Here is a 57,671-nt window from a genome sequence, read left to right as displayed (position 1 = left end):
CGTCGAGAACATCGCGCTGGAAATCCTGCCCGGCGTCTGGGTTTCGGGATCGCTCTACATGCCCGCACGGTTCCGGGGACGCATCCCCGTCATGCTTTCGCCGCACGGCCATTTCTACGACAAAACCGACACCTCGATTCCCGACCAGCGGGGACGCTACCGTCCCGACCAGCAGCTCCGCTGCGCCATGCTGGCCAAGATGGGTGCCGCGGTTTTCAGCTACGACATGTGGGCCTGGGGCGAATCGGCGCTGGCTTTCAAACTGAAGGACCACCGCTCCGACCTGGGAATCGTCATGCAGACCTGGCAGAGCATCCGCATCCTCGACTACCTCTGCGCCCAACCGTGGGCAGACACGACCCGCGTGGGCGTCACGGGCGCTTCGGGCGGCGGCACGCAAACGATGGTGATTGCGGCGCTCGACGACCGCATCACGCTGAGCGTCCCGGTGGTTATGCTCTCGTCGCACTTCTTCGGGGGATGCCCCTGCGAAAGCGGGCTTCCGGTCCACATCCTGCCGGGCGAGCCGATGACCAACAACGCCGAACTGGGAGCCCTCGCAGCCCCGCATCCGCAGCTGGTGATCTCCGACGGCCACGACTGGACAGTGACCGTGCCGCAGATCGAATACCCCTACCTGCAAAAGGTCTACGGATTCTACGGTGCCGGGGACAAGGTCCGCAACGTCCACCTGGCCGCCGAACAGCACGACTACGGCGTGAACAAACGCCGCGCGATGTACGACTTCGTGGCGGAGCAGTTCGGGCTGCGGACCGAAGGGCTGCGCAACGCCGACGGCACCTACCGCGAGGAGACCGCAACGGTGGAACACGCTCCGGAAATGTATGTTTTCGGAACGGACCGCCAGCTTCCGGCCCATGCCGTCAAAGGCAGCGACGCACTGCGCAAACTACTCCGGGAGTACAAAATCGAACAGTAACCCATAAAGATAACCTGCGATGAAACAAATTTTACCCATCCTTACGGCACTGCTGCTCTGCGGTCCGATCTCCGCGCAGATCAGCACGGCGGATTTCGAAGCCCTGCGGGCCATCTACGAAGCCACGGGCGGCGCCGGCTGGACAAATAACACCGGTTGGGATTTCAAAAACGCCACGGCCGACGACGTGAAGCCCTACAACGCCCAGGAGGGCACGGGCTGGTTCGGCATCAACGAAATCCGCAAAGGCCGCGTCAGCAAACTCGAACTGCCCGCCAACGGCCTCACGGGCGAGCTTCCCGAAGCGATCTACGCCCTGGACGGCATGCGCACGCTCAACCTCTCGGGCAACGGCCTCACAGGAAGCCTTTCACCCGAGATCGGGCGTCTGAAACTCATCTCTTCGCTCAACCTCTCGAACAACCGGCTCACGGGCGAGATTCCCGGCGAGCTGATCTTCCTGGGCGCCGAGGCCAGGACCTCGAAGCCCCGCGAAGACGGCAAGGGCGGCAACGAGATCAAAATACTGCTCAACAAGAACCAGCTGACGGGCCCGATTCCGGCCGCGATCGGCGACATGGCCCTGCTGGCGAAACCCGCCAAGTCGATCTCGCTCGACCTGAGCTACAACAGGCTGACGGGCGAAATACCCGCTTCGGTAGCCCAGCTCACCGAACTGACGGCATTCAAGGCCGCCGGCAACCGCCTCACGGGCGCGGTGCCCGCGGCGCTGGAGTCGCTGCCCCGGCTCAAATACCTGCGTCTGGAGAAAAACGCCTTCACGGGCGCCGTACCCCGCAAATAATCCGCTGACAACCAAAAAAAACATAACCTGACATGAAAAAACTGATCCTCTTATCGCTTGCCGCGCTGGCCCTGACGGCCTGCGGCGACTCGGATTGGCTGGGAGACGGCAACGTCTACTACAAGCCGAAAGAGCTCACGCTGTCGAAAAGCTCGCTGAGCGAACTCATCATCGGCGAAACCCGCCGTCTCTACGCCACTTTCGACCCGGCTGAAACCACCGACGGAGAAATTCTTTGGAGTTCCAGCGACGACGCCGTCGCCACGGTCGACGAAAACGGCTCCGTACATGCCACCGGCCTGGGCGACGCCGTCATCACGGCCCGCAGCACGGCCTATCCCGAAATCGAGGCCACATGTGCGGTCTCGGTAACGGTCGAATCGGGCATCCGCGTCTACGACCTGCTGCTCGACCAGCCCGTCGACGACCGGATCACCTTCGTCCGCAACTCCACGGGCAACCGCGACTACTATTTCGAAGTCTTCGTACACGACACCTTCGACAAGAGCGTGACGTTCGAAACGACGAACGGAGAGGTCGTGGACATCGAGGAGAAGGAACTCGACGGCCGCACGGGCTTCACGCTCGTCCCGGGACAAGAACTGGGCGACGCTACGATCACCATTCAGTCGACGCGCAACGACGACGTGCGCGCGGAAATCCCCGTCAGCCTGAAAACCATCAAGGTTACGGGTGTGGCGCTGTCGCTCAACGAGGACGGCAGCGAAGCCAGCGACGCACTCGCCGGGAAACTCACCGTCAGCCATACCAAAGCCGTCCGCGTGGTCTTCTCCACGGACGACGAGGAGATCAAGATCCCCGAAAACAGCCGTATCAGCGTCGAGAGCAGCAACACCGCCGTTGCAACGGTCGACGCCGAGGGCACGCAGGACCCCGCCACGCAGACCGTATCGTTCAACGTCTATATGGTCGACGATCCGGCCAACGCCCCCGACGGCACCTCGACGATCACCGTCAAGACCGACGACGGCTCCTACGAAGCCAGCTTCACCGTGACGGCCCAATGCCCGGGTGTGCAGCAGATCGTCCTCGGCCAGACCCTCTCCGACCCGATCCTCGCCGGCCGGACGTTGCAGATGACCTACAAGACCGTTCCCGAGGACGCCTATGTACAGACCGTACAGTGGAGTTCGGCCGACGAGAGCGTCGCCACGGTAGACGCCAACGGACTGGTGACAGTCAAAGCCGATTTCGCATTCGACCCGGCCAACTGCGAGGCGACCGAAATCCTTATCACGGCCACCTCCGACGACGCCAGCGCCGCCGCAGGGTCGTGCAAACTGCGCCCGTATCAATATGTACCCGCCACGGGCGTCATGGTGACCGACCAGTGGGGCAACCGCATGCGCGGCACCAGCACGACCGCCTCAACCATTTCATCTCCCAATGATAATTACGCCTGCATCGTATACTGCTCCGGAGGAGGAACTGCTAAAAAAACTCTATTCAATGACACTCAGAGCTGGGCTGTCGCATCGCCTGCTGTCGAAGGAATTGACAAAGCAGGTTCGGTAGCCGTTTACCTAACGGCGACACCCTATCCCTACGAATATCCCACTATCGCCGACCCCGACCAGCCGTTCTACTGGGCTTGTCTCTCCACATCACGTTTTGCAATTGCCGGAGCCGGATATGAAGACGGCAGTACAGCCGAAGGCTGGACGGCATGCAAAAAAGACGACGGTAAGATCAAATGCTTCCTCGGCCATACCTGCAAATTCTGGACAGGTCACAAGACAACGACGAAAGATGCACCCTTCATCCGCATCTGGCGCTATACAGAAGGCCAGGCAAACGACGGAAATTACAATAAGACCGACGACCTGCTTTTCCGTTTCCTGGTCAACACGTCACAAGGTTCGGGTGATTCCAAGCTCGGCATACCGTCGCTCAAAAACGACGACGGCACGGCCCGTGTCTTCGACTTCCTCAACACGGGCGGCATCTCCCAGCCCTTCGACGATCCCTGTCCGGTACCTTGGACGGGTCCGATGCCGCGCCCGGTCGGTTACTACACGCTCGACGACAGCGGCGCTCCCGGCCAGCTCAAAACATGGGGCGACATCCCCGTACCGGCGAAACTGACGGAGATCAAATAACACTGAAATTCGGTTCATGGTGCTTTCCCGGCACCATGAACCTTTTCCGACCCTGACGAAATGAAGAAAATACTCTCCCTGCTGTTGGCTTTCACAGCCCTCGCCCTGCATGCGCAGGAGCCCATGCAGTACCGCATCGTCCCGGTGGGTTCGTCCCAGTGGATGAATCCCAAACTCAGCGATGAGGTCCGCGAACAGATCGACCGCATCGCCGCCGACGGCTACAACGTCATCTCCATCGGTACGTTCACCTTCCTGCCGATGCACATCGTCGACTACGCCGATTCGCCCTACCCCGAAGCCGCGGAATACACGCCTGCCAAGGTCGCCCAGAACCTCGCGACCCTGCGGGAGAATATCTCCTATGCCAAGTCGCGCGGCATCCGCTACGTCGTGACGCGCTCCTATTCGCACTATGCACCTTACAAATTCTGGTGCGCCCACCAGCAGGAGCTCAACCCCGACGGGGTCTTCGACCAACTGCTGCGCAAAGCCCACCAGAACGACATGTTCCAGAAAGCGCTGGCTGGCAAGTCGCCCAACTGCGTCCCCCAACAGCAGTGGACCAACGATTTGTTCCGCGACTTTTTCCTCTGGTCGACCTCCCGGGCGCTGGACCTGCTGCCCGAGCTGGACGGTTTCCTGAACGCCTATGCCGAAGCGGCATGGACCTACGACGTCGAAAAGGTGCGTCCCAACACCTGGAAATCGTGGAAAGAGTGTGTGGACTACGACAAGACGGACAGTTGTTTCGTCGACTACTCCAACCGGTTGGCGCACATGCTGCGCGAAAAGCGGGGCGACGATTACTTCTTCGGCATGCGCGACTGGTATGTGAAGCCCGAAGTGATGCAGCAGCTCGACATTCCGCGCGAGAAGCTGGTCCTCTCGGTGAAATACGCCGGCTACGACCAACCGCTGGTCAACTGCCCGCCCTGGGGCAAACAGATGCTCGACGACGGTTACGGCGTGGTGCTGGACATGCACGTCTACGACGCGGAGTACCCGCATCCGGTCTACTGGTACGACAACAACATCGTGAACCGCATCTTCGACAACGTCCGCGCAGGCGGGTTCACGGGCATCGTCTATCAGGACTACACGCTGCGCGGCGAGGATTCGGCCGACAACCCCGTGCGGCGGCTGACGCAGCTCACCGTGGCCGGAGCCATGAACCGCAAACCCTGGTCGGACGCCGACGCCGAAAAATACCTGGCCAAAACCTACCGCAAGGCCGCACCCCACGTGTTGCAGTCGCTCAAAGCCGTGGCGCACGCGCAGGAGCAGTTCATCAAACTGATGCCTGCGTGGTTCTGGCGCGGCGACGGCCTCTCGGTCGGGGGTTTGCAGCCGTTGAAGTTCTGGCAGATGTTCGACAACCCCGAGGCGCCGGCCGGCATGGCCTTCGTCCGGCAGGAAGTGGTCGGCGTACCGGAGTATTGCACGGCATGGCGCACCGGAAACCGTTCCGACGAAGAGCTCGCCGCGAAATACCACGCCGAAAAGCGGCTGACCCCTGCAGACGTACTGCGCGAAATGGCCGCGTGTGCCGACCGGGCCGTCGCCGAGGCCGAGAAAGCCCGCGCCGCGGGACCTGCAAACGCCCCTTATCTCAACGATATCGTCGCCAGCGCCTACCTCAACCGTACGCTCTGCCAGCGCAATGCCGCGCTCATCGAGGCTGCGCTGTTTTTCTACAAGAGCGGGTATGTCTACAACGACAAATACGAACTATCGCGCGAACGGGTCCATACCGAAGGACCGGAATACGGCGCCGAGTGCATCGCGGCGCTCGAACGCTACATCCAGCGCGACTACCTGATGCGCCGCATCATGCTCGACTACTCCCCGCGCCGCCGCACGCTGCGCCACGCCAACACCTACTCCGCCGAGCAAAAGGTCGCCAACGTCCTGAAGCGCAAGATCGACACCGAAGACCATACCGAAGCGGAATTCGAGGCCCTGCGCCGCACGATCGAGGGAAAATAGGCATTTTTCACCACCTATCCCGGTATTTATTGTACATTGCATTCGCCCGGAAGCCGTAATTTTGTTCCGAACGAAAACCCGAAACACAACCGATGAAAAGACTCATTCTGACCTGCTGCCTGCTCGCCGCCACGGCGGCCGCACATGCCGATACACGGCTCATCACACGTCTCGACGTACTCGACGTCTGGCAGTTCAACTACAACATCTCGCACTGGCTCGAACAGGGCAACCTCCGCACGGGCGTATCCATGTACGGCGAGGAACCCGTCGCCGTCACCGCTCTGTCGCCCGAACTGGAAGGCGCCGACTGGATTCAGCCGGCCTACGGATCGAAACGCTTCGACCGCGGCGACATCGCCTACTTCGACCTGAAGGCCGACGCCGAGGTCTTCGTGGCCCACAACGACGCCATCGCGGAGAAACCCGCCTGGCTCGACTCGTTCGTCCGCACCTCTCTGTATATCGCCAACGACCGCGGAGAACGCTTCACCTGCTACCGCCGTCCCTACCGCCGGGGCGAACACGTGACGCTGGGCGAGAACGGAAGCAGTTCGCATAACATGTACCTCGTGGCGGTACGTCCGCTGGGCGAATGGCCCGAAACGGTGCGTCCCGCAGGCTTCGTCGTCGACATCGCCGAGGCCGGAGCCGTCGGCGACGGCGCGACGGTCAACACCGCCGTCCTGCAGGCCGCCATCGACAAGTGCAGCGCCCGCAAAGGCGGCGGCACGGTCTGGGTGCGCGACGGAATCTATGTCACCGGAACGCTGCAGCTCAAATCCAACGTCACGCTGCGCGTCGAAGCGGGCGCCATCCTGCGCGGGTCGGTCAACCACGACGATTTCCCGCCCCTGCGCTGCTCCCTTCCGTCGTTCCGCGGCAAAGAGGACTTCCAGATGATCTATGCCGAAAAAGCCTCGAACATCACGATCTGCGGCGGCGGCATCATCGACGGCTGCTCGCTCTTCGAGGGCTATCCCTGGCGGGGCCGCAACAACGAACACGAACGCCCGCGCCTGATCCGCATGGTCGAATGCGAAAACGTCGCGATCGACGGCGTCACGCTGGCCCGCAGCGCCAACTGGACCCAGTATTACGAGGCCTGCCGGGGAATGCGTGTCGAAAACGTCACCGTGCGCTGCTACACCGGCACCAACAACCAGGACGGCATCGACCTGAGCGGATGCAGCGACGTGGTGGTCCGCAACTTCCTCTGCAGCTGCGGCGACGACGCGATCTGCCTCAAAGCGCTGTCGCTCACCCCGGCCGAGAACATCTTCGTCGAGGACGTGCGCGCACGCTACGCCAACTGCAACCTGGTAAAGATCGGCACCGAAACCCACGGCGCCATCCGCAACGTCCACGTCCGCAACGCCGAGGGCTGGACCCGCTATTCGATCGCCATCGAAGCCGTCGACGGCTCGGTGATCGACGGCGTGACCTACGAGGACATCCGCATGAGCAACTGCGCGGCTCCGTTCGTCGTGCGGCTGGGCAACCGCGGCCGGACCTTCGAAGGCGGCCCGAACCCCGCGCCCGTCGGCGCCATCCGCAACGTCACGCTGCGCAACATCCGCAACACCGGCATCGGCTGGGTCGAGGTCAAGGGCGGCCCGGGCGTCGGCACGGCCGTCGGCGGCCTGAAAGGCCATCCGATCGAGAACGTGCTGATCGAAGACTGCGACCTGCTGCTCTTCGGCTCGGTCAACGAACCGCAGATGATCTACCGCGACGTTCCCGAAAACGAGAAGAAATACCCCGAATTCGACTGCTACGGCACCTGTCCCGCCTACGGAATCTATTTCCGCCATGTCGACGGACTGCAGGTCCGCAACGTGCGGCTGCGGCTGGCCAACAACGACGTCCGCCCGGCAATCGTGATGGACGACGTGAAGAATTACGCGCTCGAGGGCATCGACTACGAAAGCTGTTCGCGCACGGAGCCTTACGGCCTGTGGCACCAGCAGGACGGCGAGATCCGCGACGCGAAAAAGTAACGGTTTCTACCGATAGGTTCGGTTTTATGTGTGGAGGGCCGGGCATCAGCCCGGTTCTCCGGTTTTAAGAATCAGACCATGAAAAAACTGCTGTACACCCTGCTGCTGCTCCCCGCAGCGCTCTCCGCCCGGGAGTTCTCGCCCCGCGAGGCGCTGACCCTCGACCTCGGCACCCCCGTCAAACAATGCCGGCTGACGCCGCTCAACCTCGGCAGCGGCGAACGGGGATTCGTCACGGTCTTCTCCGCCGAGAAGAGCATCGACCCCTACGAAGGGAATTTCACCTTCCCGAAGGATACGCCGAAGATCGCCGTCTTCGACGCCGCAGGCCGCGAATTGTGGCGGCGCGAACTGCCCCACACCATCCCGGGCGTGTGGTTCATGCCGCTGCTGCCGATGGACATGGACGGCGACGGATGCGACGAGATCTATTACGTCGCCAACACCTGCGAACGCCCCTTCGACTACGACGGCTACCGCCTCGAACGCGCCGACGCCCGCACGGGCCGTGTGACCGGTTCGTGGCAGTGGCCCGCCCCGGCCCACAACCAGGCCAACAGCTACAAATGGCGGTTCCTGCTCATCGGCGGCCATGCCGACGACGGCAGTCCGGTGCTGGTGACCGTGCAGGGCACCTACAAGGAGATACAGATGCAGGGCTGGAACGGCGACATGAGCCGCCGCTGGAAGGTCAAAATACCCGACGACGGCCGCGGAGCGCGCGGCAGCCACTCGACCCCGATCTTCGACCTCCGCCGCGACGGCTGCGAACAGTTCATGTACGGCGAGCGGTGCTTCTCGTTCGACACGGGCGAACAGCTCTTCATCCTCGACGGCGACGCCTGGAACGAACATTCCGACCTGGTGCAGCCCTGGTGGGACGCCGAGTCGGGACGGTGGTGCTTCTTCACCACGCGCGAAAAGGGCGACGACGGCAAGCAGCCGCGTGCCGTGATGTTCGACCAGACGGGACGCCGGCTCTGGGAGATCGCCGAGCGCAAAGGCCACTACCACCACGGCTGGGTGGGCAATTTCGGTCCCCGCGGCGAACGAATCGCCATGGCCGGACGCTACCCCTTCAAAGGCGAGGCAGTCCCGTCCAAAGGGTGCGTCGGCAAAACCTACGACGCCCGCACGGGCGAGGAAGTGAAAATCGACTTTCCGATCAAAGGCACGGTCGTCGATTTCAACGGCGACGGCATCCACGAACTCTACACGGACGGAGCTCTGTACGACCGCACGGGGCGCGTCGTGCTGAAAACCGGCAAAGGCCTCCTCGTCGCCGCGAAAAAGGTGCTGCCGCTGGCGGGCGAACAGATCGTCGTGGCGCGGCCCGACGGCCGCATCGTCTTCTGGGCCGACCGCAACGCCCGGGAGAACCCGGACAGGTTCGACACCGAGGTCTACCGTGACAACGTCCGCCTGTCGTCCGCAGGTTACGGACACCGTTATCCCGTACTCAATTTCTGACGCCATGAAACGCCTGCTGGTCCCCGCCCTGCTGGTCCCCGCCCTGCTCCGGGGAGCCGAACCGCTCGAACTGGCCCGCCGGGTCGCCGACAAAGTGGTCGACAACACCCGCTTCGAACTGGAATACAAACTCCAAAACGCCTATCCCGACTTCGGATGCGTCGATTTCGGCCGCTGCATGGACCGTCAGGGCGTGGCCTACGCCCTGACGACGCTCCGGTGCGAAGGCGACACCGAAGAGCTCTTCGAACTGGGATGCACGGGCCCCGTACGGATCACGGTCGACGACTCGGTGGTCTACGAACGCACCCTGCCGCACCCCTTCGCCGCGGAGTTCGGCGAGAAGGATTACCGCCTTCCGGAATCGTTCCGTCTCCGCCTGACGGCCGGACCGCACAAACTGCTCGTCAAAACCGAATACCACGGCGGCGAACACCTTTTCCTGATGCAGTCGCGCAACTTCTCGCGCTATGCCGAACGGGGACGCAAGATCTCCTGCACGCTCGAAAACTACGCACCGAAGCTCAAAGAGGCCCGGTGGCTGGTGCTCGGAACGTTCGGCGGCGATCTTGCCACACCGCTCGCCCCGGACAGCACGCTGCTTTTCCACACGCCTTACCGGGACTGCGACCGCACCGTCGCATGGAACATCCCGCCCGTCGATATCGTCTCGGCGCCGGCCGCCAACGGACGCTTCTTCGAATGGTATTACCATGTGGGATGCTTCGCCTGGGCTCTGCAACGCCTCTCCGCCGCCTCCGGCGATCCGAAATACGCGGCCTACGCCGATGCATGGTGCGATTTCTCGCTCGGCACCTTCCCGCTGGCCGAACACCAGACGCGGCGGCTGCACGCCGTCCGGTCGTTCAACTTCGGCACCGCAGGCCGTCCGATGCTCGACTACGTATCGGCCCCGGCCATGCCCTACATCACCCGCTGCGTCGAGAGTTCCGATCCGCCCGAAAGCTACCGCCGGCAGGCGGAACGGGTGCTGGACTACCTGCGCCACGAACAGTTCCGCACCGAAGGCGTCTTCGCCCGGGAATACACCCCCTATCCGTCGGTCTGGGCCGACGACATGTTCATGGGACTGCCCTATCTGGTCTACGGCTACCGCCTGACGGGCGACGAAAGTCTCCTGCACGACGCCGCCGACCAGCTCATCGGCTTCAACCGCCTGCTTTTCGATGCCGGCGCAGGCCTCTACCGGCAGGCCTGCTACCCCTCGCATCCCGACATCCGCGTTCCGCACTGGTCGCGCGGCAACGGCTGGGCCCTATGGGCGACGTGCGAGGTGCTCGACGCGCTCCCCCGCAGCGACCGGAATTACAAACGGATACTGGCCATCTACCGGGCCCACATCGAAGGAGTGCTGCGTCATCAGGATACGGAGGGCTACTGGCGCAACATCCTCGACCGGGAGGATTCCGCCCGCGAATCCTCCGGTGCCGCGATCTTCACCTACTGCCTCGCCCGCGGCGTCAACCGCGGATGGCTTCCGCGCAAGCAGGTCGAAGAGCCGCTCCGCCGGGCCTGGCAGGCGTTGACGAGCTTCGTGAGCGGGGAGGATGATTTCAACGGCGTGAAAGGCGGCACCAATTTCAGCACCGATCCTGCGGACTACGAGCGCATCCCCTTCATCCGCAGCGACACGCACGGACTGCTGCCGTTCCTGTTCGCCGCATTGGAGATGGAAAAACTCCAAAAATGAAAAACAGGGAATTTCCGAACGACGGAGCCACGGTTTAAAGCCGTGGCTCCGTCGTTTTTTGGCCCGGCGTGAATTTTTATCACCGGCAAATACGTAGTTTCACCGGGTCTCTCGTAAGTAACAATACCATGCAACATCCTGCCGCGACCGCAAGCCGGGACAGAATGGCAACACTAACCTTATTTACTTATGAGAAACCTTAGACTAAAATCAACTCTGTTTCTTGCCGTTGTGCTTGGAATTGCCGGGAGTGCGGCTTCCTGCGACAACGACGAGCTGACGCCGAAGGAGCGCTACTCGATCGAGCTCAGCAGCGAAAATCTACATTTCACGGAGGAGGGAGGCAATTCGAGCCTGACTCTCTCGACGAACAGCCAATGGGAGATCAACACATCGTCCGATTGGGTGAGTTTCGTCCCCACACAGAGCGGTGCTGCCGCTGACAAACAATCCATTACCATTACAGCACTTCCGTTCAGCGAGGAGAACGGTTCGCGCACAACCGTCATCTCGGTCAAATGCGGCGATATTACAACCGACGCCGTAGTCCGCAAATTCATTAACGTCAGCCAGGAAGGCCCCGTCGTCGAAGACCGCGAACCGGGCATCTACTCGCTGAAGGACCTGACCGAACTGGGCGAAGCGATCGCTTCGGCGACCAAAGAAGCCGATCCGGATTACAGCAAATGGCAGGACGAAAACGGCGTAATCAATCTCTACAACGACATCAACGCCGGAGCGACACCGCTGCCGCTCATGGGCGGACAGACGACCGCCAACGACAAATCGGGGGCTTTCGGAGCCGTCTTCGACGGCAACGGCCACACCATCTCGGGACGCCTCGAAAGCGGCGGACAACCCATCGTGGCCCTCTTCACGCGCCTGGCCCCCACGGGCATCATCCGCAACCTCACGGTGGATGTCGAAGCGACCAACGATTACACGGGAAGCGTACAGAAACATCTCGCCGCCGTCGTCGGCTTCTCGGTGACTGCGACGGGCGGTCGCATCGAAAACTGCACTTCGAAAGGTACGCTGACCATGGCCGGCCCGACGGACAATCCGCGTGTCGGCGGAATCGTCGCCTACGGACGCTGCGACATCACCGACTGCTCCAACTATGCGGACATTACCTCCAACTCGACCCGTGTGGCAGGCATCAACGGCGCCGGAGGCGGAGCGTTCACCCTCTCCAACTGCAAGAATTACGGCAACATCCATGTAAGCTGCGATGCGGCACAGGTCGGCGGCATCATCGGACAGTTGAACGGCCAGACCATCCTCGGCTGCGAGAACCACGGCGGCATCACGCTGGCAGGCGGCAAAAAGGCCGTAGTCGGCGGCATCGCCGGAAACAGCCAGGGTTCCAGCTCGATCGGATCGGCTGAAGCTCCGTGCCTGAACAAAGGCGTCGTCACGCTCAACGGCCTGGAAACCGCACCCGCCGCAGGGAGCGGCGTCGGAGGCATCTCGGGCGGCATGTCGGCTGCTGTTCCCATCGCATACGCCACCAACGAAGGCGCCGTCGTCAGCAATATCGACGACAGCAACGTCGCAGCAGGCGGCATCGTGGGCGCGATAACCAAGGCCGCCCCGCTCACCAACTGCCAGAATAAAGCGTCGGTCACGTCGGCAGCCAACGCCGGAGGCATCGTAGGATCGACAACGGTCGCAACGGAGATCACCGCCTGCGGCAATACGGGCGATATCGTCCGGCTGGCGACGGCGACCGTTCCGGCGGCCTGGTTCGGAGGTATCGCAGGCCAGGGCCCCTCGGCAGTCCTCACGAACTGCACCTTCGGAGGCACCGTGCTCGGCGCGGCCGGTGACAGCAACAACGCAATAGGAACTGCGGCCCAATAGCAGGCGCAGCAAAATAAACAGATCGTCATGCAGCAATTTTCAAAGAAAACGTTACGGAATTTCTTCTTCGGCACCCCGGTATCCGATGAGAGGGAGCAGGTCAGTTCGTGGTTTACCGCCGGGGACGAAAACCCGGAGTTCGAAAACGAGCTCTACGTCCTGTGGAACGAACTGCCGGAATCCATCGACCGGACCTCCTCCCGCAAAGGGTTCGAACGTTTTTCCGCTTCGCTCGCTCATAAAGGCATCGGCGGGGCGGCAGGCCCCCGCAAAACAATCCGCAGGATCAGGGAGTGGACGGTGAGGATTGCAGCATGTATGGCAGTGCCGCTCGCCGTTTTCGCCCTCTACCTGAACGGACAGACCCAGAAGCCCAAAAACTGGATCGAGAAACACGTGGCGTACGGAGAAAAAATGCAGGTGACGCTGCCCGACAACTCGACGGTCTGGCTGAATGCCGGAAGCAAGATCATCTACCCCGAGCAGTTCAACCGGAAGGTCCGGCAGGTATTCGTCACCGGAGAGGCCTATGCCGACATCGAGAAAGACCCGTCGCGGCCCTTTTTCCTCTCGGTCGGAAATGTCAACATCAAAGTGCTGGGGACGAAATTCAATGTGAAATCCTACCCCGAGCAGTCGAAGACCGAGGTGTCGCTGATCGAAGGGAGCATCTCGCTGGAAGCGAATTTCAACGGCTTCACCAGGCAGTACACCCTCGAACCGGGCAATTACATGAGCATCGACCACCACACGGGCGCCGTCGACACCTTCCAGTTCTCGCCTTCGAGCTACACTTCGTGGAGCGAGGAGAACGGAGGCCTTTATTTCCGCAACCAGACGCTCGAAGAGATCACCGCCGACCTGGAACGCAAGTTCAACGTAAAGATCATCCTCCGGGACGAACAGCTCAGGCACGAGCGTTATTTCGCCTCGTTCGTGAACAACGAATCGCTGGACGACATCCTCAAATTCCTGAAACTGGGCAGCTCGTTCCAATACGTCTCGAATAAAAATGTCATCGACATTTACAAGCACTGAACCCAACCGAAACAAGCAATTTAACCCCAAACCACCAATGAAACGCGTATTCATCGCTAAACTACGTTCCTGGTTACTGCTCGCCGCGTGCAGCCTGCTGCTGTCGACGCAACTCCATGCGCAGAATATCACCATGAACTTCAAGGGAACCGTACAACAGGCCATCGAACTGTTGCAGAAGAACTACAACTATTCGGTCGTCATCAAAACGAACGGCGTCGACCTGAAGAAACAGGTCGAGATCAAAGCCTCGAACAAAAGCGTCAGCGAGGTCGTGAACCAGATCTTCGCCTCACAGGACGTATCCTGTTCCGTAGACGGGCGTAACATCCTCGTAAAGAGCAAAGAGGCCGAGAAGGACGGCGACGCCCAGAAAGTCCGGCTGATCACCGTGCGGGGTACCGTTACGGATGCCTCCGGCATGCCGATTCCCGGTGCTACGGTCTACAACCGGCAAACCCAGCGGGGCGCCGTCTGCGACGCCCGGGGACAATACACCCTGCAAGTGCCGGCCAACAGCCAGCTCACCGTCTCGTTCCTGGGATACGACGACCTCAGCGTCGCGGTCAACAACAAGACCCTGGTCAACGTTTCGCTGACCGAAAAGGCGTCGGACATCGACGAAATCGTGGTCATCGGTTACGGAACGCAGAAGAAGAGCGACGTCACGGGCGCCGTGGCGCAGATCAACATGGAGAAGATGGCCGACAAGCAGTCGATCTCGCTGGCCGATTACCTGCGCGGTTCGGTCGCGGGCCTCAACATCCAGCGAAGCGCCTCCACCAGCGGTCAGACCTCGTTCGAGATCCGCGGCCAGACTTCGCTCGGAACCACGACCTCGCCGCTGCTGGTCGTCGACGGGATGATCTTCAACGGGGAGCTGAACGACATCAACCCCAATGACATCGCATCCGTGTCGGTCATGAAGGACGCTTCGTCGGCCGCAGTCTACGGAGCCAATGCCGCCAACGGCGTCATCATCATCACCACCAAGGAGGGAACGGGCGACAAACCCACGATCCGTTTCGACGCCAAGACCAGCCTTTCGATCCTGACCCGGAAGCCCGCAAGCTACGACGTGGACGGTTATCTGCAGGTGCGCGCCGACAAACTCATCGGCGAGGGTGCCATCAACCAGACCAAACCCGGCTATTACACCAACCCTTACAAACTTCAGGGCGTGGACCTCGCAACCTGGATGGGATACTCCAATGCCGGGACCTATGCCGACCCCACCGAGGTCTGGCTGGACCGTCTGGCCCTGCGTCCCAACGAAAAGGCGAACTATTACAACTACCAGTCGACGGACTGGGTGGACGACGTTTTCCGTACGGGCGTGATTCAGGACTACAACGTCAGCGTATCGGGCAAGTCGAAGAGCCTGACCTATTACTGGTCGGCCGGATTTCTCGACAACAAGGGCGTCGTCCGGAACGATGACTACCAGAACGTCCGCACCCGCGTGAACCTCTCCAACAAGATCACCGACTTTCTGGAAGTGGGCATCCGGGCCAACCTGTCGAGCGCCAAAAACGACGGACAGCCCGCCGACTGGGCCGTCGCCTACAACAACAGCCCGCTGGGCGACAAATACAACGAGGACGGCACCTACACCTGGTATCCGAACGGCGACAACATGGCCAAAAACCCGTTCGAGAAGACCCAGTGGGACGTCTACAAGCGCACGACCAGCGTCCTGGGAACCGTCTATGCCAAGATCAGCCTGCCGTGGGGATTCGCCTTCGAGAGTTCGTTCAACAACCGCTGGAAATTCCAGGACGACAATTCGTACAAACCCTCGTGGACGCTCGACGGCTCGGCGGGCGAAGGCATCGCCTCGCGCCGGAACACCCGTCAGTACGACTGGTCGATCGAGAACATCCTCCGCTGGAACATGACCTTCAACGACATCCACCGTTTCGACGTGACGCTCCTGCAGAGCGCCGCCAAATGGAAACAGCACCAGACGACCGCCGGAGCGAGCAAGTTCACCACCTCGGAACTGCTGGGCTGGCACGCCCTGGACATGGCCGAGATACAGACCTCGGCGTCCGAGGATCAGGTCGACACCAAAGCCTCCTACATGGCCCGTCTGAACTATACGCTCATGGACCGCTACATGCTCTCGTTCACCATCCGCCGCGACGGTTATTCGGCATTCGGACAGCAGAATCCGTGGGCCGATTTCCCGGCCGTAGCCGCCGCATGGCGCATCTCGGAGGAGGATTTCATGAAGTCGGTGAACTGGATCAGCAACCTGAAGCTCCGCTTCTCCTACGGTAAGAACGGCAACAGCAACATCGGCCGCTACACGGCGCTGGCCGGCCTGGCCAACGATTTCTACCTGACCGAAGACAAGCAGAACGTCGTGACGCTCTACCCCACCTCCATGGGCAACCGCCAGTTGATGTGGGAGGAGACGCTGGCCATGAACTTCGGTCTGGACTGGGGGCTCTTCAAAAACCGCCTCAACGTCACGGCCGAAGTGTACAAGATGAAGACGACCAACATGCTGATGGACCGCGGCCTGCCGACGCTCACGGGCTACTCCAAGGTGAAGGCCAACCTCGGCCAGGTCAACAACAAAGGTCTGGAGATCACGATCAACTCGGTGAACCTCAACACCAAGAACCTGCGCTGGACCTCCGACCTGACCTTCTCGCTCAACCGCAACGAGATCAAACACCTCTACGGCGACCTGGTTCCCGTGACGGACAACGACGGCAACATCGTCAACTGGAAGGAGTCCGACGACCCGACCAACGGCTGGTATATCGGCCATGCCATCGACGAGATCTACGGCTACAAGATCACCGGCGTCTGGCAGAACGACGAAGCCGCCGAAGCCATGGCCCTCGGATTCTCGCCCGGCGATTACAAGACCTATCTCAAAGAGGGCAACACGAGCTACTCGACGGACGACTATCTCTGGCAGGGTTACACCAAACCCCGCTACCGCATCGCCCTGAACAACTCGTTCACGCTCTTCGACAACCTCACCGTCTCCTTCATGCTCCGCTCGGAACTGGGGCACAAGAAGGCCAACAACGAGATCTGCGTAGGCGGTTACGCCGACCGGGTTTCGCAGATGAAATATCCGTACTGGACGCCGGAGAACCAGTCGAACTACTGGGGCAAGCTGGGGGCCAAGCGCACGGGAACGCTCTACCGCAACGCATCGTTCCTGCGCATCGAAAACGTGTCGATCGCCTACAGCCTGCCTAAGCGGTGGATCAACAAGATCGCCCTGCAGAACGCCAAGGTCTTCTTCAACCTCGACAACGCCTACAGCTTCGACGACTGGCTCTACTGGGATGTCGAGACCAAGGCGCCGACCCCCATGACATTCACCTTCGGCATTAACTTCACCTTATAATCCAACGCACGATGAAAGCACAACATAAATTCCTGGCATGTCTGTTCAGCCTGCTGCTCCTGGGTTCCTGCACCAGCGATTGGCTGGAGCCCGAACAGCCGTCGAAACTCGACCCCAACAATGCGTACAGCACCTACACCGGCTGCATGGGCCTGGTGACCAAGCTGTGCAAGGACCTCCGGCCCGAAGTCATGGGGCGCAACACCAATATCAAATGGGCCTACGAGAACTCCGACCTCGCGGTGCTGGTCAACGGAAGCCCCCGCGACCTGGACGGCATGATGGTCCCGTCGATCGGCAGCAAACCCAAGGACCTGTGGGACAACACCTACAAAAGCATCACGCGGGCGGCCATGCTCGTGACCCGTTCCGAGAGCCTCAAAGGTTCGCAGGAACAGAAGGACGAGATCCGCGCCTACGGCGAGTTCTTCCTGGGCTACTGGTACTACCGCCTGATTACGACCTACGGCGACGTGCCGCTCATCACCGAAGAGATCGACTACCCGAAACTCGACTTCCGGACCTCGACCCAGCAGCGTATCATCAACCGGATGATCTCGATGCTCGAAGACGCCGTGAAGCACCTTCCCGAAACCGCCCCCGCCGGCAGCGTGAGCCGGGCGGCAGGTTACATGATCCTGACGAAATACTACCTGATGAACGGTGATTTCGAAGATGCCGTGACGAGCTCGACGGCCGTCATCAACACCCCGGGACTGAAACTGATGAAATCCCGCTTCGGGGCCCTCGTCGGCACGGCGAATCCCAAGATTCCGAATCCGAACGTCATGACCGACCTCTTCTACAAGTACAACCCGGCGCTCTCGACCAATACGGAAAAGATCCTCGTCGTGCTGGACGACCCTTATATGGAAGGCGGTTCGACGACACCCGGCGGCGGTGGCGGCGGCGAGCGCATGCGCGAACACCTCGTCGAGTGGTACAACGGCCAGTACGACGAAGCGCAGGCCACGCAGCAGCGCCGCACGAGCGGCACGGGACTCCGCAGCACGATCGACGGAGCGTCGGGCGGCCCCGGTCCCTTCAGCATTTCGTCCGAAGCGGGACAGGACTTACAGATACTCTGGACCGGACGCGGCATCGGCGCCCAGAAAAAAACCTGGTATTTCTCGAACAAGATCTGGGAAAGCGCCGATTTCAAAAACGACATGCGCCACAACGCCCCCAACTGGTATCCGATGGAGGCGCTGGTCTACAACGTCAAAACCTCGAAGCTCTACGGCAAACCCCTCGTTTACGAGAATTGCAGCGACACGCTCCGCTGCTGGGGCGACATCCAGTACAACAAGATCGTCGTGGACGACGAAAAACGGCTTCCGAGCGACTACAACATGCTGGGCGGATTCCATGACTGGTATATCTACCGCCTTGCCGAAGCCTATCTGATGCGTGCCGAAGCCCTCGTATGGCTCGGCCGCGGAGGCGAAGCGGCTCCCGACCTCACCGAAATCCGCACCCGCGCCGGGGCCACGGCCTTCTCGGGAACGGCCACCCTCGAGGATGTCCTCGACGAACGCGCCCGCGAGCTCTTCCTCGAGGAGTTCCGCCGCAACGAACTGGTGCGCATCGCCTTCACGATGGCAAAACTCGGCAAAGACGGCTATTCGCTCGAGAACATCGGCACGAAGAACTGGTATTACGACCGCATGCGTTTCACGAACAACATCTATTTCAATACGGCAGACGGCACCCCGTCGAACTTCGCCTACGGCGACGGCGGCAACAACGTGCAGATTTACCGCATGAGCCCCTACCATATCTATTGGCCGATCCCCGAAACGGCGATCAACGACAACACGCTGGCCACGCTCAACCAGAACTACGGCTACGTCGGCTACGAGAAGAACATCGAGCCGATCGGTCCGGAGGCGGATGCCGAGTAACAATCACCCGGAGGTGCCGGGACCGGCGAGTTCCGGCACCTCCTCAAAACCACAACCCGACAATGATCCGAAAACTATTCTGCGCCATCGCACTTTTGACCGCCGCCTTCTCGGCCGCCGCACCCGACAACACGGGCGATAAACGAAAAAGGTCATTTAATGACGACAATGATTTTTTAACATACGTTCAAAGGCAATATTTTAACTACATTTGGGAAGGCGCGCTGCCCAACTCGGGGCTCTCGCGGGTCCGCATGATTCAGGACGATCCCCAACGGGACCTGCATACGATCACCGTGGGCAGTTCGGGATTCGGCATTACGGGAATCATCGTCGGCATCGAGCGGGGTTTCATCACCCGCAGCGAAGGCGTGGCGCGTCTGGAGAAGATCGCGGATTTCCTGGCCCGCAGCGACCGTTTCCACGGCATGTGGTCCCACTGGATCGACGACCGCACGGCCCGGACGATGCCGTTCGCCAATCCCGCGAGCAAAGACAACGGCGGCGACGTCGTGGAGAGTGCATTTCTGGCCCAGGGACTCATCACGGCCCGTCAGTACCTTTTGAACGGAACGAAGAAAGAGCGTGCACTGGCCGCAAAATTCGACAAACTGTGGCGTGAAATGGAGTGGTCGTGGTATCAGAAGGATGGCGAAGACGTGGTGTACTGGCACTGGTCGCCCGACTATCAGTGGGAAAAGAATTTCCCCTTGCAGGGCTATAACGAATGCCTCGCGGTCTATATTCTGGGAGCGAGCTCCCCGACCCACCCCATCACCAAAGAGGCCTATTACAAGGGCTGGGCGCGCGACGGGGCGATCGTCAGCGACACGACCCTCTACAATATCCCGGTCAGGGTACGGCACAACACGGGACGCGAGTATGTAGGCCCGATCTTCTGGACGGCCTTTTCCTACGTGGGATTCGATCCCCGGGGATTGAAGGACGAGCTGGGCATCAACTATTTCGACGTGAACGTCGCCCACGCCAGGATACAGCAGGCCCACTGCATCGCCAATCCCAACGGATTCGACGGATACGGCGCCGACTGCTGGGGATTCTCGGCCGGGTATTCGGTGAAGGGCTACAAGGCCCACAACACCAAGAACGACCGCGGCGTAGTCACCCCGTCGGGAACGCTGGCGGCCATGCCCTTCGCCCCCGACGCTGTCATGAAAGCTCTCAAACACTTCTACTTCGACCTCGGCGACGAGTTGTGGGGCCCCTACGGATTTTACGACGGATATATCGTCGCCGAAAAGAGGGTCATCCCCAACTACCTGGCCAACAACCAGTGCGCGGCGCTGCCGATGATCGAGAACTACCGTTCGGGACTGATCTGGAAACTCTTCATGAGCGCCCCGGAGATTCAGGCCGGACTCAAAAAACTGGGATTCACACGCGACAATTAAGACCATGAAACGATTTGCAATATGGCTGTTCGCGGCGGCGGCGTTCCTTGCCGGCTGCTCCGGATCGGACGAAGGTAAAGAGGGCCCGGGGGGGGGTGACAATACTCCGGCGATTGCACCCCCGAAAAACCGGGAGGATGTGGAAGGGCTGCTGACCTGGATTCAGAAGACCCATTTCGAATATATGTGGAGCGGAGCCCGTCCCAACTCGGGACTGGCCCGGGTCCGCTACTTCGTGAACGAACCGTCGAAAGACGAAAATACGCTGACGATCGGTGCCGGGGGCTTCGGAATCATGGGAATACTGGTCGGCATCGAACGGAATTTCATCACCCGCACACAGGGCGTCGAACGGTTGGAGAAAATCGTATCGTTTCTGGAACGCGCCGAGCGCTGGCACGGCATGTACTCCCACTGGATCGACGACCGCACGGGCAGAACCATCGCCTTTGCCGGATCGAACGGCGAAGACGACGGGGCCGATATCGCCGAGACCTCGTTCCTGACGGCCGGACTCCTCTGCGCCCGCCAATACCTGAAAGACGGTTCGGCAGCGGAGCAGGCGCTCGCCGCCCGCATCGACGCCCTCTGGCGCGGCATGGAATGGGACTGGTTCGCATCGGATACGGACGACTGCCTCCTGTGGCACTGGTCCCCGACGGTAGGCTTCAAAAAGAATTTCCACCTGGAAGGCTACAACGAATGCCTGCTGCCCTACCTCCTCGCAGCGGCATCGCCGACACACCCGCTCCCGGAGCCCAAAAAGGCCTATATGAACGGCTGGTCGCGCAGCGGCGGCATCGTCAATCCGGGCAGCCGCTACGGAATCCCCTTCGTCGTCAGGCACAACTCGGGGGCGAACGACGTGGGCCCGATGTTCTGGACCGCCTTCTCCTACGGCGGGTTCTGCCCCAAAGGGCTGAAAGACGAACGCGGCGTCAATTACTGGAAAGCGCTCCGGAGCCACGCCCTGATCCAGTACAACTACTGCCTCGAAAACCCCAAGGGCCGGAAGTGCTACGGCGCAGACTGCTGGGGCTTCTCGGCCGGCTACACCTCCAACGCCACGACCGATTACCAGTCCATGCGGACCAACAACGACGTCGGGGTCATCACGGCCAACGCCGCGCTGATCGCCATGCCCTACACCCCCGAACAATCCATCGCCGCCGCGACGCACTATTACTGGGACATCCCGACCCAGATGGGTCCCTGGGGGTTCTGGGACGCTTACAGCGACACCGAAGGCACCGTCCGGCGCTATTTGGCCAACAACCAGTGCCCGGTGGCTCCGATGATCGAAAACTACCGCACGGGGCTGTTGTGGAGACTCTTCATGAGCGCTCCCGAGATCACCGAAGCGCTCTCCGCACTGGGATTTACCCCCGACAACGATTAATTAGCAAACTGCAGCCAACATGAAATTCCTGCTGACCCTGACTGCCCTGGCGTTCACCGCCTCGGCCCTGGCCCAAACACCCGCACTGCCCGAACAGGGCGCCGCCGCAACATTCTACCGCGACAAACAGACCGCCCGGAAGGTATCGGAACTGATGAAAAGGATGACCCTCGAAGAGAAGATCGGCCAATGCGTCCTCTTCGCTTCGCGCGGCATGGTCACCGGACCCCGGAGTTCGGAAAAGATGGACGACTACATCAAAAGCGGCGCCTGCGGCAACGTCTTCGGCATCAAAACGGCGGCTGAAACACGCCGTATTCAGCAAATGGCCGTCGAGAACACGCGGCTGAAAATCCCCGTGCTTTTCGGCATGGACGTCATCCACGGCTACAAAACGATCTTTCCGGTGAACATCGGCGTTTCGGCGAGCTGGGACATGGCCGCCATCGAACGCATGGCCCGCATATCCGCCCTCGAAGCGTCAGCGGCAGGCATCGCCTGGACCTATTCGCCGATGTGCGACATCTCGCGCGATCCCCGCTGGGGCCGCGTTTCGGAGGGTTCGGGCGAAGACCCCTACCTGGGAGAGCACATCGCAACCGCCATGGTCCGGGGCTATCAGGGTGGCGACCTCGCAGACCCGACGACCATTATGGCCTGCGTAAAACATTTCGCCGCCTACGGCGCCCCGCAGGCGGGGCGCGACTACCACACGGTAGACATGTCCGAACGCACGTTCCGCGAGGTCTATCTCCCGCCCTACCGGGCCGCGCTGGACGCCGGAGCGGCAACGGTCATGACCTCGTTCAACGACTACGACGCCGTTCCGGCGACGGGAAGCCGCTACCTGATGACCGACCTGCTGCGCCGGGAACTGGGCTTCAACGGATTCGTCGTCACCGACTACACCGCCATCAACGAGATGGTCAACCACGGCGTCGCCGAAGACCTGAAAGACGCCGCACGGCTGGCCGTCAAAGCCGGCGTCAACATGGATATGGTCGGGAACGGTTATCTCAAATACATGAAAGAGCTGGTCGCAGAGGGCCGGATCAGCGCCCGGGAGATCGACGAGCTCTGCGCGCAGGTGCTCGCCATGAAATTCCGGCTGGGACTTTTCGACGATCCCTACCGCTATTGCGGCCGCAGCGAATCGGCCTGGTACACCCCCGAAGCGCTCGCGGCATCCCGTTCGCTGGCGGCCAATTCGATGGTCCTGCTGCAAAACCGGAACAGCGTGCTGCCCATCCGGGAGGGACAGAAGATCGCCCTGATCGGCCCCTTCGCCGACAACGTGCGCGAGATGCTGGGATCGTGGGTCGTAGCGGCCGACACCAAGGTCGGAACGACTTTCTCGAAAGGTCTCAAAGAGCGTTTCGGCGACAAGAACGTCCGGGTCGTGGCCGGCGACGTGATGACGGATTTTCAGGACGCACGCCGGGCTGCCGAACAAGCCGACGTTGCGGTGCTGACGCTCGGACTGTCGCAGACATGGAGCGGCGAGGCGGCGAGCCTCACCTCCATTTCCCTGCCCGAAACCCAGAAGCTCCTGCTTCGCCGGGTCCGGGAGAGCGGCACCCCCGTCGTGTTGGTGCTGGTGACGGCCCGGCCGCTGGAACTGTGCGAGGAGTCCGCGGCCGCCGATGCCGTCCTCGTCGCCTGGCAGCCGGGAACGATGGCCGGCGAAGCGCTGGCCGACGTGCTCTCGGGCGACGTGAACCCCTCGGGCAAGCTGACCATGACCTTCCCGCGCGATGTAGGACAGATTCCCATCTTCTACAACCCGAAAAACACGGGGCGTCCGGTCGGCGCGCTTACGTCGCAGTCGAGCGAGAAATACACCTCGCGCTACCTGTTCACGCCCAACGAACCGCTCTATCCGTTCGGATACGGCCTGAGCTATACGACGTTCGAATATTCCGGCCTGAAAGTCGAGAATCCCCGGGCAAAGATCGGGGAAAACGTCACCGTCAGCGTCACGCTCCGCAACAGCGGCGACCGTGACGGCAGCGAGGTGGCGCAGCTCTACATCCGCGACCTGGCGGGCAGCGTGACCCGCCCGGTCCGCGAACTGAAAGGCTTCGAGAAAGTGTTCCTCAAAGCCGGGGAGAGCCGCCGGCTCACCTTCGTCCTCACCCCGCGGGAACTCTCCTTCTGGCGCGCCGACATGACCTTCGGGCAGGAAGCGGGCGACTACCGCGTATGGGCGGGCGGCGATTCGGACGCCGAACTGTCCGGAACATTCACCGTTACGAAATAGCATGAAACGAACGGCCATACTCCTTTCCCTCCTTTTCGGGCTCAGCGCACCGGCCGGTGCGGCGACATTCGTCATCGCACACCCGCAGCAGGTGGAGGACTGCATCCTGCGCCGCAGCGAGGTGACCTACCACGACGAACAGTACTGGACCGGCTGGAATTTCGGAGCATCGCAGACGCTCGACACGGGCTACGGCATCGCCATGTGGAACATGTGGCGGGGCAACATCCTCGTCCGCTTCGACCTGCGCGGCGTCGACTGCCGGGAGGTCTCCGCGGCGCGCTTCCGCATCTACAAGCCCCGGAACGTCACTCAGACCTCTCCCGAGGTCCCGGTGGCCGTCTATGCGGTGAAGGAGTGCAACGCCGCATGGCGCGAAGGCTCGATGGAGTCGATGCCGCAGCACGACGCCGCCAGCTGGCTCTGCCGCTCGGACGGCGAGGAATGGGCCGGAGGGCCGAACGGCTGTTCGGTCGCCGGGGTCGATCACGACGCCGAGCCCCTCGGCCGGGCGGCGGCCTCCAAATACCGGGGCGAATGGCTCGAATTCGAGATTCCGGCAGCCCTGGTCCGGCAATGGATAGAGGCTCCCGAAAAGAACGCCGGACTGCTCATCAAAACCGACGCTCCCGAGAAGGTCATGGGCGACCACGTGCTGTTTTACTCGTCGGAACACGCCTCGGGCAAGGGCCCGCAGCTGGTCGTCGAAGGCAAACGCGGCAAGGCGAAATTCGCCGCCGACCCGGCTAAACGCTACAACCCGCGCTATGTGATGCCCCGGCAGGACTCGACGTTCCGCCGCTACCTCCGGGAACGGAATTTCCGTTACGTGAACTGGACGACCGACCCGGTGGTCGGCCTCCGGGGCGAACAGCGCATCTATCCCTACTACTGGGACGTGGTGGTCTACGGCGAATATATCCTGCCGAACGCCTACTACCCCTTCTCGCAGTCGATCCTCGGCCTCGACGGCATGATCGAACGGCAGGACCGCGAAGGACTGCGCCGGTTCCAGATCAACCGGCTGCGTTACCTGCACATCTGGGAGTACACCCGCGAACAGCGCTGGTACGACTGCGGCGACATCATCGAGATTTTCTCACCCTTGCAGGCGGCCTACATCTGGCTCGGGTCGAAAAAGGACAACGGCCTGACCTTCGACGGCGTGCTCAACAAGGTGCATCCCAAAGGCCGGAAGAACCTCACCCGGCAGGAGATCCAACTGCGCCGGCTGGCCGAGGTGGAGGAGTGCGTGCGCAACCTCGACCTCACCCCGGTGCAGTACGACTCGGTGGAGCGCTTCATCAGCCGGATGGAAGAGCTGCGCTGCATCTACTTCAACAAATGCAACGACGCGGCGCAGGAGGTTCACCGGCTGCTGGCCGAAAAGAACGACGGCCGCGAGATGATCGACGCCCTCGGAGCCTTCATGAACTGCCACGACATCTATCTTTTCTACGACTCCTACTGGCAGATGAAACGCTGGGCGTTCCTGATGGACAATACCGACATGGTGGCGTTCAACAAATTCTGGAAACGCCAGAAATTCGGGGAGTATTCGCCCGAACGCATCGAAAGACGCTACCGGATGTGCGCGGATTTCTACCCCCGGGACCGCGGACCGCTCCCGATCGAAATAAAAAACAGGCTGTGGCCGGAATAACCGGCCCGGACACAGAAAACAAAAACCACCGATAAACCATGAAACAGATCCTATTGATCCTTACCGCCCTGCTGTGCACGCTGTCGCTCCGGGCGCAGCGCACCGAACTGACGATCAGCGACGGCTGGTATTTCCACCAAGGCGAGATCGCCCCGGAGAAGGCCGACCCCGCCTCCGGCGCATGGACCCGGGTGAACCTGCCCCACACCTGGAACCGGTACGACGCATTCGACGAGACCCCGGGCTACTACCGCGGCGTGGGATGGTATGCCTATGCCTTCATCCCCAACGGGCAATGGCAGGACCGCCGGGTCATCCTCCATTTCGAAGGGGCCAACCAGGTCGCCGAGGTATTCGTCAACGGCGCCCCGGCCGGCAGTCATACGGGCGGCTACACGGCATTCAACTTCGACATCACCCGTCACCTCGAATTCGGGAAGAAGAACATCATCAAAGTCCGGCTGGATAACAAGCACGACCGGGACATTCCGCCCCTGAACGCCGATTTCACCTTCTACGGAGGCATTTACCGCAATGTGAAGCTGATCGCCGTCGATCCCATCCATTTCGACCTGCAGAACTGCGCTTCGGAAGGCGTCTTCGTCGAGACGCCCTCGGTCGACTCGGCCCGTGCGACGGTCGTACTCCGCGGCGACGTGGTCAACAGCGGCGACGCAACCCGGGCGGTCCGGGTCAAAGCCGTGCTCAGGGACAGACAGGGAGCCGTCGTGGGTGAGGCCGCCAAAGCCATGACGCTCCGGGGCGGTTCGAAAAACCCGTTCCGTTTCGACGGCATCACGATCCACCAGCCCCATTTGTGGAGCCCCGAGACGCCCTATCTCTATACCGCGGAACTCTCCGTCGAAGAGGCGACGGGCGCCAAAAACACAACCGACCGCATCGAGATTCCCTTCGGGGTCCGCTGGTTCAGCTTCAGCGGCGACGGCTTCCGGCTCAACGGCCGGAAATACCCCCTGAAAGGCACCAACCGCCATCAGGATTTCGCCGGACTGGGCAACGCCCTCGGCGACGATTACCACCGCAACGATTACCGGAAGATCAAATCGCTGGGCTTCAACTTCGTCCGGCTGGCCCACTATCCGCAGGCCCCGGAGATTTACCGCATGTGCGACGAACTGGGCCTGCTGGTCTGGACCGAAATCCCGGTCGTCAACGAGGTGACCCCCTCCGAAGCCTTCACCCGGAATTCGCTCTCGATGATGCGCGAACAGATTCGCCAGACCTGCAACCACCCCTCGGTGATCCTCTACGGCTATATGAACGAAATCCTTATCCGCATGCTCTCGAACAAGCGGCTGACGGAACAGCAGCGGCAGCAGGTCGCCGACGACACCCGCGCGCTGGCCCTGAAACTCGAAGCGCTGACCAAAGAGGAGGCTCCCGACCGCAACACGGTCATGGCGATCCACTATGAAGACGGATACAACAAATACGAGGTCTCCACGATCCCCGACGTAGTGGGCTACAACCTCTACTTCGGCTGGTACTACGAGCAGCTGGAAGACCTGACACGGTATCTCACCAGCGAGCACAAGCGTTATCCCGACCGGCCGATCATCGTATCGGAATGCGGAGCCGACGCCGACCTGATGAACCACAGCCAGATTCCCCGTTCGTGGGACTACTCCGAGGAATATCAGGTGGTGCTGCACCACTCCTACCTCAAACAGTTCGCACGGATGCCGTTCCTCGCAGGATACGCCCTGTGGAATTTCGCCGACTTCGGGGCCGAAGCCCGAGCCGACGCTACCCCCTGGATCAATCAGAAAGGGCTCGTCACCTACGACCGTAAGGAGAAAGATGTCACGTCGCTTTACCGGGCCAACCTGCTGGAGACCCCGCTCGTCTACATCGCTTCGCGCAACTACACCCGCCGTGCGGATGTCGAGCGGCAGCCGGGAATCGCCACACACACGATCAACGTATTCGGCAACGGCCGGGAAATCGAACTGACGGTCAACGGCAAATCACTGGGCAGCAAACCCCTCGACGGCAATATGGCGACTTTCTCCGTGCCGTTCCGCAACGGGATCAACCGGCTGGAAGCTACCGACGACCGGGGCATGAAAGACTGTCTCGACATCGATTTCACCGTCGTACCGCACAGTCTGAAAGCGTGGAAAGGCAACGATCTGGCCGTCAATGTCGGCTCATATCAGGCAACCGTGGCTCCCGGAACGGGCGTCATCTGGATTCCCGATCAGGTCTGCACGCAGGACGGCTGGGGACGCATCGGCGGAAAAATCCGGGAGCGCATCGACCGCCAGCACAAAGTGGGCATTTCGCAGAACATTCTCGGAACCGACTGCAACCCGCTCTACCAGACATTCGCCGAGGGAATCGAAGGATACCGTTTCGATGTGGCCGACGGCACCTACCGGATCACGCTGTGCTTCGTGGAGAGCAACCCCAAAAGCCCCACGGAGGACCTGATCTACAACCTTTCGGGCTCCGACACGGCATCCGTTCCGGCGGGAGTGCGCCAGTTCTCCGTGGCGGTGAACGGCCGGCAGCTCCTCGACAACCTGAACCTCGCACGCGATTACGGCAACCTGCGGGCCGTCGATTTCTCGACGGAAGTCGCTGCCCGGAACGATTCCGGCATCGAGGTTGCATTTACTCCGAATATCGGAAAGACCACCCTCAGCGGTATCCGGATCGAACGTATCAAATAATCAGAATCTCGGCCATGAATTATATCTCGGAAAGGGAACTGATAGAAAAGCTCAGGTCAGGGGATCAGGATGCATACCGGATTCTCTTTCTGAGGTATTACATGCGCATCTACCTCTTTGCGAAAGGTTTCGTGAAGGACGGCTCCCTGGCCGAGGACATCGCTCAGAACGTCTTCATGAAGCTGTGGATCGCACGCGCCAACATTTCAGGCGAATCGATCAACCACCTGCTTTACACGATCACGCGCAATGAGATCCGGGATTACTTCAAATCGGGCTACCGCCAGCGAAAGGATTCGCTGGACAACAATCCCGAACCCGTCACCAAAGATGTCGACGCCCTCGATCTGATTCAGTCGCAATACATCGAACAGGTGGTTGTCCGGACGATCGACCACCTGAGCGAACGCCGCAAGGAGATTTTCCGCCTCAGCCGCGAAGAGAACCTGACCAACAAGGAAATAGCCGAAATGCTGGGCATTTCGGTGCGGACCGTAGAGAAAAGCATCGAGCTTACCCTGAAAGAGATCCGCAAGGCCATTCCGAGTTAAAACCTCTGACTCCATTATTTACCGCCCGGCCCCGGATAAATTCAGCCTGCGCGGAAAACGAGACGGGTTGCAAATTGAAATTGCAACCCGTTTCCCGTGCTGGCGGAAAGTGAGGGATTGACTTCGCTCCACTCCGCTTACGCTTCGTGCCGCTCGTCGTTCCCTGCCCTGCCGGGGGCATCCCTGCAAGCCCGGAAAACGGCGGCTTTGCCGCATTTCGTTTTATTTTCCGCCCGGGCCCGAATAAATTCAGCCCGCACGGAAAACAAAACGGGTTGCAAATTGAAATTGCAACCCGTTTCCCGTGCTGGCGGAAAGTGAGGGATTCGAACCCCCGGAACCTTGCGGTTCAACGGTTTTCAAGACCGCCGCGATCGACCACTCCGCCAACTTTCCGGAGACAAAAGTAGTACCGATTTTCCATTCTGCCAAATCTATGCTGCGTTTTTATTCCCACCCCGCAGCCCCGAAAAGCAAATTCCGGAGATAATTTTCTTCTTTTCCGAAATTTACATATCTTTGTCAGTAAGTTAGGACCCCGAAGGTTATTTTCTCACGCAGCGAAGCCATGAACAAAGCGCAGTTTGTCGAGGCCATTGCTCTCGACGCGAACATCTCGAAGGTCGAGGCCCGCAGGGCCGTCGACGCCATGATCCGTATAACGGTGCAAGCCCTGCGCGAAGGCGAACGGCTGACCCTGACCGGACTGGGGACGTTCAGCATACAGCAGCGTTCCGAGCGCGTAGGCCGCAACCCCCGTACGGGTGCCGCCGTGAAGATTCCGCCCCGCAAGGTCATCAAGTTCCATCCCACGGCCGAGGTCGAATGACCCGGCCCGCAAAATCCCCACGCATGCCCGAAATTTCACTCCGCGCCGAGCAGATGCCGGCCTCCCCGATACGCAAACTCGTCCCGCTGGCCGACGCCGCACGCGCCCGGGGCACAAAAATCTACCACCTGAACATCGGACAGCCCGACCTGCCCACGCCGCAGGTGGGGCTCGACGCCCTGAAGCATATCGACCGCAAGGTGCTGGAATACAGCCCCAGCGACGGCTACCGTTCGCTGCGTGAAAAGCTCGTATCCTACTACGCACAGTACCAGATCAAACTCACCCCCGAGGAGATCATCGTCACCACGGGCGGCTCCGAGGCCGTGCTGTTCGCCTTCATGTCGTGCCTCAACCCCGGCGACGAGATCATCGTTCCCGAACCGGCCTATGCCAACTACATGGCCTTCGCCATCTCGGCGGGCGCCGTGATCCGTCCCGTCGTTTCGTCGATCGAGAACGGATTCGCCCTGCCGCCCATCGAGGAGTTCGAAAAACTCATCAACGAGCGCACGCGCGGCATCCTGATCTGCAACCCCAATAACCCCACGGGTTACCTCTATACGCGCCGGGAGATGGACCGCATCCGCGACATGGTCCAGAAATACGACCTGTTCCTCTTCTCCGACGAGGTTTACCGCGAGTTCATCTACACCGGCTCGCCCTACATCTCGGCCTGCCACCTCGAAGGTATCGAACAGAACGTCGTGCTGATCGACTCGGTTTCGAAGCGTTACTCCGAATGCGGAATCCGCATCGGCGCGCTGATTACCAAGAACAAGAAACTGCGCAACGCCGTGATGAAATTCTGCCAGGCGCGCCTTTCGCCGCCGCTGCTCGGACAGATCGTCGCCGAAGCCTCGATCGACGCCCCGCGGTCGTACAGCACGGAGGTCTACGAAGAGTATATCGAGCGGCGCAAATGCCTGATCGACGGGCTGAACCGCATCCCCGGCGTCTATTCGCCGATCCCGATGGGGGCGTTCTACACCGTGGCGCGGCTCCCGGTCGACGACAGCGACAAATTCTGCGCATGGTGCCTCTCGGAGTTCGAATACGAGGGCGAGACCGTCATGCTGGCCCCGGCATCGGGATTCTACTCCGACCCGGAATGCGGCCGCAACGAGGTCCGCATCGCCTATGTCCTGAAAAAAGAGGACCTCGAACGGGCCCTCGTCATTCTGGGCAAGGCGCTCGAAGCCTACAACAGCCGCAAATAGGAGCCGTCGGCACTCCGGAAAACAAGGTGCAGTGCCCCGCAAGGCATTGCACCTTTGTTTATATGGACCCGCCAATTCATCCAATCTTATACCTTTTAGTAGAGTTTTCGGGAATTTTCGGCCAAAAAGTTTGGGTCTCGGGGATAGTTTTCCTACTTTTGCCCCGATTTTGCGTGTCTCCGGACACGCCGAGTATAAACCAAACCAATTCGTTATGAAAAAACTTTTCCTCGTTCTGGCCGCCGCAGCCATCGTCTCCGGCGCATACGCCGAGGGTTATCAGGTAAACAACCTCTCCTCGAAGCAGAATGGTATGGGCCACGTAGGTACCGCTCTCAAGCTCAATTCAGAGTCGTTACATTTCAATCCTGCTGCTGCTGCTTTCCAGACCTCGAAATTCGATATCTCGGCCGGTATTACGGGTATTTCTTCGTATGTAAGGTACAACAACATCGACTATTCGGGTGAAAACCGCATCAAAGCGGAATCCGACAATAAGATCTCGACCCCGATGTATGTCTATTTCAACTATAAACCCAGCGAGCGACTGGGCATTGGCGTTAGTTTCACCACTCCGTTCGGGTCTGCCATGAAATGGCCGTCGAACTGGGCTGGTGCACATCTCATTCAGGAGATCAACCTCACGGCTTTCCAGATTCAACCTACCGTGTCGTATAAAATCTGCGACAAACTCTCGGTCGGCGCAGGCCTGACTGTTGCTTGGGGTAACTTCGACCTGTCACGCTCCATGTTTCCGGTAGGTGCCGCAACAAACAATACCATTGCCGGAATCCTCACGGCCAACAACATGGGACAATACGCTCCGCTGTTCACGAATGCAGGTGACAAAGCGCTCCTTTCGGCCAAACTGGCCGGGGACGCCAAGGTTGCCGTAGGCGTCAACCTCGGCATCATGTGGGACGTACATGAACAATGGACATTCGGTTTCAACTATCGCTCGCGCCTCAATATGAAGGTCAAAAAAGGCACGGCGGAACTGAACTATCTCTCACCCGAAATCAAACAGGTAATGAGCGCTACTGGACTCATCCCGCGTCTGGACGAAGGTACCTTCAATGCAGAACTGCCTTTGCCGACCAACCTTACGTGGGCCGTTGCATTCCGTCCTGCAGATAAATGGGAGTTTGCTGTCGACCTGCAGTGGGTAGGTTGGAGCGCCTATAAGGAGCTGAATGTATCGTTCAACGAACCGGAGTTGAAAATAGAGGATATCAACTCGGTGAAAAACTACAAGAACACGCTTGCATTCCGTTTCGGCGGCGAGTACAGGGCTTGTGATCTGATTCAGGCCCGCATGGGTATGTATGTCGACGAAAGTCCGGTGCGCAGCGATTACCTCAATCCCGAAACTCCGTCGATGACCAAACTCGCTTATACGGCAGGTCTTACGATCAATCCGGTGAAATTCATGTCCATCGACGTGGCCTACGGTTATGTCGCATCGGCCGATCCCGAACGTACGGGTTCCTATCCTTACATCAACTCACTGACCTACGGTATCGCCTATAAACAGGCCGTAGCAGCGGGAGCCAAACCGGAGGCAGCAGCAGCCACTGCCACGAAAGCCGCCAGTGAACCATTCTCGGGCAATTATGCACTCCATGCACATACATTTTCAATCGGCGTGCGATTCCGTTTTTAAAAGTGCCCGATTTTTACTACCTTTGTGGCGCACTTTCCGGGAAGTGCGCCGCATTGTTTAACGGCTCCATAGTTCAAGGGATAGAACGAGGGTTTCCTAAACCCTAAATTCGCGTTCGAGTCGCGGTGGGGCTACAAGAAAAGGAGGAATTGATATTCCTCCTTTTCTTGTGGAATTTTACCTATCTTTGCTCCTGTAAAATTACGATTTATGGAATCGCTCAAAGAACTCTATAAGATCGGCAGCGGCCCTTCGAGCAGCCACACCATGGGACCCAAACGGGCCGCAGAACGCTTTGCAGAGCGATGCCGGGACGTCGACGCTTACCGCGTGACGCTCTACGGATCGCTGGCGGCCACGGGCAAAGGCCACCTCACGGACACGGCCATCCTTTCGGTGCTCGAGCCGGTCGCCCCGACCGAGATCGTCTGGAAACCCGAGGTCGTACTCCCTTTCCACCCCAACGGCATGCTCTTCGAGGGATTGAAAGCCGGCAAGGTCGCCGATTCGTGGACGATATACAGCATCGGCGGCGGCGCGCTCGCCAACGAAACCTCGCGTCTGGAAGTGCCCGCAAGCATCTACCCCATGTCCACCATCTCGGAGATCCAGCAATGGTGCACCCGCGAAGGCAAGACCTACTGGGAGTACGTGAACGACTGCGAAGGTCCCGAAATCTGGGACTACCTCGACCGAATTTGGACCGTGATGTGCGAGACCATCCAGCGGGGCCTAAACAACGACGGCGTACTGCCCGGCGGCCTGAAGGTCGCCCGCAAAGCCTCGACCTACTGGGTCAAATCGAAAAGCTATACCGACTCGCTGAACTCCCGCGCCAAGATTTACGCCTATGCGCTGGCCACCTCCGAGGAGAACGCCTCGGGCGGCACCGTGGTGACGGCCCCGACCTGCGGGTCGAGCGGCGTCGTGCCGGCGGTGCTCTACCACCTGGCCACCTCGCGCGATTTCCTGCGCATCCGCATCCTGCGGGCGTTGGCCACGGCCGGATTGTTCGGCAACGTCGCCAAGACCAACTCCTCGATCTCGGGTGCCGAGGTCGGCTGTCAGGGAGAGGTCGGCGTAGCGTGCGCCATGGCTGCCGCGGCGGCCTGCCAGCTCTTCGGCGGCACCCCTTCGCAGATCGAATATGCCGCAGAGATGGGTCTCGAACACCATCTGGGCCTCACGTGCGACCCCGTATGCGGGCTGGTGCAGGTTCCCTGCATCGAGCGCAACGCCATCGCTGCGGCCCGTGCCCTCGACGCCAACATTTACGCCACGCTTTCCGACGGACGCCATCTGGTCTCCTACGACAAGGTCGTGGAGGTGATGAACGAAACGGGGCATAATCTTCCGAGCCTTTACCGCGAGACCTCCGAAGGCGGACTGGCCAAACGCTACGAGCACAACAAATAACCCCGTTCCCGCTACGGAAAACGCCGGTCCCTCGAAAGGTCCGGCGTTTCGTTTTTTCCGTCAACCGAGCAGTCCCCGGGCCGAAGCGTAGCGGACCGCCTCCATCGAATTGTCCGCATTCAGTTTTTCGAGAATACGCTGCCGGTGCGTGTTGACCGTATGCACGCTGATAGCCAGTTGGTCGGCGATCTCCTTCGACAGTTTTCCCCGGCCTATCAGACGCAGGATTTCCCGCTCGCGGCCGGACAAATGCGGATTTTCGGTCATCGGGAACGGGCAGACCTCGCCCGTCCGATAATGGAACAGCTGACTGCGCACGCCGTCCTCCGTCCCCTGATTGGGCGATACGTCCAGCATGCTCAGCGAAAGCCAGATATTCCCCGACCGATCGAACTCCAACACCTGAAACTGCTCGATCACCCGCACATAACGCCCTCCGGCATCCACCCGGTATTCGTCGATCAGTTTCACATCAGGAGCCAAATCCTTGTTTTCCAAAAGATAACGCAAGCAAGCGATACCGTTGCGGTGCAACACTCTCCAGTCATCGGGATGAATACGCCCGGTAAAATAGGCCGAATCCTCCGAAGCGATCCCCTCCAAATTGTAATGGAACAGCTCCGAAAAGTTGTACGATGCGAAGACATGGCGGCGGGCATACATATCGAAGACCGTGATGCCGCTGTTCGCAACCTGCGACAACAGCGTCAACTGGGGAATATGACGTTCCAGCACCGAGTAGTCCAGCTCCCGGGGCTCGAACCGCTGGGAGTCCAGCAGCTCCTCGAATTCACGTTGCAGTGTTTCCATTACTGATTAATCAGTATTGCCCAAAACGGACGTATGACCTTACTTTGTAATGCAAAAATAACACATTCAATCACAAAATCTGCAACTATGAAAAAATTACTCATCACCGCCAGCCTGCTTCTCGCATCCCTCGGCGCCTCGGCGCAGTTCCATGCAGACCTCCGTGTCGGCGCAACGGCCTCCTCCATCGGCGACCAGCACCTCAAAATAGGCATCCGCGCCGGAGCCGGCGTCGAATACCTCTTCACGGAACGCTGGGGACTTCGCTCGGGGCTCTTCTTCTCGATGAAAGGCGCCACGACTTCGAACAACGTCTTCAACTACGACGCGGACAAGGCCACGCGGCTCTCCTGTCTCGACCTTCCCGTCGAGGCCCTCGTTTCGTTCCGCCTCTCGCAGCGCTCGCGGCTGGCATTGCACGGAGGTCCCTACGTCTCCTGCATGCTCCATGCCTCCGTACCCGACGGCGCCGGGTTCGACGTTCGCCGCTGGGAGATCGGGGCCGGTTTCGGCGCGGATTTTATCATCAGCCATTTCGTCATCGGCCCCGAAGTTCAATACGGACTGACGCGGCTGACAAAACCCGGCTCCGGCCACAACACGACCTACTCCCTGACACTGGGCTACCGGTTCTGACACCATTTCCACAGACACCAAAAAGCCTCTCCCTTTTGGGGAGAGGCTTTTTTCGATATATCCGGGGCAGGATTGCTCCACGCCCGTCGGAACTTACTGCGCCTGCTGAAGCGATTCCAGATCGGCTTTCGAACCGACCACGAGGTCGTCGTAGTCGCGGAGACCCGTACCGCCGGGGATCAGGTGACCGCAGATCACGTTCTCCTTCAGGTTCTCCAGCGGATCGACCTTGGCCTGGATGGCCGCCTCGTTCAGTACCTTGGTGGTCTCCTGGAAGGAAGCCGCCGAGATGAAGCTCGAAGTCTGCAATGCGGCGCGGGTGATACCCTGCAACACCTGGGTCGAGGTTGCGGGCACGATGTCGCGTACCTGGACCGGACGCTGGTCGCGGCGCTTGAGACTCGAATTCTCGTCACGCAGCTTGCGCAGCGACACGATCTGTCCGGGCTGCAGCGTCGTCGAGTCGCCGGCGTCGGTCACGACCACCTTGTCGTACAATTCGTCGTTCACATCCATGAACTCCCACTTGTCGATGATCTGGTCCTCGAAGAAACGGGTGTCTCCCGGGTCCTCGATCTTCACCTTGTTCATCATCTGACGGACGATGACCTCGAAGTGCTTGTCGTTGATCTTCACACCCTGCATGCGGTACACCTCCTGGACCTCGTTGACGATGTACTCCTGTACCTTCGTCGGGCCGAGGATATTGAGGATGTCGCTCGGAGTGATCGCGCCGTCCGACAGCGGGCTGCCGGCTTTCACGTAGTCGTTCTCCTGCACGATGATCTGGCGCGACAGGGGCACCAGGTAACGCTTCACGTCACCCTGCTTCGAGGTGATGATGATCTCACGGTTACCGCGCTTGATCTTGCCGAACGTCACCTCGCCGTCGATCTCCGAAACGATGGCGGGGTTCGACGGGTTGCGGGCCTCGAAAAGCTCCGTAACACGCGGCAGACCTCCGGTGATGTCACCGCCCGACTTGCCGACGGCACGCGGAATCTTGATCAGGATATCGCCGGCCTTGATCTTGGCGTTGTCCTTCACCACGACGTGGGCGCCCACGGGCAGGTTGTATTGCTTGACCTCGAGACCCTCCTTGTCGACGATCTTGATGACGGGGTTCTTGGTCTTGTCCTTCGACTCGATCACGACCTTCTCCGAAAGGCCCGTCTGCTCGTCGCGCTCGTCGCGGTAAGTGATACCCTCGATAACGCTCTCGTAAACGGCGCGTCCCTCGTACTCCGAAATGATAACGGCGTTGTACGGGTCCCATTCGCAGATCAGGTCGCCTTTCTTAACCTCGGCACCGTCCGCCATGAAGAGCGTCGAACCATAAGGCAGGTTGTGCGTATAGAGTACGATCTCGGTCTTGGGATCGACGATGCGAAACTCCGACTGGCGCGAGATCACGATGTCGATCGCCTCGCCGGCCGCATTCTTGCCTTTGACGGTACGCAGCTCGTCGATTTCCAGACGTCCCTCGTATTTCGAAATGACGTTGGTCTCGACAGCCGTGCCGCCGGCCACACCGCCGACGTGGAACGTACGCAGAGTCAGCTGCGTACCCGGCTCGCCGATGGACTGTGCGGCGATGACGCCGACAACTTCGCCCTTCTGGACCATGCGGGCCGTGGCCAGGTTGCGGCCGTAGCACTTCGCACAGACGCCGCGGCGTGCCTCGCAGGTCAGCACCGAACGAATCTCGATGGACTCCAGCGGCGACTTCTCGATGGCCTCCGCAATCGGCTCGGTGATCTCCTCACCGGCTTCGCAGATCACCTCCCCGGTCAGCGGGTGGATCACGTCGTTCAGGGCCACGCGGCCCAGAATACGGTCGTAGAGCGTCTGCACCACGTCGTCGTTGCGCTTGATGGCCGTAGCCGTCAGGCCGCGCAGCGTACCGCAGTCCTTCTCGTTGATAATCACGTCCTGTGCAACATCCACCAAACGGCGCGTCAGGTAACCGGCGTCGGCCGTCTTCAGAGCGGTATCGGCAAGACCCTTACGGGCACCGTGGGTCGAGATGAAGTACTCGAGCACCGAAAGTCCCTCTTTGAAGTTCGAGAGGATCGGGTTCTCGATGACCTGCTGTCCACCCTCGACACCCGACTTCTGCGGCTTGGCCATCAGACCGCGCATACCGCTCAGCTGACGGATCTGCTCCTTCGAACCACGGGCTCCGGAGTCGAGCATCATGTACACCGGGTTGAAACCGTCGTTGTCCTTGATCAGCGTTTCGATCACGACCTTCGTCAGCTTGGTGTTGATGTTCGTCCAGACGTCGATGATCTGGTTGTAACGCTCGTTGTTGGTAATCAGACCCATGTTGTAGTCCTCCATGATGGCGTCCGAACGTTCGTAACCCTCCTGCACGAGCTTCTCCTTCTCTTCAGGAATAATCACGGCATCGAGGTTGAACGACAGACCGCCCTTGAAGGCCATCTGATAACCCATGTTCTTGATGTCGTCGAGGAATGCGGCCACCTTGTCGGCACCGGCCTTCTTCATCACGACGGCAATGATATCGCGCAGCGAACGCTTCGTCAGAATCTCGTTGATATAGCCGACCTCCCGGGGAACCACCTGGTTGAAGAGGATTCGGCCAATGGTCGTCTCTTTCAGCACGCGCACGTCGTTGCCCTGCTCGTCCAGGTCGTCTACCATACACTTCACGATGGCATGCAGGTCGGCACGGCCCTCGTTGTAGGCGATGATCGCCTCCTCGGCGCCGTAGAACACCCGGCCTTCGCCCTTCACGCCCTTGCGGGGCTTGGTGATGTAGTAGAGACCGAGGACCATGTCCTGCGAAGGCACCGTGATGGGCGCACCGTTCGCAGGGTTCAGGACGTTGTGCGAACCCAGCATCAGCAGTTGGGCCTCCAGGATGGCGGCATTGCCCAGCGGCAGGTGCACGGCCATCTGGTCGCCGTCGAAGTCGGCGTTGAATGCCGTACAGGCCAGCGGGTGCAGCTGCATGGCCTTACCCTCGATCAGCTTGGGCTGGAACGCCTGGATACCCAGTCGGTGCAGCGTCGGGGCGCGGTTCATCAGCACGGGGTGTCCTTTGATGACATTCTCCAGGATGCCCCAGATCACGGGGTCCTTGCGGTCGATGATCTTCTTGGCCGACTTCACCGTCTTCACGATACCGCGCTCGATGAGCTTGCGGATCACGAACGGCTTGTACAGCTCGGCAGCCATGTCCTTCGGAATACCCATCTCGTGCATCTTCAGCTCGGGGCCGACGACGATGACCGAACGGGCCGAATAGTCGACACGCTTACCCAGCAAGTTCTGGCGGAAACGGCCCTGCTTACCCTTGAGCGAATCCGACAGCGACTTGAGCGGACGGTTCGACTCGTTCTTCACGGCGTTCGACTTGCGCGAGTTGTCGAACAGCGAGTCGACAGCCTCCTGCAGCATACGCTTCTCGTTACGCAGGATCACCTCCGGAGCCTTGATCTCGATCAGGCGCTTGAGGCGGTTGTTGCGGATGATGACGCGGCGGTAGAGGTCGTTCAGGTCCGACGTGGCGAAACGTCCGCCGTCCAGCGGCACCAGCGGGCGCAGCTCGGGCGGAATCACGGGAATCACGTTGAGCACCATCCACTCGGGCTTGTTCTTGCCCTCCGAAGCGCGGAACGACTCGATGACGTTCAGGCATTTCAGCGCCTCGGACTTACGCTGCTGCGAGGTCTCGGTCGAGGCCTTGTGGCGCAGCGAGTAGGACATCGTATCGAGGTCCACCTGCTTCAGCAGCGTGTAGACCGCCTCGGCGCCCATCATGGCAACGAACTTGTTGGGGTCCGAATCGTCGAGCGACTGGTTGCCTTTCGGCAGCGCAGCCACGATGTCGAGATACTCCTTCTCCGAAAGCGTGGCCAGACGCTCGATGCCCTGCTCGGAAGCGGCGCCGGCATTGATCACGACATAGCGCTCGTAGTAGATGATCGCCTCGAGCTTCTTCGACGGAATACCCAGCAGGTAGCCGATCTTCGAAGGCAGCGAGCGGAAATACCAGATATGCACCACCGGAACCACCAGCGAAATGTGTCCCATGCGTTCGCGGCGCACCTTCTTCTCGGTCACCTCCACACCGCAGCGGTCGCAGACGATGCCTTTGTAACGGATACGCTTGTACTTACCGCAGTGGCACTCGTAATCCTTCACCGGACCGAAAATCCGCTCGCAGAACAGACCGTCGCGCTCGGGCTTGTAGGTACGGTAGTTAATGGTCTCGGGCTTCAGCACCTCGCCGCTCGACTGGGCCAGAATCTCCTCGGGGGAGGCCAGGCCGATCGAAATCTGGCTGTAACCATTATTCGGTTTATTGTCTTTGGTAATTGACATATTTTCTCGTTTTTCTTTTCCTCGTTAAATACACCTTACTCGAGTTTCACCGACAGGGCCAGGCCGCGCAGCTCGTGCAGCAGCACGTTCATAGCCTCGGGAATACCCGGCTTGGGCAGGTTCTCGCCCTTGACGATGGCCTCGTACGCCTTGGCACGGCCCATCACATCGTCGGACTTGATCGTCAGAATCTCCTGCAGGATGTTGGCGGCGCCGAAGCCTTCGAGCGCCCAAACCTCCATCTCACCGAAACGCTGACCGCCGAACTGCGCCTTACCGCCGAGCGGCTGCTGGGTAATGAGCGAGTAGGGACCGATCGAACGCGCGTGCATCTTGTCGTCGATCATGTGGCCCAGCTTGAGCATGTAGATCACGCCCACCGTGGCCGGCTGGTCGAACATCTCGCCCGTACCGCCGTCGTAGAGGTACGTGCGTCCGCTGTGCGGAATGCCTGCCTGCGCCGTGTACTCGTTGATCTGGTCGAGCGAAGCGCCGTCGAAAATCGGCGTTGCGAACTTCATACCCAGCTCGCGGCCGGCCCATCCGAGCACGGTCTCGTAAATCTGGCCGAGGTTCATTCGCGAAGGCACACCCAGCGGGTTCAGGCAGATGTCGACGATGGTTCCGTCCTCGAGGAACGGCATATCCTCGTCGCGCACGATACGCGCTACGATACCCTTGTTACCGTGGCGTCCGGCCATCTTGTCGCCCACCTTCAGCTTACGCTTCTTGGCGATGTAGACCTTGGCCATCTGGATAACGCCCGTCTGCGGAAGCTCGTCGCCATTGGTGATGTTGTACTTCTCACGCTTGATGGCGGCATCGGCCTTCTTCCACTCGATGGTGTAGTTGTTGACGGTAGCCTCGATCAGCGCATCGGTGTGCGCGTCGCCCGTCCAGTTGCACGAGCCGAGATTGAGATAACCCATCACCACGCCGGTCTTTTCGTCCGTCGACTTGCGGGCGATCTCCTCCAGCAATTTCTGCGAGAACTTCGTACCCGCGGGGTACAGTTCCACACCGAAGTAATCGGTGATGCCCGTCGTGGCCTTGCCCTGAAGCAGGGTCCACAACTTCGTGACCAGCCGCTTCGTGAGCTCCGCGATCTCGGCAGCGAACTTCTCGTCGAGCTTGTCGAGCTGCGCCTTCTCGGCGCTCTTGCCCTTCTTGCCCTCCTTGTTGGCGCGGCTGTAAAGCTTGGTGTCGATCACCACGCCGTGCAGCGACGGCTGGGCCTTCAGCGAAGCGTCCTTCACGTCGCCGGCCTTGTCGCCGAAGATCGCACGGAGCAGCTTCTCCTCGGGCGAAGGATCGCTCTCGCCCTTCGGGGTGATCTTACCGATCAGGATGTCGCCCGGGTGGATGTTGGCGCCGATACGGACGATACCGTTGGCGTCGAGGTCCTTCGTGGCGTCCTCCGAGACGTTGGGAATATCCGACGTGAGCTCCTCGACACCGCGCTTGGTGTCGCGAACCTCCATGATGTACTCGTCGACATGCACCGAGGTGAAGATATCCTCACGCTGGATGCGCTCCGAGATCACGATGGCGTCCTCGAAGTTGTAACCCTTCCAGGGCATGAACGCCACCTTCAGGTTGCGGCCCAGGGCCAGCTCACCGTGCTGCGTCGAGTAACCCTCGGTCAGAATTTGGCCCTTCACGACCTTGTCGCCCGTCAGCACCGCGGGTTTCAGCGTCACCGAGGTGTTCTGGTTCGTCCGGCGGTAGCGCGGCAACTCGTAAGTCGTAATTTCGGGAGCGAACGAAGCGAGAATCTCATCCTCCGTGCGCTCGTATTTGATCTGAATCTTCGTCGCGTCGGCGAAAGTAACCTCGCCGTCGCCCTCAGCCACGATCTGGATGCGGCTGTCGGTGATCATGTCCTTCTCGATACCCGTGCCGACGATCGGGGCCTCCGAAGTCACCAGGGGCACGGCCTGGCGCATCATGTTCGAGCCCATCAGCGCACGGTTGGCGTCGTCGTGCTCGAGGAACGGGATGAGGCTCGCGGCGATCGAAGCGATCTGGTTCGGAGCCACGTCCATCAGGTCCACCTCGCTGGCGGTAACCACCGGGAAATCGGCGCCTTCACGCGCCTTGATGCGGTCGGGCTCCAGGAAGTTGCCCTCCTCGTCGATCGGGGTGTTGGCCTGTGCGGCCACCAGGTCCTCCTCCTCTTCGGCCGAGTAGTAGCGGATATGCGAGTTGTCCATATCGACCTTGCCGTTCTCGACACGGCGATACGGCGTCTCGATGAATCCCATCGGAGAGATCTTCGCATAGACGCACAGCGACGAGATCAGACCGATGTTCGGGCCTTCCGGCGACTCGATCGGGCAGAGACGTCCGTAGTGCGTATAGTGCACGTCGCGCACCTCGAAACCGGCGCGGTCACGCGACAGACCGCCCGGACCGAGGGCCGACAGACGGCGCTTGTGCGTGATCTCGGCCAGCGGGTTGATCTGGTCCATGAACTGCGAGAGCTGCGAGGTTCCGAAGAACGAATTGATCACCGACGAAAGGGTCTTTGCGTTGATCAGGTCCACCGGCGTAAACACCTCATTGTCACGCACGTTCATGCGCTCGCGGATCGTACGCGCCATGCGCACGAAACCTACCGAGAACTGATTCGACAGCTGCTCGCCCACCGTGCGGACACGGCGGTTCGACAGGTGGTCGATATCGTCGACGTCGGCCTTCGAGTTAATGAGCTGGATCAGGTATTTGATGATGGCGATGATGTCCTCGCGCGTCAACGTGCGGATAGCCGGATCGATGTCCAGATCCAGCTTCTTGTTGATGCGGTAACGGCCCACGTCGCCCAGGTCGTAGCGTTTGTCCGAGAAGAAAAGCTTCTCGATAACGTCGCGCGCCGTCGCCTCATCGGGCGGCTCCGAAGCGCGCAGCTGCCTGTAGATGTAGACCACGGCCTCCTTCTCGGAGTTGCAGGGGTCTTTCTGCAGGGTATTGTAAATGATCGAGAAATCGATGCCCGAGAGATTCTCCTTATGCAGGAGGATCGTCTTGGCGCCGCTCTCGAGAATCTCGTCAATATGGTTCTCCTCGAGGACCGTTTCGCGGTCCACGATGACGTTGTTTCGTTCGATGGAAACCACCTCGCCCGTATCCTCGTCCACGAAGTCCTCGACCCACGTCGAGAGCACCCTCGCAGCCAGCTTGCGGCCTACGGCTTTCTTGAGGTTGGCCTTGTTGACCTTCACCTCGTCCGCCAGGTCGAAGATCTCGAGAATCTGCTGGTCCGCCTCGTAACCGATGGCACGCAGCAGCGTGGTGACGGGCAGCTTCTTCTTACGGTCGATGTAGGCGTACATCACGTTGTTGATGTCCGTAGCGAACTCGATCCACGAACCTTTGAACGGAATGATTCGCGCCGAGTAGAGCTTGGTGCCGTTGGTGTGCATGCTCTGTCCGAAGAACACGCCCGGCGAGCGGTGCAGCTGGGATACGATGACACGTTCCGCGCCATTGATGACGAACGTTCCACGCTCGGTCATATAGGGAATCGTACCGAAGTAAACGTCCTGGACGACCACGCCGAAATCTTCGTGCTCGTCGTCCGTGCAGTAAAGTTTCAGCTTTGCTTTCAGCGGGACGCTGTACGTCAGACCGCGCTCCAGACACTCCTCAATCGAGTAGCGGGGCGGGTCGATATAGTAGTCGATGAACTCCAGAACGAAGTTGTTCCGGGTATCCGTGATGGGGAAATTTTCCTGAAAGACCTTGTAAAGGCCCTCGTTCTTACGGTTTTCGGCCGTAGTATCCATCTGGAAAAAGTCCCGGAATGATTTAAGCTGTATCTCCAGCAAATCCGGATAGGGAACCCGGTTTATGACTGTCGAAAAGCTAATTCTCTGTTGTGTTTTTGCTGCGGACATCGTAAAATCCAAATTAGTTGAAGTGTAATGGGTTACGCTCCCCAAAATCGCGGGCCTTCTATCCCGCCAATGCCCCCGTATTCAGGCGTCCTTCGCCCCGGGAGCATTTTCTTCCAAAAACCGGACACAGCTCCTAATCGGCACTTCCAGTCTTTAGACCAAGAAAAGGCATAGAGCTAACACCTCCGGTTAGCCCTATACCTGATTGTCTGCTGAGACCTAAGCAGCAATGCTACTTGAGCTCAACTTCTGCACCTGCCTCCTCGAGCTGGCCTTTGATCTGCTCAGCCTCTTCCTTGGAGACACCCTCCTTAACAGCCTTGGGAGCACCGTCAACGAGAGCCTTGGCGTCGCCCAGCGAAAGACCTGCGAGGTCCTTCACGACCTTGATAACCTGGAGCTTGGCCTGGCCTGCGCTCTTCAGGATCACGTCAAACGTCGACTTCTCGGCAGCAGCGGCCTCACCGGCGCCTGCAGCGGGGGCTGCAACGGCAACAGCGGCAGCAGCCGGCTCAATGCCATACTCCTCCTTGAGGATCTGAGCGAGTTCGTTTACCTCGGTAACCTTCAGGTTAACCAGTTCTTCAGCAAGTTTCTTTACGTCTGCCATAGTTGTAAGCTTATTAATTTGTTTTTGATTCTTGTTTGTGAAATTAATTGTTTCTCGATTCGAGCGTCTTCACGATGCCCGCAATCTTTTGGCCTGCATTAGCCTGCAATGCAGAGATAACATTCTTCGCCGGGGACTGCAGCAGAGCGATGATATCGCCGATAAGCTCCTCCTTCGACTTGATGTTACACAGAGCGTCCAGCTGATCGTCACCCACGTAAACGCATCCTTCGGCGAAAGCCGCTTTCAGGACGGGTTTGTCCGATTTCTTGCGGAACTCCTTGATAAGCACAGCGGGAGCTTTCGCAACATGGGCGAACATAATCGAGGTAGGACCCTCCAATACTTTTACCAGATCAGCATCGGCCTTCTCCACCTTCTCGAGGGCTTTGCCCAGAAGGGTGTTCTTAGCCACCACCAGTTTCACGTCGCTCTCGAAGCACTTACGGCGCAGGGCAGCGGTCTGCTCGGCGTTCAGCGACTCGATGTCGGCGATGTAGAAGTGAGGATAAGCCTGGAGCTGCTCGGCGAGGTTGTTAATTACAACCAGTTTTTCTTCCTTAGTCATCTCTTCTCTCCTCCTTCTTATTTGGTTTCTACTGATTTGGAATCAATCTGCACGCCGGGGCTCATGGTGGTCGAGAGATAGATACTCTTCACATAAGAACCTTTGGCAGCAGCCGGTTTGAGCTTGATGATCATATTCAGCACCTCTTTCGCGTTTTCCACGATCTGCTCTGCCGAGAACGACACCTTGCCCACCGTCGTGTGGATGATACCGAACTTGTCGACCTTGAAGTCGATCTTACCGGCCTTCACCTCGCCTACGGCTTTGCCGACTTCCATCGTCACCGTACCAGTCTTGGGGTTCGGCATCAGTCCGCGGGGACCCAGAATACGGCCCAGCGCACCTACCTTACCCATCACATTGGGAGTACAGATGATCACGTCAACGTCGGTCCAGCCGGCCTTGATCTTGTCAACATACTCGTCCAGACCTACATAGTCGGCGCCTGCGGCCTGTGCCTCGGCCTCCTTCTCGGGAGTACAGAGCACCAGCACACGCACCGTCTTGCCGGTTCCGTGGGGCAGCGTCACCACGCCGCGGACCATCTGGTTCGCCTTACGCGGATCTACGCCCAAACGCACGTCGATATCTACCGAAGCGTCGAATTTCGTAAACGTAATTTCCTTCAGAAGAGCGGCGGCCTCCGGGAGTTTGTAAACCTTGGCGGCTTCCACCTTTGCGTAGGCGATCTTTTGATTTTTTGTCAACTTACTCATCTTCTTCGCAATTACATATTAGGAAATTCTCCGACGACATTGATACCCATACTGCGGGCAGTACCGGCAACCATGCGCATCGCGGCCTCCAGCGTAAAGCAGTTCATGTCGGGCATCTTGTCCTGAGCGATCTCGCGGACCTGATCCCACGTCACCTGTCCCACCTTGTCGCGGTTGGGCTGTGCGGAACCTTTCTGCACCTTGGCTGCTTCCTTGAGCTGAACGGCTACGGGCGGCTGTTTTACAACGAAATCAAACGATTTGTCGCTGTAAACCGTGATGATGACCGGAAGAACCTTTCCCGCCTTGTCCTGCGTACGTGCATTGAACTGCTTGCAGAAGTCCATGATATTGACTCCCTTAGAACCCAATGCGGGACCAACCGGGGGCGAAGGATTGGCGGCACCACCTTTGATCTGCAATTTAATAAATGCAGCAACCTCTTTTGCCATAGTTTTCCTTGGTTAATTATTCTTTTTCTACTTGAGTGAAACCCAACTCCATAGGAGTTTTGCGCCCGAATATCTTCACCGATACCGTGAGTTTCTTGCGCTCGTTGTCGACTGCCTCGATAGTACCTTGGAAGCTCGAGAAAGGACCGTCCGTAACTTTTACGGTCTCGCCGACAAAGAATGGTATTTCGTTCTCCTCCTCCATGGCGTTCATCTCGTCGACGCGGCCCAGGATGCGTGCAACCTCCTGCGGACGCAGGGGCGTGGCATTCATCTTGCGACTGTCCTCTTTGGTGTCGCCCAAGAAGCCCAGCACATTGGGAGTATTACGAATTATAATGGGAATCTGCCCCACGAAAGCGGCCTCCACCAACACGTAGCCCGGATAAGAAACCTTCTCTTTCGAGACCTTCTTACCATTGCGGATGGTATAGACTTTTTCGGTAGGGATCAGCACTTGAGAGATGTAGTCCTCGAGATGGTTGTGGCGAATTTCGGCTTCGATATACTCTTTCACCTTCGCCTCCTTGCCACCAATAGCGCGGACTACATACCACTGTTTCTTAATCTCGCTCATCGTTTCAGCAGAAATTAACGACCAAGATTACCCAGGGTCTTGTAGATGGCGGCCATCATGTTCTCGAACGTCAGGTCCATCGCCAGCACGACAACGGCAAAGATGGCCGAAGCCACCATCACAACGACCGTCGAATTCTGGAGCTGCGGGAACGTAGGCCACGTCACCTTGTTTACAAGCTCGTTATAGGATTCTTTAATGTAATTCAACATATCTTCTTCCTTTATTCTTGGCAGGAGCAGAGAGATTCGAACTCCCATCAACGGTTTTGGAGACCGCTATTCTACCCTTGAACTATGCTCCTAAAAAGGGAGGCGATACGGTTCACCGCCTCCCGGGATATCTGATCGTGAATTACTTCACGATTTTCAAGATCTGACCAGCACCTACCGTACGGCCACCCTCGCGGATTGCGAAACGCAGACCCTCGTTCAGAGCCACCGGATAGATCAGCTTCACGGAGATGGTTACGTGGTCGCCCGGCATAACCATGTCGACGCCGGCGGGCAGGTGAACCTCACCCGTTACGTCCATCGTACGCAGGTAGAACTGGGGACGATAGTTGTTGTGGAACGGCGTGTGACGGCCACCCTCCTCTTTCTTCAGGATGTAGACCTCAGCCTCGAACTCGGTGTGCGGGGTGATCGACTTGGGCGCTGCGAGTACCATACCGCGCTTTACCTCCTTCTTGTCGATACCGCGGAGCAGCAGACCTACGTTGTCGCCGGCCTCGCCCTGATCGAGCAGCTTGCGGAACATCTCGACGCCCGTACAGGTCGAAGTCAAAATCTTCTCCTCGAGACCTACGATCTCAACGGGATCACCTACGTGGATGACACCGGTCTCGATACGGCCCGTTACAACGGTACCGCGGCCGGTGATCGAGAACACGTCCTCGACAGGCATCAGGAACGGCTTCTCATTCTCACGCGGGGGAATGGGAATGTACTCGTCGACAGCGTTCATCAGCTCCATGATCTTCTCCTCCCACTTGGGCTCGCCGTTCAGGCCGCCGAGTGCGGAACCGCGGATGATGGGAGCGTTGTCGCCATCGTACTCGTATTTCGAAAGCAGGTCGCGAACCTCCATCTCAACCAGGTCGAGCATTTCGGGATCGTCAACCATGTCGCACTTGTTCAGGAAAACAACGATGCGCGGCACGTTCACCTGACGGGCGAGCAGTACGTGCTCGTTGGTCTGGGGCATCGGGCCGTCCGTAGCGGCAACAACCAGGATAGCGCCGTCCATCTGAGCGGCACCCGTTACCATGTTCTTCACATAGTCGGCGTGGCCCGGGCAGTCTACGTGAGCGTAGTGGCGGTTGGCCGTCTGGTACTCAACGTGCGAGGTGTTGATCGTGATACCACGCTCTTTCTCCTCGGGAGCGTTGTCGATCGAGTCGAACGAACGGAGCTCCGAGAGGCCGTTCTTAGCCAGAACAGTCGTGATAGCTGCGGTAAGGGTGGTCTTACCGTGGTCTACGTGACCGATGGTACCGATGTTTACGTGCGGTTTCGACCGGTCGAATTTTTCTTTTGCCATAGTATTAAGTATTTAAAGTATTGTTAAAAATTGTCCTAAAGTTTTAAAATTCATTCCGCAGAACAAGCGAGCGACGCAAACTCCCTTCCGTTCGACGGAGGCGTTCGCATCACACGCTGCTGCGCAGTGGAGCGGAAGACGAGGCTCAAACTCGCGACCCTCAGCTTGGAAGGCTGATGCTCTATCAACTGAGCTACTTCCGCAAAAACATAACCGTATCAGAGTCATCCTTTCCCTTGCGCCGTTTTTCAACAGCGTTCAGGACCCAGCAACTCCAACCGGCACTCTTCTTTAGTGGGAAGTGATGGATTCGAACCACCGAAGGCGTAAGCCAGCAGATTTACAGTCTGCCCCATTTGGCCACTCTGGTAACTTCCCTTGTCTTGCACTGCCGCCGCTCCTCCCTGCGTCGGCCTTCCGAGCCGATGGAGGGATTCGAACCCCCGACCAGCTGATTACAAATCAGCTGCTCTGGCCAACTGAGCTACATCGGCAGTATTCACCGTTTTGGATTGCAAAAGTAGGCATAAAAAATTTACCGCGCAAATTATTCGGGATAAATTTTCTACTTTTTAACTCTTCTCAAAGAACCGCGCCCGAACGCCGTTGGTTCACGGGCGAAATCGGGTGCAAAGATAGGAAAAGTTTTGGATAACGCAACAGCTTCCGCAAAAAATATCGTCTTTCTCGTCCAACTATGCCATCCGCCGGTCCGGCCGGCATTCGCGCCCCTCCCGGACAGCTTATTTCCGGACCCGGCACACCTATTTTAATATGCGCTCCGGCATATTTTCACTATCTTTCGTGCCGTGACGGCGCTTTTGGAAGGCCGTAAGGTCTCGCCGACCGCCTGCAGTGCGGTTTGGACCCCTCCGTTCTTTTCACTATCTTTAAATTTTGAAAACCGCTCCCACTATGAATACGATTCCCCTTTTCGGCCCCTACGCACTCCGGCAGCTCCGTCCGGAGGATGCCGCGGATATTTTCCGCTCGATCGACACCCAGCGCCGGCACCTCGGCCGCTGGCTCCCTTTCGTCGCCGAGACCCACTGCGTCGAACAAAGCGAAGCGGTGGTGGCCGGAATGCTCGCCGACACGGCCAACCCGGTCTACACGATCCGCGACGGCGGGGCCTTTGCCGGATTGATCGGCTTCAAATCGGCCGACGCCGAAAAGCACAGCGTCGAGATCGGCTACTGGCTGCGTGAAGAGCAGCAGGGAAAAGGAATCATGACGGCGGCCGTGCGGGCGCTCTGCGGCAGGGCCTTTACGCAGATGGGCATGCGGCGTATCGAAATCCGCTGCGGCGTGGGCAACCTGCCGAGCAACGCCATTCCCCGGCGGCTCGGATTCCGGCTCAGCCATGTGGAACCGCGGGGCGAGGAGCTCTCCGACGGAGAGTGGATCGACCTGAACGTTTACGTGCTGGAGCGGTAAAAAGTGCAAGGAGGCCACCCTTCCCGGGAAGCCTCCTGCGAATCAGAACCGCAGCCGGGTTCTATTTCTTTTTGATCGAAGCGATCAGCTGGGCGGGCGTTGCCTGCAGGTAATTCTTACAGAAACGGCTGAACTGCGTATAGTGGCGGAACCCGTACTTGTTCATCAGCGCTTTGGTGCTGTCCTCGCCGTCACGAATGTCGGAGAAGACTTTGAGGGCCTTCTGGCGCATCATCCAGTGGTAGACGCTGTCGTTGAAATGCTCGGCGAAACGGCGTTTGAAGACCGAAAGGCTCATGCCCGCCAGCGAAGCCAGTTCGGCCACGCCCTGCGCCTTGTCGTAGTTGTTGCAGACGAAGACGCGGAAATTGTCCTGCGGCTGAATCATCGACTGGAAGAAATAAGCATGCTCGGTCGGCGTGTAGAGCACCTTGATCATCATAAAGAGCTCCGTGGCCTTCATCCGGTGGAACCGAACGCAGTTGGCCATCTGCCGGATCGTAAAGATAGAACCCAAAAGATGCTCGATGGAGGAATGCATCGAAAGTGTCGGAACGATCTCGGTCGGGATAACCGAATCGTAAGGCATCACCTTGTCGAAAATATCCTGCTCGCAAAACTCGATCCGATGGATGAGCGACAGCACGACCACATGGGTATCGTCATCCTGGGCCGTGGCCAAAAAGTTCTCGTTGCGGGCCAGGCACACGCATTGCTTCGAGGTCACCAGCCGGACCGTATCGGCGCCGTGCTCGAGTTTGAGCGACCCCGACAGAATGAAAAGAATGCGCACCATGCGGTCAGCCGGAAAGGACGCACCCTCTCCCGCCGCAAAGGTCAGCTCCGAAAACCTGCAGTAGGTCGAGTCGCCGATGCGGCGAAACGGTGCAGGGAATGTGGGACAACTACTACAATCCGCAGTGCAACTCTCTTTTAGTGACGACTCCACAAACTGCGGTTGGGGTTGATAATCCATAAAGTACGAATGTGAGATTTGGGACAAAAGTACAAAAAAATTCGGAAAGCCAACCCCATAGGCGCGGCGAAAGGCAAAAAAAGTCCCCGCCGTTGTCGGCAGGGACTCCAAAAGACATTGCAAACAGGCTTTGAATACCTTATTTATAGCTGATTATAAGCACCTTCGACGACTCCCAGAACCGCACGGGATCGGTGATGAGCAATTTCTCGACCATTTTGTCGCCTCCTGCCACCAGCTCGTACGAATCCTCGGGATGCGACGTGACGACCGAAGCCTTTTTCTGCCCGACGGGAATCTCCGACAACAGGCGCGAATCGGCCGACGTGAAACTGTCCAGATTACCGTTCTTTCCCACCGTCAGCGTACGGCCGATGAATCCCTGCTTGTCGATGATCTGCGCGTCGCGCAGCTCTTTCTCGGGGCCCACGATGTAATAGACCGTATGCAGCTGGTTCTGCAACTCGACCTTCTCGCTGCTGAGGTTCTCGACCTCGGCGCTCCGCACGGCGACCTCCTGGGAAAGACTCTCGACCTCGATGCCCATCTGTGCCAGTTTTTCGCGCAGCCGGTCCACCTCGCCAGACTTCTCCGCAAGCTGCCCGTTCATATCGGCGATCATCTTCTCCAGGCTCGCGACGTGCAGGTTGGCCTTGCGCAGCAGGGCTGCGGAACGCTGCAGCGAAGCGATCTTTTCCTTGTTCTCCTTCAGCAGCCGGTCGATGGCGGCGATGTCGCTGTTGATCTCCGCGACGGGACGGCGGCCACCTTCGGCCGCCCCGGCCATGGTGATCAGGTTTTCGCGCGACTTGATCAGCGCGAGATTTTCCGAAATGGAGTTGATGTCCGCAAAGACCGCATTGATGAGCGAGTCTTTCGCACTGACGACCGTTGCCAGCGAATCCCGCTGGTTTTCGGCCTCGACGACGACCTGCCGGCTTACGCACGACGTAAGGACGGCCGCGACGCCCAGCGCCGCGGCAAACAGGGTATGTTTCATGCAGTTTTTCATAATTCGTTACATTAAGATTCTAAAATCTCGTTTGCCTGCAGGTACAAATATAGATTAAAAATCAGCAGATTGTTCAACTATTTTGTCACCTGCCGCAAATTTTGTTCCGGGCACTCCCGGCGTGCAAAAAACAACGGACCGCAACCTCCGGTTGCAGCCCGTTTTGGGATCAAAGCGCGCAATGTGATTATTTCGCGCCTTTCTTATCGTAGCGTTTTGCGTAGCGGCTCATAAACTTATCGACGCGACCAGCGGTGTCAACCAACTTCATCTTACCGGTGTAGAACGGGTGCGACGTGTTGGAAATTTCCATCTTATACACGGGATAGGTTTCGCCGTTCACTTCGATGGTCTCTTTTGTCGAAACGGCGGACCGACACAAAAACACGACGTCGTTGGACATGTCCTTGAACGCCACTAAACGATAATTCTCCGGATGAATACCCTTTTTCATTTCGTCGTTTTTGTATTTAATTAATGCTTAAGCGCGACAAAGGTACGAATTAATTCGCAACAAACAAGCCTGCGCGTAAATTTTTTCACACCCGATGCGTCGCGGGGTTGCGCAATCCGGATAGTTTTTCTATCTTTGCGCCACAAAAGCGCCCCGCAGGCGTTGGACCGGGCCCATAGCTCAGTTGGTCAGAGCAGCGGACTCATAATCCGAAGGTCGTGGGATCATGCCCCTCTGGGCCCACATTCACCGAAAAAGAGTTGTACACTTGTACAACTCTTTTTTTCGTTCGGGGTCACTGCAATGCCTTTTCGATATAAGTATCCATCTGCCCGGCCTGCTCGGGATAGTACCAGTGGCCGGTTTCGTGGGTGAGCTGCATCCGCTTGGGCGCCGCAGTCGCATTGTAAACCGAGAACGTCGAGGTCGGAGGGCACACCTTGTCGTTGTAACTCAGCATGTAATAGATCGGGATTTTCAGCAGACGCGCGAAATTGACCGTGTCGTAATACAACAGCGTATTGACGATCTCCTTCCGGTTATAGATGCACTCCGCGGGATTTTTCAAAATCTGGGGCCATCCTCCGGCACGGCCGTGAAGATACCCCGTCATGTCGCTCATCGCCGGCAGGGCCGCCGCCGCGCAGCACACCCGCGGATCGAGCGCCGCCACCATCACCGTCAGGGCGCCGCCCTGGCTGCTGCCCTGAACGCCTATCCTGCCGTTGAACTTGTCGAGTGTGAAGATAAGGTCGACGGCCCGTTTGCAGCCCCGGATCACCCGGTTGTAATAGTAATCGTCGCGGCTTTCGAGGTTCATCGTGTAATAGCGGTTGAGAATCCCCGCAAAGAGCCGTTCGTAGACGACCGGTTCGAGCGTGACCGGAATGCCGTGAATGCCGACATCGAGCGTTATGAAGCCCTTGTCGGCCTGCCAGGCGCTCCCCTGATAGCTCCGCACGCCCGCTCCGGGAACGCGCAGGACGGCCGGGTATTTCCCCTCGGCTTTCGGCACGCACAGAATGCCGTAGAAGCGCCCTCCCTGGGGCGTGTAGAGATAGCTCACCTCGTAGACATCGGTCCTGTCGGTGCAGCGCTCGGGAAGCAGCTCCATCCGGGGCCGGAGGGGCATGGCCGCATCGGCGTCGAGCTGCGACTGCCAGTAGGACTGGAAATCGGCCGGCATCGTCACCGTCGGTTCGATGCGCTCCTTGTCCACGGCGACGGTTTTCCACTGACGGTAGTCCACCCCGTTCACCCTGACGCGGACATCGAGGTTGAAAAATCCGGGTTTGTCCATCCGTCCGAGGTCCAGCGTCACGGAGCCGTCTTTGGTCGTCGCCTGCCCCGTCACCGTCGGTTCGACCAGCTCCGGACCGGCTTCATAGGTGAACGCGACATCGCGGAGCGGAAGCTCGTTCAGTTCCACGCTCACCGCCATTTTGATCCGTTCCCCGACGCGGTAGTCCCACGAGCCGTTCGTCGGCGTGATGCGCACTTTGACCATCGGGGTCTGGGCGCTCCCCTGCGCCGACAACTGCGTGCAGCCCAGCAATGCCAGCAAGGCAAAAACAATACTCTTTTTCATGATTCGGGTTTGTATTTCAGGTAAAGCTCCCGGACGATCTCACAGACATCGCCCGCGGGGGTCTGCGTCAGCGGCTTCGTGCTGCCGGCAAACTCCTTTTCGAAATCGGCCATGGCGTTGAAGATCGCCTCTTCATCGAACTTCCGCCCCGCTTCGACGGCTCCGACCGCCGCATCGAGGAACATCCGCCAGCGCTCGGCGTAGTAATCCGCCACCAGCCCCGACCACGTGCGGTTGGCGTAGTCGTTGATGCTCTGCGCCCGGTCGCCCCACGTCGTGAGAAGCGTGCGGCCATTCACCTCGTAGTAATCCCGCTCTTCGGGAGTCGTGCCGAAGGAGCGCGAGTCGTCGATCCACTTCTGCATCGAGAAGGCGCCGTGCTGCGCCGTCAATGTCTCGAGGTCCGCCGCCAGTTCCAGCATTTCGCTCCGCAGCTCCTTCATCCGTGCGAGATCCTTCGCCCGGCAAGCCGCCGTGAACCCGTCGCGCAGCGGCAGGAAAAGGTTGCCCAAAGTCTGCCGGCCGACATTCACGAGCCAATAGCGATAGGTGTCGCGCCCGGAATCCCCGGCGTCGATCATCTTCGCCCAGACCTCGAACAGCTCGTCGTTGTCGTATTTGATCTCCGCATCGGTGGTACCCGTGAGAATGCCCTCCAGCGTGGGCCGGGCATTCAGCAGCGGACAGTGGCCGTATTTCGAAGAGGTGATGTAGACATTTTTGCGCAGGGCGTCCCAGGCCCGGCGGTAGCCCGTATCCTCATACCCCAGGTAACGGTCGGCCAGCGCGTCGAACCACCGGTCGTCATCGACCGGAAAATCCCACGCACGTTCGAAAACATAGTCGTACATGAAGGGGTTCGAATCCAGCCCCTCGAGCGTAGAACCGAGACCCCGCAGGTTGTTCCCGCCTTCGGCCAGCACTCCGTCGATACGCTTCGAGACCTCGTCGAAATTGCCCACCAGCATCGTGTTGCCGCCGAAATTGCCCAGATAGCACCAGAAATAGGGCTGCCCGTGGTAGCTATGGGTCTGGCGCCACACCTCCGTATTCTCGCAATAATAGTCCAGCAACAGCATCTTGTCCTGCGGTACGGCCGTGACGAACGCTTCGATCCGGTCGTCGTGCCACTTGTCGCGGTCGAGGTAGAACAGCCACGTCATCTGGAGCCATTCGGCCTCGGGATCGGCTTCGGTCATCGTGTCGTAAATCGTCCGGGAGACCCGGGCGAGGAACTCCGGTTCCCAGCTCGGCGGATCGACCTCGTTGAACGGATCGGCACCGTAAATATGGTCCGTGCCGAAGAGTGCGGTCTGCTCGGCGAGGAACTCCCGCTGAATCCGCGCGAAGAGCGGATCGAGCGGATCGAGGAAATGGCTGCGGTAACGATCCTCGAAACCGCCCCATTTGCTCATGCGCGAGATTTTGGCCTCCGGGTAAATTTCACCCAGCTCCGCGGGGACATGTCCGGCGAAGGCCGGAAGCACGGGTTTCATGTTCAGCTCCCGCTCACGGGCCACGATCCGCTTCTGCAGCTCCACCTGCGCGTCGAGCCAGCTCTGGGGCAGCGGCGACTGCCAGTAGTCGAGATTCGACATCCGGTGCCACGGCAGATGGGCCGGACCGGTGAAATAGCTGCGGACCTGCTCGTCGGTGAGCCCGAGTCTCTGCCACACCCGCGCCCACACGGCCTCCTGCCCCGTGATCGCCAGCGGAAGGGTCACGCCGTTGAGCGCCATCCAGTCGATCAGCCGCTCCCAGTCGCGCCACTGCCACCACACCATCGTATATCCGAACGTGCAGTAATTCAAAAAGAAGCGGTCGTCAAGCAGAGCGCTGTGCGCGACCTTTTCCGCCACCACGGGCATCTCCGCGGGCACCTCGACCGGCTGGCCGGCAAACCACGAGACGCTCGTGCGGGCGTAATATTTCAGGAAATGGTTCAGGCCCACGGCCATCGAGTTGGCGTTGTTGCCCCGGACGACCAGCTTTCGGCCGACCGTCTCCAGTTCGAACCGGTCCGTGGAATCCGCCGCGGGAGCCAGCTTCTCGAAGCGTATCTTCGAAGCGTAGCCGGGGACGATGCGTCCGGCCAATCCCTGTGCCGCGGCGACGTCGGCGTCCGGGCGGCCGCACCCTGCCGGCAACGACACGACCGCGGCCAGCAGCGCGAGGATTGCAAAAAATGACTTCATAGGATTAATCTGTTGCATTTGAAAATCAGGCAAGAGGAATTTTCCTGTCAAAAACTCCTCTTGCCAATTATCGATCGACGGCGATCCGTCACTGATTCGACGTATCGGTCGCCCCTCCGGCGTATCCGGGATTCTGCGACATGCCGGTCTTGCTGACCTCCGACTGCGGAATGGGCCACAGGCGGTAATGCGACTCCCATTTGCGGTTCTTGTCGCGCACGAGGCGGATTTCGGCATCCGGATAGGTCGCAATGTCGTTCAGGTCGTGGCGGGCGGTCTTATTGAACACCGGCAGCTTTTGGACCGAAGGATACGGGGCCTTGAACCCGCCGTATTTCTCTTCGGGCATGCCGTAGACCGGCTGCGAGTTCTCCAGGTCGCCGATGTCCCAGCGGCGCAGGTCGATCAGGTGAAGCCCCTCGAATGCGAGTTCCACCTTGCGCTCGCGGCGCACCAACTGGCGCATCTTCTCCACATTGCCGACCCGGTCGCTCGACACGTCGGGCATGCCGACGCGGTTGCGGACCTCGTTGATCGCCGTATAGATGCGGTCGTCCTCGGCTTCGGCGCCCAGGGCCCAGAGCTCGATCTTCGCTTCGGCGAAGTTCAGCAGCACCTCCGCATAACGCAGGATCGGGAAGTTGACGGTCGACTGGCTGATGTTCTCCGTACTGTCGCGCTGGAACTTGCCGCACATATAGCCTTTGCCCGCATTGGCGAAGCTGGTGAATGCCGACGGATCGGTGAAATCGAGGTTGTCCGTCTTCTCCCACTTTTGCGTATCATAATTGTATTTCAACGTCTTACGATAATTCTCCTTATCGTTCGAATCACCCTCGTAGGCATTGAGGATCGCCTTCACCTTGCCGCTGCCCGTATTAACCGTAATGGTGTCGCCCGTGATGAAGATCGAGGACCGGAGCCGCGGGTCGCGGTTCTTTTTCGGGTCGGTGGGATCGTAGAGCGGCGACTCGTCGATCCGTTTGCCGTCGATGCACTCGAAGGTATCGAAGAGCGTCTGGGTCGGATAACGGCTGGTCTGCCCGACAAAACGGCTCGTCTCGGTATAGCCCACATAATGAAACTTCGCCTCTCCCGTGTTGTAGAATGCAATTTCCAGAATGAGCTCATCGCGGGCATCGGGCTGCGCCTGTCCCGTCGTGGTGAAGAGCGATCCGAAGTCCTTGCACAATCCGCGCTTGCCGATCACCTTCTCGGCCGCATCGGCGGCGATCTTAAAGTAATGAGCCGCATCATTGTTGTAGTTGAAACTGCCGCCCATCAGCGCGGCGCGCGACAGGATGCCGTAGGCCGCAGCCTTGTCGACCCGGCCCCGCTCGGAAGCGGTCCATTCGGGAAGGATCGCGGCCGCCTCATCCAACTCCCTGAGTACGAAGTCGAGGATCGTGACCTTCGACGTGCGCTGACATTTGAAATCCTCGAACGCCGGCGGCGCGGTAAAGAAGGGCACGTCGCCGAACATCGAGATCAGGTAGTAGTAAGCCATGGCCCGGAGCACACGGG

General features: G+C 59.4%; 39 protein-coding genes and 7 tRNA genes (2 of these 46 running past the window's edge). 25 read left to right on the top strand and 21 right to left on the bottom strand.

The window, feature by feature from the left end; all coding sequences use genetic code 11:
* The 17 genes from BLU78_RS10030 to BLU78_RS09950 all read left to right on the top strand — a co-directional run.
* Positions 1-940, top strand: the 3' portion of a protein-coding gene (locus BLU78_RS10030; protein WP_010266457.1) for an alpha/beta hydrolase family protein. 488 nt of this gene lie to the left of the window's left edge; only the last 940 of its 1,428 coding nucleotides appear in the window; its start codon lies beyond the left edge, outside the window; the stop codon is at positions 938-940.
* A gap of 19 nt (positions 941-959) precedes the next feature.
* Positions 960-1,745 carry a two component regulator gene (locus tag BLU78_RS10025; RefSeq protein WP_010266458.1) on the top strand — a complete coding sequence of 262 codons (786 nt, stop codon included), beginning with the start codon at positions 960-962 and terminating at the stop codon, positions 1,743-1,745.
* 32 nt (positions 1,746-1,777) lie between these two features.
* Positions 1,778-3,865, top strand: a complete 2,088-nt coding sequence (locus BLU78_RS10020; RefSeq protein WP_010266461.1) for an Ig-like domain-containing protein — start codon at positions 1,778-1,780, stop codon at positions 3,863-3,865.
* 60 nt (positions 3,866-3,925) lie between these two features.
* On the top strand, positions 3,926-5,854 hold the full coding sequence (locus BLU78_RS10015; RefSeq protein ID WP_044106757.1) for a hypothetical protein: 1,929 nt from the start codon (positions 3,926-3,928) through the stop codon (positions 5,852-5,854).
* Positions 5,855-5,946: 92 nt separating this feature from the next.
* Positions 5,947-7,854: a glycoside hydrolase family 28 protein gene (locus BLU78_RS10010; protein WP_010266468.1), complete on the top strand. Its 1,908-nt coding sequence runs from the start codon at positions 5,947-5,949 to the stop codon at positions 7,852-7,854.
* 78 nt (positions 7,855-7,932) lie between these two features.
* Positions 7,933-9,324 (top strand): hypothetical protein, encoded by a 1,392-nt coding sequence (locus tag BLU78_RS10005; RefSeq protein ID WP_010266472.1) that lies wholly within the window; start codon positions 7,933-7,935, stop codon positions 9,322-9,324.
* A 4-nt stretch (positions 9,325-9,328) separates the two neighbouring features.
* The gene (locus BLU78_RS10000) at positions 9,329-11,035 is read left to right on the top strand and encodes a glycoside hydrolase family 88/105 protein (RefSeq protein ID WP_010266475.1); all 1,707 of its coding nucleotides are present in this window, start codon (positions 9,329-9,331) and stop codon (positions 11,033-11,035) included.
* Between the two features lie 231 nt (positions 11,036-11,266).
* On the top strand, positions 11,267-12,898 hold the full coding sequence (locus tag BLU78_RS09995; RefSeq protein WP_010266479.1) for a BACON domain-containing protein: 1,632 nt from the start codon (positions 11,267-11,269) through the stop codon (positions 12,896-12,898).
* 27 nt (positions 12,899-12,925) lie between these two features.
* On the top strand, positions 12,926-13,936 hold the full coding sequence (locus BLU78_RS09990; RefSeq protein WP_010266482.1) for a FecR family protein: 1,011 nt from the start codon (positions 12,926-12,928) through the stop codon (positions 13,934-13,936).
* 37 nt (positions 13,937-13,973) lie between these two features.
* The gene (locus BLU78_RS09985; RefSeq protein ID WP_010266488.1) at positions 13,974-17,312 is read left to right on the top strand and encodes a SusC/RagA family TonB-linked outer membrane protein; all 3,339 of its coding nucleotides are present in this window, start codon (positions 13,974-13,976) and stop codon (positions 17,310-17,312) included.
* An 11-nt stretch (positions 17,313-17,323) separates the two neighbouring features.
* The gene (locus BLU78_RS09980; RefSeq protein WP_020693345.1) at positions 17,324-19,216 is read left to right on the top strand and encodes a RagB/SusD family nutrient uptake outer membrane protein; all 1,893 of its coding nucleotides are present in this window, start codon (positions 17,324-17,326) and stop codon (positions 19,214-19,216) included.
* Positions 19,217-19,278: 62 nt separating this feature from the next.
* Positions 19,279-20,628, top strand: a complete 1,350-nt coding sequence (locus BLU78_RS09975) for a glucoamylase family protein (RefSeq protein WP_026020871.1) — start codon at positions 19,279-19,281, stop codon at positions 20,626-20,628.
* A 4-nt stretch (positions 20,629-20,632) separates the two neighbouring features.
* On the top strand, positions 20,633-22,027 hold the full coding sequence (locus BLU78_RS09970) for a glucoamylase family protein (RefSeq protein WP_074712074.1): 1,395 nt from the start codon (positions 20,633-20,635) through the stop codon (positions 22,025-22,027).
* Between the two features lie 19 nt (positions 22,028-22,046).
* On the top strand, positions 22,047-24,287 hold the full coding sequence (locus BLU78_RS09965) for a glycoside hydrolase family 3 N-terminal domain-containing protein (RefSeq protein WP_010266498.1): 2,241 nt from the start codon (positions 22,047-22,049) through the stop codon (positions 24,285-24,287).
* Position 24,288: 1 nt separating this feature from the next.
* The gene (locus tag BLU78_RS09960) at positions 24,289-25,950 is read left to right on the top strand and encodes a DNRLRE domain-containing protein (protein WP_010266502.1); all 1,662 of its coding nucleotides are present in this window, start codon (positions 24,289-24,291) and stop codon (positions 25,948-25,950) included.
* A gap of 38 nt (positions 25,951-25,988) precedes the next feature.
* A complete protein-coding gene (locus tag BLU78_RS09955) occupies positions 25,989-28,646 on the top strand; it encodes a glycoside hydrolase family 2 TIM barrel-domain containing protein (protein ID WP_010266507.1) in 2,658 nt (885 codons plus the stop codon).
* A gap of 14 nt (positions 28,647-28,660) precedes the next feature.
* On the top strand, positions 28,661-29,197 hold the full coding sequence (locus BLU78_RS09950) for an RNA polymerase sigma-70 factor (RefSeq protein WP_010266511.1): 537 nt from the start codon (positions 28,661-28,663) through the stop codon (positions 29,195-29,197).
* A 308-nt stretch (positions 29,198-29,505) separates the two neighbouring features.
* Here BLU78_RS09950 and BLU78_RS09945 read toward each other — a convergent pair.
* Positions 29,506-29,593 (bottom strand) — tRNA-Ser (locus BLU78_RS09945).
* Positions 29,594-29,765: 172 nt separating this feature from the next.
* Between BLU78_RS09945 and BLU78_RS09940 the strand changes: the two genes are divergently transcribed.
* The 5 genes from BLU78_RS09940 to BLU78_RS09920 all read left to right on the top strand — a co-directional run bounded on the left by BLU78_RS09940 (position 29,766) and on the right by BLU78_RS09920 (position 34,325).
* Positions 29,766-30,026, top strand: a complete 261-nt coding sequence (locus tag BLU78_RS09940; protein WP_010266517.1) for an HU family DNA-binding protein — start codon at positions 29,766-29,768, stop codon at positions 30,024-30,026.
* Between the two features lie 23 nt (positions 30,027-30,049).
* Positions 30,050-31,246 (top strand): pyridoxal phosphate-dependent aminotransferase, encoded by a 1,197-nt coding sequence (locus BLU78_RS09935; RefSeq protein ID WP_010266521.1) that lies wholly within the window; start codon positions 30,050-30,052, stop codon positions 31,244-31,246.
* Positions 31,247-31,460: 214 nt separating this feature from the next.
* Entirely contained in the window at positions 31,461-32,909 is a 1,449-nt protein-coding gene (locus BLU78_RS09930; RefSeq protein ID WP_010266525.1) for an OmpP1/FadL family transporter, read from the top strand.
* A gap of 62 nt (positions 32,910-32,971) precedes the next feature.
* Positions 32,972-33,043: transfer RNA gene (locus BLU78_RS09925), tRNA-Arg, on the top strand.
* A 76-nt stretch (positions 33,044-33,119) separates the two neighbouring features.
* Positions 33,120-34,325, top strand: coding sequence for an L-serine ammonia-lyase, iron-sulfur-dependent, subunit alpha (locus tag BLU78_RS09920; RefSeq protein WP_010266528.1), 1,206 nt, complete (start codon positions 33,120-33,122; stop codon positions 34,323-34,325).
* Between the two features lie 60 nt (positions 34,326-34,385).
* On the opposite strand, the gene BLU78_RS09915 is transcribed toward BLU78_RS09920, so the two are convergent.
* The gene (locus tag BLU78_RS09915) at positions 34,386-35,135 is read right to left on the bottom strand and encodes a helix-turn-helix transcriptional regulator (RefSeq protein ID WP_010266530.1); all 750 of its coding nucleotides are present in this window, start codon (positions 35,133-35,135) and stop codon (positions 34,386-34,388) included.
* An 87-nt stretch (positions 35,136-35,222) separates the two neighbouring features.
* On the opposite strand from BLU78_RS09915, the gene BLU78_RS09910 reads away from it, so the two are divergent.
* Positions 35,223-35,771: a porin family protein gene (locus BLU78_RS09910; protein ID WP_010266531.1), complete on the top strand. Its 549-nt coding sequence runs from the start codon at positions 35,223-35,225 to the stop codon at positions 35,769-35,771.
* 93 nt (positions 35,772-35,864) lie between these two features.
* Here the strand turns inward: BLU78_RS09910 and rpoC are convergent, their stop codons facing one another.
* The 13 genes from rpoC to BLU78_RS09845 form a co-directional block, all read right to left on the bottom strand.
* Positions 35,865-40,124, bottom strand: a complete 4,260-nt coding sequence (rpoC, locus tag BLU78_RS09905) for a DNA-directed RNA polymerase subunit beta' (RefSeq protein WP_010266533.1) — start codon at positions 40,122-40,124, stop codon at positions 35,865-35,867.
* A gap of 35 nt (positions 40,125-40,159) precedes the next feature.
* Complete coding sequence (gene rpoB / locus BLU78_RS09900) at positions 40,160-44,020, bottom strand: DNA-directed RNA polymerase subunit beta (protein ID WP_010266535.1); 3,861 nt, start codon at positions 44,018-44,020, stop codon at positions 40,160-40,162.
* 232 nt (positions 44,021-44,252) lie between these two features.
* Complete coding sequence (rplL, locus tag BLU78_RS09895; protein WP_010266537.1) at positions 44,253-44,630, bottom strand: 50S ribosomal protein L7/L12; 378 nt, start codon at positions 44,628-44,630, stop codon at positions 44,253-44,255.
* Positions 44,631-44,673: 43 nt separating this feature from the next.
* Positions 44,674-45,198 (bottom strand): 50S ribosomal protein L10, encoded by a 525-nt coding sequence (rplJ, locus tag BLU78_RS09890; RefSeq protein ID WP_010266539.1) that lies wholly within the window; start codon positions 45,196-45,198, stop codon positions 44,674-44,676.
* A gap of 17 nt (positions 45,199-45,215) precedes the next feature.
* Positions 45,216-45,914 carry a 50S ribosomal protein L1 gene (gene rplA / locus BLU78_RS09885; protein ID WP_010266542.1) on the bottom strand — a complete coding sequence of 233 codons (699 nt, stop codon included), beginning with the start codon at positions 45,912-45,914 and terminating at the stop codon, positions 45,216-45,218.
* An 11-nt stretch (positions 45,915-45,925) separates the two neighbouring features.
* On the bottom strand, positions 45,926-46,366 hold the full coding sequence (gene rplK, locus BLU78_RS09880) for a 50S ribosomal protein L11 (protein ID WP_010266546.1): 441 nt from the start codon (positions 46,364-46,366) through the stop codon (positions 45,926-45,928).
* A 16-nt stretch (positions 46,367-46,382) separates the two neighbouring features.
* A complete protein-coding gene (gene nusG, locus BLU78_RS09875) occupies positions 46,383-46,943 on the bottom strand; it encodes a transcription termination/antitermination protein NusG (protein ID WP_010266552.1) in 561 nt (186 codons plus the stop codon).
* Positions 46,944-46,957: 14 nt separating this feature from the next.
* On the bottom strand, positions 46,958-47,155 hold the full coding sequence (gene secE, locus BLU78_RS09870) for a preprotein translocase subunit SecE (protein ID WP_020693339.1): 198 nt from the start codon (positions 47,153-47,155) through the stop codon (positions 46,958-46,960).
* Between the two features lie 18 nt (positions 47,156-47,173).
* A tRNA-Trp gene (locus BLU78_RS09865) sits at positions 47,174-47,247 on the bottom strand.
* A 50-nt stretch (positions 47,248-47,297) separates the two neighbouring features.
* A complete protein-coding gene (gene tuf, locus BLU78_RS09860; protein WP_010266558.1) occupies positions 47,298-48,485 on the bottom strand; it encodes an elongation factor Tu in 1,188 nt (395 codons plus the stop codon).
* Positions 48,486-48,612: 127 nt separating this feature from the next.
* A tRNA-Gly gene (locus BLU78_RS09855) sits at positions 48,613-48,688 on the bottom strand.
* Positions 48,689-48,780: 92 nt separating this feature from the next.
* A tRNA-Tyr gene (locus BLU78_RS09850) sits at positions 48,781-48,863 on the bottom strand.
* A gap of 42 nt (positions 48,864-48,905) precedes the next feature.
* Positions 48,906-48,979 (bottom strand) — tRNA-Thr (locus BLU78_RS09845).
* A gap of 421 nt (positions 48,980-49,400) precedes the next feature.
* Here BLU78_RS09845 and BLU78_RS09840 point away from each other — a divergent pair.
* Positions 49,401-49,922 (top strand): GNAT family N-acetyltransferase, encoded by a 522-nt coding sequence (locus tag BLU78_RS09840; protein ID WP_010266559.1) that lies wholly within the window; start codon positions 49,401-49,403, stop codon positions 49,920-49,922.
* A 61-nt stretch (positions 49,923-49,983) separates the two neighbouring features.
* Here the strand turns inward: BLU78_RS09840 and BLU78_RS09835 are convergent, their stop codons facing one another.
* The 3 genes from BLU78_RS09835 to BLU78_RS09825 form a co-directional block, all read right to left on the bottom strand.
* Positions 49,984-50,898 carry a helix-turn-helix domain-containing protein gene (locus BLU78_RS09835; RefSeq protein ID WP_229096266.1) on the bottom strand — a complete coding sequence of 305 codons (915 nt, stop codon included), beginning with the start codon at positions 50,896-50,898 and terminating at the stop codon, positions 49,984-49,986.
* Between the two features lie 139 nt (positions 50,899-51,037).
* Positions 51,038-51,898, bottom strand: coding sequence for a Cbp1 family collagen-binding glycoprotein adhesin (locus BLU78_RS09830; protein ID WP_010266561.1), 861 nt, complete (start codon positions 51,896-51,898; stop codon positions 51,038-51,040).
* A gap of 199 nt (positions 51,899-52,097) precedes the next feature.
* Positions 52,098-52,364, bottom strand: a complete 267-nt coding sequence (locus BLU78_RS09825; RefSeq protein ID WP_010266563.1) for a type B 50S ribosomal protein L31 — start codon at positions 52,362-52,364, stop codon at positions 52,098-52,100.
* Between the two features lie 169 nt (positions 52,365-52,533).
* On the opposite strand from BLU78_RS09825, the gene BLU78_RS09820 reads away from it, so the two are divergent.
* A tRNA-Ile gene (locus BLU78_RS09820) sits at positions 52,534-52,607 on the top strand.
* A gap of 52 nt (positions 52,608-52,659) precedes the next feature.
* On the opposite strand, the gene BLU78_RS09815 is transcribed toward BLU78_RS09820, so the two are convergent.
* The 3 genes from BLU78_RS09815 to BLU78_RS09805 all read right to left on the bottom strand — a co-directional run.
* A complete protein-coding gene (locus BLU78_RS09815) occupies positions 52,660-53,952 on the bottom strand; it encodes an acetylxylan esterase (protein WP_010266565.1) in 1,293 nt (430 codons plus the stop codon).
* Complete coding sequence (locus tag BLU78_RS09810) at positions 53,949-56,147, bottom strand: alpha-N-acetylglucosaminidase (RefSeq protein ID WP_020693336.1); 2,199 nt, start codon at positions 56,145-56,147, stop codon at positions 53,949-53,951. Before BLU78_RS09810 ends, BLU78_RS09815 begins: the two co-directional genes overlap by 4 nt.
* An 88-nt stretch (positions 56,148-56,235) precedes the next feature.
* On the bottom strand, positions 56,236-57,671 hold the 3' portion of the coding sequence (locus BLU78_RS09805; RefSeq protein ID WP_010266569.1) for a RagB/SusD family nutrient uptake outer membrane protein. The gene runs 412 nt beyond the window's last position; 1,436 of the gene's 1,848 nt are visible here — the last part of the coding sequence; its start codon lies beyond the right edge, outside the window; it ends in the stop codon at positions 56,236-56,238.

This window comes from Alistipes timonensis JC136 (genome assembly GCF_900107675.1).
GTDB lineage: Bacteria > Bacteroidota > Bacteroidia > Bacteroidales > Rikenellaceae > Alistipes > Alistipes timonensis.
This window is presented reverse-complemented; position numbering and strand designations above follow the sequence as displayed.

What these genes read in the sequence shown, in the direction of transcription:
- BLU78_RS10025 (WP_010266458.1), top strand. Translation starts at nt 960, where the DNA reads ATGAAACAAATTTTACCCATCCTTACGGCACTGCTGCTCTGCGGTCCG.
- BLU78_RS10020 (WP_010266461.1), top strand. Translation starts at nt 1,778, where the DNA reads ATGAAAAAACTGATCCTCTTATCGCTTGCCGCGCTGGCCCTGACGGCC.
- BLU78_RS10015 (WP_044106757.1), top strand. Translation starts at nt 3,926, where the DNA reads ATGAAGAAAATACTCTCCCTGCTGTTGGCTTTCACAGCCCTCGCCCTG.
- BLU78_RS10010 (WP_010266468.1), top strand. Translation starts at nt 5,947, where the DNA reads ATGAAAAGACTCATTCTGACCTGCTGCCTGCTCGCCGCCACGGCGGCC.
- BLU78_RS10005 (WP_010266472.1), top strand. Translation starts at nt 7,933, where the DNA reads ATGAAAAAACTGCTGTACACCCTGCTGCTGCTCCCCGCAGCGCTCTCC.
- BLU78_RS10000 (WP_010266475.1), top strand. Translation starts at nt 9,329, where the DNA reads ATGAAACGCCTGCTGGTCCCCGCCCTGCTGGTCCCCGCCCTGCTCCGG.
- BLU78_RS09990 (WP_010266482.1), top strand. Translation starts at nt 12,926, where the DNA reads ATGCAGCAATTTTCAAAGAAAACGTTACGGAATTTCTTCTTCGGCACC.
- BLU78_RS09985 (WP_010266488.1), top strand. Translation starts at nt 13,974, where the DNA reads ATGAAACGCGTATTCATCGCTAAACTACGTTCCTGGTTACTGCTCGCC.
- BLU78_RS09980 (WP_020693345.1), top strand. Translation starts at nt 17,324, where the DNA reads ATGAAAGCACAACATAAATTCCTGGCATGTCTGTTCAGCCTGCTGCTC.
- BLU78_RS09975 (WP_026020871.1), top strand. Translation starts at nt 19,279, where the DNA reads ATGATCCGAAAACTATTCTGCGCCATCGCACTTTTGACCGCCGCCTTC.
- BLU78_RS09970 (WP_074712074.1), top strand. Translation starts at nt 20,633, where the DNA reads ATGAAACGATTTGCAATATGGCTGTTCGCGGCGGCGGCGTTCCTTGCC.
- BLU78_RS09965 (WP_010266498.1), top strand. Translation starts at nt 22,047, where the DNA reads ATGAAATTCCTGCTGACCCTGACTGCCCTGGCGTTCACCGCCTCGGCC.
- BLU78_RS09960 (WP_010266502.1), top strand. Translation starts at nt 24,289, where the DNA reads ATGAAACGAACGGCCATACTCCTTTCCCTCCTTTTCGGGCTCAGCGCA.
- BLU78_RS09955 (WP_010266507.1), top strand. Translation starts at nt 25,989, where the DNA reads ATGAAACAGATCCTATTGATCCTTACCGCCCTGCTGTGCACGCTGTCG.
- BLU78_RS09950 (WP_010266511.1), top strand. Translation starts at nt 28,661, where the DNA reads ATGAATTATATCTCGGAAAGGGAACTGATAGAAAAGCTCAGGTCAGGG.
- BLU78_RS09940 (WP_010266517.1), top strand. Translation starts at nt 29,766, where the DNA reads ATGAACAAAGCGCAGTTTGTCGAGGCCATTGCTCTCGACGCGAACATC.
- BLU78_RS09935 (WP_010266521.1), top strand. Translation starts at nt 30,050, where the DNA reads ATGCCCGAAATTTCACTCCGCGCCGAGCAGATGCCGGCCTCCCCGATA.
- BLU78_RS09930 (WP_010266525.1), top strand. Translation starts at nt 31,461, where the DNA reads ATGAAAAAACTTTTCCTCGTTCTGGCCGCCGCAGCCATCGTCTCCGGC.
- BLU78_RS09920 (WP_010266528.1), top strand. Translation starts at nt 33,120, where the DNA reads ATGGAATCGCTCAAAGAACTCTATAAGATCGGCAGCGGCCCTTCGAGC.
- BLU78_RS09915 (WP_010266530.1), bottom strand. Translation starts at nt 35,135, where the DNA reads ATGGAAACACTGCAACGTGAATTCGAGGAGCTGCTGGACTCCCAGCGG.
- BLU78_RS09910 (WP_010266531.1), top strand. Translation starts at nt 35,223, where the DNA reads ATGAAAAAATTACTCATCACCGCCAGCCTGCTTCTCGCATCCCTCGGC.
- rpoC (WP_010266533.1), bottom strand. Translation starts at nt 40,124, where the DNA reads ATGTCAATTACCAAAGACAATAAACCGAATAATGGTTACAGCCAGATT.
- rpoB (WP_010266535.1), bottom strand. Translation starts at nt 44,020, where the DNA reads ATGTCCGCAGCAAAAACACAACAGAGAATTAGCTTTTCGACAGTCATA.
- rplL (WP_010266537.1), bottom strand. Translation starts at nt 44,630, where the DNA reads ATGGCAGACGTAAAGAAACTTGCTGAAGAACTGGTTAACCTGAAGGTT.
- rplJ (WP_010266539.1), bottom strand. Translation starts at nt 45,198, where the DNA reads ATGACTAAGGAAGAAAAACTGGTTGTAATTAACAACCTCGCCGAGCAG.
- rplA (WP_010266542.1), bottom strand. Translation starts at nt 45,914, where the DNA reads ATGAGTAAGTTGACAAAAAATCAAAAGATCGCCTACGCAAAGGTGGAA.
- rplK (WP_010266546.1), bottom strand. Translation starts at nt 46,366, where the DNA reads ATGGCAAAAGAGGTTGCTGCATTTATTAAATTGCAGATCAAAGGTGGT.
- nusG (WP_010266552.1), bottom strand. Translation starts at nt 46,943, where the DNA reads ATGAGCGAGATTAAGAAACAGTGGTATGTAGTCCGCGCTATTGGTGGC.
- secE (WP_020693339.1), bottom strand. Translation starts at nt 47,155, where the DNA reads ATGTTGAATTACATTAAAGAATCCTATAACGAGCTTGTAAACAAGGTG.
- tuf (WP_010266558.1), bottom strand. Translation starts at nt 48,485, where the DNA reads ATGGCAAAAGAAAAATTCGACCGGTCGAAACCGCACGTAAACATCGGT.
- BLU78_RS09840 (WP_010266559.1), top strand. Translation starts at nt 49,401, where the DNA reads ATGAATACGATTCCCCTTTTCGGCCCCTACGCACTCCGGCAGCTCCGT.
- BLU78_RS09835 (WP_229096266.1), bottom strand. Translation starts at nt 50,898, where the DNA reads ATGGATTATCAACCCCAACCGCAGTTTGTGGAGTCGTCACTAAAAGAG.
- BLU78_RS09830 (WP_010266561.1), bottom strand. Translation starts at nt 51,898, where the DNA reads ATGAAACATACCCTGTTTGCCGCGGCGCTGGGCGTCGCGGCCGTCCTT.
- BLU78_RS09825 (WP_010266563.1), bottom strand. Translation starts at nt 52,364, where the DNA reads ATGAAAAAGGGTATTCATCCGGAGAATTATCGTTTAGTGGCGTTCAAG.
- BLU78_RS09815 (WP_010266565.1), bottom strand. Translation starts at nt 53,952, where the DNA reads ATGAAAAAGAGTATTGTTTTTGCCTTGCTGGCATTGCTGGGCTGCACG.
- BLU78_RS09810 (WP_020693336.1), bottom strand. Translation starts at nt 56,147, where the DNA reads ATGAAGTCATTTTTTGCAATCCTCGCGCTGCTGGCCGCGGTCGTGTCG.